This is a genomic window from Salinicola endophyticus, assembly GCF_040536835.1.
GTDB lineage: Bacteria > Pseudomonadota > Gammaproteobacteria > Pseudomonadales > Halomonadaceae > Salinicola > Salinicola endophyticus_A.
This window is the reverse complement of record NZ_CP159578.1, coordinates 2330804-2387498: the sequence shown is the minus strand read 5'-3', so window position 1 is coordinate 2387498 and position 56695 is coordinate 2330804. Positions and strand designations below refer to the sequence as shown.

Annotated in this window: 51 protein-coding genes, 4 tRNA genes and 1 pseudogene (1 of these 56 only partly in view); 35 read left to right on the top strand and 21 right to left on the bottom strand. The window is 65.5% G+C overall.

Features of this window, described 5'->3' with window-relative positions:
• From ABV408_RS10815 to rutR, 3 genes and pseudogenes are all read right to left on the bottom strand, one after another.
• Positions 1–225, bottom strand: the start of a protein-coding gene (locus tag ABV408_RS10815; protein WP_353978969.1) for a methionine ABC transporter permease. Its footprint begins 429 nt before the window's first position; 225 of the gene's 654 nt are visible here — the first part of the coding sequence; it begins with the start codon at positions 223–225; its stop codon lies beyond the left edge, outside the window.
• Entirely contained in the window at positions 206–1249 is a 1044-nt protein-coding gene (locus tag ABV408_RS10810) for a methionine ABC transporter ATP-binding protein (protein ID WP_353978968.1), read from the bottom strand. The genes ABV408_RS10815 and ABV408_RS10810 overlap by 20 nt, the downstream gene beginning before the upstream one ends.
• 148 nt (positions 1250–1397) lie before the next feature.
• Positions 1398–2042: pseudogene (rutR, locus tag ABV408_RS10805) on the bottom strand (HTH-type transcriptional regulator RutR).
• Positions 2043–2347: 305 nt separating this feature from the next.
• Between rutR and ABV408_RS10800 the strand changes: the two are divergent.
• The 11 genes from ABV408_RS10800 to ABV408_RS10750 all read left to right on the top strand — a co-directional run bounded on the left by ABV408_RS10800 (position 2348) and on the right by ABV408_RS10750 (position 9809).
• A complete protein-coding gene (locus ABV408_RS10800; RefSeq protein ID WP_353978967.1) occupies positions 2348–2956 on the top strand; it encodes a riboflavin synthase subunit alpha in 609 nt (202 codons plus the stop codon).
• A 217-nt stretch (positions 2957–3173) separates the two neighbouring features.
• A complete protein-coding gene (locus ABV408_RS10795) occupies positions 3174–3722 on the top strand; it encodes an adenine phosphoribosyltransferase (protein ID WP_106420074.1) in 549 nt (182 codons plus the stop codon).
• Positions 3723–3776: 54 nt separating this feature from the next.
• Positions 3777–4265: a xanthine phosphoribosyltransferase gene (gene gpt, locus ABV408_RS10790; RefSeq protein ID WP_353978966.1), complete on the top strand. Its 489-nt coding sequence runs from the start codon at positions 3777–3779 to the stop codon at positions 4263–4265.
• 50 nt (positions 4266–4315) lie between these two features.
• Positions 4316–5008: a uracil-DNA glycosylase gene (ung, locus tag ABV408_RS10785; RefSeq protein WP_353978965.1), complete on the top strand. Its 693-nt coding sequence runs from the start codon at positions 4316–4318 to the stop codon at positions 5006–5008.
• A gap of 128 nt (positions 5009–5136) precedes the next feature.
• Entirely contained in the window at positions 5137–5766 is a 630-nt protein-coding gene (gene upp, locus ABV408_RS10780) for a uracil phosphoribosyltransferase (protein ID WP_353978964.1), read from the top strand.
• Positions 5763–6371, top strand: coding sequence for a molybdenum cofactor guanylyltransferase MobA (mobA, locus tag ABV408_RS10775; protein ID WP_353978963.1), 609 nt, complete (start codon positions 5763–5765; stop codon positions 6369–6371). Before upp ends, mobA begins: the two co-directional genes overlap by 4 nt.
• 9 nt (positions 6372–6380) lie before the next feature.
• Positions 6381–6950: a molybdopterin-guanine dinucleotide biosynthesis protein B gene (gene mobB / locus ABV408_RS10770; RefSeq protein WP_353978962.1), complete on the top strand. Its 570-nt coding sequence runs from the start codon at positions 6381–6383 to the stop codon at positions 6948–6950.
• A 132-nt stretch (positions 6951–7082) separates the two neighbouring features.
• Entirely contained in the window at positions 7083–7871 is a 789-nt protein-coding gene (gene moaC / locus ABV408_RS10765) for a cyclic pyranopterin monophosphate synthase MoaC (protein ID WP_353978961.1), read from the top strand.
• 40 nt (positions 7872–7911) lie between these two features.
• Positions 7912–8373, top strand: a complete 462-nt coding sequence (moaE, locus tag ABV408_RS10760; protein ID WP_353978960.1) for a molybdopterin synthase catalytic subunit MoaE — start codon at positions 7912–7914, stop codon at positions 8371–8373.
• The gene (gene moaA, locus ABV408_RS10755; RefSeq protein ID WP_353978959.1) at positions 8370–9359 is read left to right on the top strand and encodes a GTP 3',8-cyclase MoaA; all 990 of its coding nucleotides are present in this window, start codon (positions 8370–8372) and stop codon (positions 9357–9359) included. Before moaE ends, moaA begins: the two co-directional genes overlap by 4 nt.
• Before the next feature lie 159 nt (positions 9360–9518).
• A complete protein-coding gene (locus tag ABV408_RS10750; RefSeq protein ID WP_035471635.1) occupies positions 9519–9809 on the top strand; it encodes an H-NS family nucleoid-associated regulatory protein in 291 nt (96 codons plus the stop codon).
• A gap of 170 nt (positions 9810–9979) precedes the next feature.
• Here ABV408_RS10750 and ABV408_RS10745 read toward each other — a convergent pair whose 3' ends face one another.
• Positions 9980–11665, bottom strand: a complete 1686-nt coding sequence (locus ABV408_RS10745) for a ribonuclease J (RefSeq protein ID WP_353978958.1) — start codon at positions 11663–11665, stop codon at positions 9980–9982.
• A gap of 230 nt (positions 11666–11895) precedes the next feature.
• On the opposite strand from ABV408_RS10745, the gene purU reads away from it, so the two are divergent.
• Positions 11896–12744, top strand: coding sequence for a formyltetrahydrofolate deformylase (gene purU / locus ABV408_RS10740; protein ID WP_207035951.1), 849 nt, complete (start codon positions 11896–11898; stop codon positions 12742–12744).
• A gap of 34 nt (positions 12745–12778) precedes the next feature.
• On the opposite strand, the gene dinB is transcribed toward purU, so the two are convergent.
• Both dinB and lexA read right to left on the bottom strand, forming a co-directional pair.
• Entirely contained in the window at positions 12779–13840 is a 1062-nt protein-coding gene (gene dinB / locus ABV408_RS10735) for a DNA polymerase IV (protein ID WP_353978957.1), read from the bottom strand.
• A gap of 12 nt (positions 13841–13852) precedes the next feature.
• On the bottom strand, positions 13853–14500 hold the full coding sequence (gene lexA / locus ABV408_RS10730; protein ID WP_353978956.1) for a transcriptional repressor LexA: 648 nt from the start codon (positions 14498–14500) through the stop codon (positions 13853–13855).
• A gap of 251 nt (positions 14501–14751) precedes the next feature.
• On the opposite strand from lexA, the gene ABV408_RS10725 reads away from it, so the two are divergent.
• The 3 genes from ABV408_RS10725 (at position 14752) to ABV408_RS10715 (ending at position 17142) form a co-directional block, all read left to right on the top strand.
• Positions 14752–15408, top strand: a complete 657-nt coding sequence (locus ABV408_RS10725; protein WP_353978955.1) for a TetR family transcriptional regulator — start codon at positions 14752–14754, stop codon at positions 15406–15408.
• A gap of 76 nt (positions 15409–15484) precedes the next feature.
• Positions 15485–16501: a beta-N-acetylhexosaminidase gene (gene nagZ, locus ABV408_RS10720; RefSeq protein ID WP_353978954.1), complete on the top strand. Its 1017-nt coding sequence runs from the start codon at positions 15485–15487 to the stop codon at positions 16499–16501.
• Between the two features lie 68 nt (positions 16502–16569).
• Complete coding sequence (locus ABV408_RS10715; protein ID WP_353978953.1) at positions 16570–17142, top strand: hypoxanthine-guanine phosphoribosyltransferase; 573 nt, start codon at positions 16570–16572, stop codon at positions 17140–17142.
• A gap of 107 nt (positions 17143–17249) precedes the next feature.
• Here the strand turns inward: ABV408_RS10715 and ABV408_RS10710 are convergent, their stop codons facing one another.
• Positions 17250–18083, bottom strand: coding sequence for a pyruvate, water dikinase regulatory protein (locus ABV408_RS10710; protein ID WP_035471652.1), 834 nt, complete (start codon positions 18081–18083; stop codon positions 17250–17252).
• 252 nt (positions 18084–18335) lie between these two features.
• Between ABV408_RS10710 and ppsA the strand changes: the two genes are divergently transcribed.
• Positions 18336–20708 carry a phosphoenolpyruvate synthase gene (gene ppsA, locus ABV408_RS10705; protein WP_353978952.1) on the top strand — a complete coding sequence of 791 codons (2373 nt, stop codon included), beginning with the start codon at positions 18336–18338 and terminating at the stop codon, positions 20706–20708.
• Between the two features lie 119 nt (positions 20709–20827).
• Here the strand turns inward: ppsA and ABV408_RS10700 are convergent, their stop codons facing one another.
• On the bottom strand, positions 20828–22642 hold the full coding sequence (locus ABV408_RS10700; RefSeq protein WP_353978951.1) for a glycerophosphodiester phosphodiesterase: 1815 nt from the start codon (positions 22640–22642) through the stop codon (positions 20828–20830).
• Between the two features lie 180 nt (positions 22643–22822).
• A complete protein-coding gene (locus ABV408_RS10695; RefSeq protein ID WP_353978950.1) occupies positions 22823–23413 on the bottom strand; it encodes an outer membrane beta-barrel protein in 591 nt (196 codons plus the stop codon).
• A 131-nt stretch (positions 23414–23544) separates the two neighbouring features.
• Between ABV408_RS10695 and ABV408_RS10690 the strand changes: the two genes are divergently transcribed.
• Positions 23545–23955, top strand: coding sequence for a hypothetical protein (locus tag ABV408_RS10690; RefSeq protein WP_353978949.1), 411 nt, complete (start codon positions 23545–23547; stop codon positions 23953–23955).
• 112 nt (positions 23956–24067) lie between these two features.
• Here ABV408_RS10690 and acnB read toward each other — a convergent pair whose 3' ends face one another.
• Positions 24068–26671, bottom strand: coding sequence for a bifunctional aconitate hydratase 2/2-methylisocitrate dehydratase (acnB, locus tag ABV408_RS10685; protein ID WP_353978948.1), 2604 nt, complete (start codon positions 26669–26671; stop codon positions 24068–24070).
• A 305-nt stretch (positions 26672–26976) separates the two neighbouring features.
• Here acnB and ABV408_RS10680 point away from each other — a divergent pair, with 305 nt between their 5' ends.
• Positions 26977–27618, top strand: a complete 642-nt coding sequence (locus tag ABV408_RS10680) for a tRNA-(ms[2]io[6]A)-hydroxylase (RefSeq protein WP_353978947.1) — start codon at positions 26977–26979, stop codon at positions 27616–27618.
• Positions 27619–27670: 52 nt separating this feature from the next.
• The gene (locus ABV408_RS10675; RefSeq protein ID WP_353978946.1) at positions 27671–31585 is read left to right on the top strand and encodes an AAA family ATPase; all 3915 of its coding nucleotides are present in this window, start codon (positions 27671–27673) and stop codon (positions 31583–31585) included.
• A 130-nt stretch (positions 31586–31715) separates the two neighbouring features.
• Here ABV408_RS10675 and ABV408_RS10670 read toward each other — a convergent pair whose 3' ends face one another.
• Together ABV408_RS10670 and ABV408_RS10665 are read right to left on the bottom strand one after the other, a co-directional pair.
• Complete coding sequence (locus ABV408_RS10670) at positions 31716–32441, bottom strand: UDP-2,3-diacylglucosamine diphosphatase (RefSeq protein WP_353978945.1); 726 nt, start codon at positions 32439–32441, stop codon at positions 31716–31718.
• A gap of 58 nt (positions 32442–32499) precedes the next feature.
• Entirely contained in the window at positions 32500–32991 is a 492-nt protein-coding gene (locus ABV408_RS10665) for a peptidylprolyl isomerase (RefSeq protein WP_353978944.1), read from the bottom strand.
• A 180-nt stretch (positions 32992–33171) separates the two neighbouring features.
• On the opposite strand from ABV408_RS10665, the gene ABV408_RS10660 reads away from it, so the two are divergent.
• The gene (locus ABV408_RS10660; protein ID WP_353978943.1) at positions 33172–34884 is read left to right on the top strand and encodes a glutamine--tRNA ligase/YqeY domain fusion protein; all 1713 of its coding nucleotides are present in this window, start codon (positions 33172–33174) and stop codon (positions 34882–34884) included.
• A 5-nt stretch (positions 34885–34889) separates the two neighbouring features.
• On the top strand, positions 34890–36281 hold the full coding sequence (gene cysS, locus ABV408_RS10655; RefSeq protein ID WP_353982231.1) for a cysteine--tRNA ligase: 1392 nt from the start codon (positions 34890–34892) through the stop codon (positions 36279–36281).
• Positions 36282–36458: 177 nt separating this feature from the next.
• Here cysS and mtnN read toward each other — a convergent pair whose 3' ends face one another.
• Together mtnN and folD are read right to left on the bottom strand one after the other, a co-directional pair.
• On the bottom strand, positions 36459–37163 hold the full coding sequence (mtnN, locus tag ABV408_RS10650) for a 5'-methylthioadenosine/S-adenosylhomocysteine nucleosidase (RefSeq protein WP_353978942.1): 705 nt from the start codon (positions 37161–37163) through the stop codon (positions 36459–36461).
• Between the two features lie 28 nt (positions 37164–37191).
• Positions 37192–38049, bottom strand: coding sequence for a bifunctional methylenetetrahydrofolate dehydrogenase/methenyltetrahydrofolate cyclohydrolase FolD (gene folD / locus ABV408_RS10645; protein ID WP_164999634.1), 858 nt, complete (start codon positions 38047–38049; stop codon positions 37192–37194).
• A 273-nt stretch (positions 38050–38322) separates the two neighbouring features.
• Here folD and ABV408_RS10640 point away from each other — a divergent pair.
• From ABV408_RS10640 to ABV408_RS10590, 11 genes are all read left to right on the top strand, one after another.
• Positions 38323–38399 (top strand) — tRNA-Pro (locus tag ABV408_RS10640).
• Positions 38400–38439: 40 nt separating this feature from the next.
• Positions 38440–38516 (top strand) — tRNA-Arg (locus tag ABV408_RS10635).
• 74 nt (positions 38517–38590) lie between these two features.
• Positions 38591–38665: transfer RNA gene (locus ABV408_RS10630), tRNA-His, on the top strand.
• Between the two features lie 23 nt (positions 38666–38688).
• Positions 38689–38763, top strand: a tRNA-His gene (locus tag ABV408_RS10625).
• Positions 38764–39119: 356 nt separating this feature from the next.
• The gene (gene tig / locus ABV408_RS10620) at positions 39120–40475 is read left to right on the top strand and encodes a trigger factor (protein ID WP_353978941.1); all 1356 of its coding nucleotides are present in this window, start codon (positions 39120–39122) and stop codon (positions 40473–40475) included.
• A 125-nt stretch (positions 40476–40600) separates the two neighbouring features.
• Positions 40601–41221 carry an ATP-dependent Clp endopeptidase proteolytic subunit ClpP gene (gene clpP / locus ABV408_RS10615; RefSeq protein ID WP_035471683.1) on the top strand — a complete coding sequence of 207 codons (621 nt, stop codon included), beginning with the start codon at positions 40601–40603 and terminating at the stop codon, positions 41219–41221.
• Between the two features lie 64 nt (positions 41222–41285).
• Positions 41286–42578 (top strand): ATP-dependent Clp protease ATP-binding subunit ClpX, encoded by a 1293-nt coding sequence (gene clpX, locus ABV408_RS10610; RefSeq protein ID WP_353978940.1) that lies wholly within the window; start codon positions 41286–41288, stop codon positions 42576–42578.
• A 243-nt stretch (positions 42579–42821) separates the two neighbouring features.
• Complete coding sequence (gene lon, locus ABV408_RS10605; protein ID WP_353978939.1) at positions 42822–45224, top strand: endopeptidase La; 2403 nt, start codon at positions 42822–42824, stop codon at positions 45222–45224.
• A 178-nt stretch (positions 45225–45402) separates the two neighbouring features.
• Positions 45403–45675: a nucleoid-associated protein HU-beta gene (hupB, locus tag ABV408_RS10600; RefSeq protein WP_035471690.1), complete on the top strand. Its 273-nt coding sequence runs from the start codon at positions 45403–45405 to the stop codon at positions 45673–45675.
• Positions 45676–45936: 261 nt separating this feature from the next.
• Positions 45937–47766, top strand: a complete 1830-nt coding sequence (locus ABV408_RS10595) for a SurA N-terminal domain-containing protein (RefSeq protein WP_353978938.1) — start codon at positions 45937–45939, stop codon at positions 47764–47766.
• 124 nt (positions 47767–47890) lie between these two features.
• Positions 47891–48913 carry an NADP-dependent oxidoreductase gene (locus ABV408_RS10590; protein WP_353978937.1) on the top strand — a complete coding sequence of 341 codons (1023 nt, stop codon included), beginning with the start codon at positions 47891–47893 and terminating at the stop codon, positions 48911–48913.
• Between the two features lie 191 nt (positions 48914–49104).
• Here ABV408_RS10590 and ABV408_RS10585 read toward each other — a convergent pair whose 3' ends face one another.
• The 7 genes from ABV408_RS10585 to ABV408_RS10555 all read right to left on the bottom strand — a co-directional run bounded on the left by ABV408_RS10585 (position 49105) and on the right by ABV408_RS10555 (position 53922).
• Positions 49105–49359, bottom strand: coding sequence for a YkgJ family cysteine cluster protein (locus ABV408_RS10585; protein WP_353978936.1), 255 nt, complete (start codon positions 49357–49359; stop codon positions 49105–49107).
• The gene (locus tag ABV408_RS10580; protein ID WP_353978935.1) at positions 49356–50207 is read right to left on the bottom strand and encodes a 6-carboxytetrahydropterin synthase; all 852 of its coding nucleotides are present in this window, start codon (positions 50205–50207) and stop codon (positions 49356–49358) included. The genes ABV408_RS10585 and ABV408_RS10580 overlap by 4 nt, the downstream gene beginning before the upstream one ends.
• Positions 50207–50887 carry a 7-carboxy-7-deazaguanine synthase gene (gene queE, locus ABV408_RS10575; protein ID WP_353978934.1) on the bottom strand — a complete coding sequence of 227 codons (681 nt, stop codon included), beginning with the start codon at positions 50885–50887 and terminating at the stop codon, positions 50207–50209. The genes ABV408_RS10580 and queE overlap by 1 nt, the downstream gene beginning before the upstream one ends.
• Positions 50888–50914: 27 nt before the next feature.
• Complete coding sequence (queC, locus tag ABV408_RS10570; RefSeq protein WP_353978933.1) at positions 50915–51604, bottom strand: 7-cyano-7-deazaguanine synthase QueC; 690 nt, start codon at positions 51602–51604, stop codon at positions 50915–50917.
• The gene (locus ABV408_RS10565; protein ID WP_353978932.1) at positions 51601–52674 is read right to left on the bottom strand and encodes an asparaginase; all 1074 of its coding nucleotides are present in this window, start codon (positions 52672–52674) and stop codon (positions 51601–51603) included. Before ABV408_RS10565 ends, queC begins: the two co-directional genes overlap by 4 nt.
• A complete protein-coding gene (locus ABV408_RS10560) occupies positions 52658–53281 on the bottom strand; it encodes a CBS domain-containing protein (RefSeq protein WP_353978931.1) in 624 nt (207 codons plus the stop codon). The genes ABV408_RS10565 and ABV408_RS10560 overlap by 17 nt, the downstream gene beginning before the upstream one ends.
• A gap of 140 nt (positions 53282–53421) precedes the next feature.
• Positions 53422–53922 carry a hypothetical protein gene (locus tag ABV408_RS10555; protein ID WP_353978930.1) on the bottom strand — a complete coding sequence of 167 codons (501 nt, stop codon included), beginning with the start codon at positions 53920–53922 and terminating at the stop codon, positions 53422–53424.
• Positions 53923–54171: 249 nt separating this feature from the next.
• Here ABV408_RS10555 and fliD point away from each other — a divergent pair, with 249 nt between their 5' ends.
• The 3 genes from fliD to ABV408_RS10540 are packed head-to-tail and all read left to right on the top strand — an operon-like array spanning position 54172 to position 56315.
• Positions 54172–55500, top strand: coding sequence for a flagellar filament capping protein FliD (gene fliD, locus ABV408_RS10550; protein ID WP_353978929.1), 1329 nt, complete (start codon positions 54172–54174; stop codon positions 55498–55500).
• A gap of 21 nt (positions 55501–55521) precedes the next feature.
• Entirely contained in the window at positions 55522–55920 is a 399-nt protein-coding gene (fliS, locus tag ABV408_RS10545; protein ID WP_353982230.1) for a flagellar export chaperone FliS, read from the top strand.
• Positions 55921–55934: 14 nt separating this feature from the next.
• On the top strand, positions 55935–56315 hold the full coding sequence (locus tag ABV408_RS10540; RefSeq protein ID WP_353978928.1) for a flagellar protein FliT: 381 nt from the start codon (positions 55935–55937) through the stop codon (positions 56313–56315).
• Positions 56316–56695 lie beyond the last annotated feature (380 nt).

Genomic DNA, 56695 nt, shown 5'->3' with positions numbered 1-56695 from the left:
GATCGCCACCAGCAGAATGATGAACGGGATCGAACGGCCGACGTTGGTGATCACCCCGAGCAGGCCGTTGATCACCGGCTGGGCCAGGATCTGGCGCGGCCGGGTGACGTAGAGCAGCACCCCCAGCGGCACCCCGAGCAGGGCCGCGATCAGACTGGAGATCGCCACCATGTAGAGCGTCTCCAGGGTGGATTGCCAGACGAGATCAAGCAGTGCGCTGGACATGACCGAGCACCTCCACATGCAGGTCGAAGGATTCGAGCGTGGCGAGCGCCTGGCGAGTCTGCTCGGCGCTGCCCATCAGTTCGGCGATCATCAGCCCCAGGGTGCGGCCCTGGATCGACTCCACCTTGGCCTGCAGGATGCTGACGTCGATGCCGTGCTCCCGCGCCAGCCGCGAGATCAGCGGGGTCGAGACGCTGTCGCCGGAGAAGGTCAGGCGTACCACCGGGTGGGTGTGCGCGCCGGCCTCGGATTCCAACCGCTCGACCAGCGCCTGAGGCGGTTCGAGTTCGAGGAAGTCGTTGAGGAACTCGCGCCCCAGCCGGGTCGCCGGTGCGGTGAAGAAATCGCCGACGTCGGCTTCCTCGACCAGGCGTCCGTCGGAGATCAGCCCGACCCGGTGGCAGATGCTCTTGACCACCTCCATCTCATGGGTGATCAGCAGGATCGTCAGCCCCAGTTGCTGGTTGATCTCCTGCAGCAGTGACAGGATCGAGGTGGTGGTCTGCGGGTCGAGGGCCGAGGTCGCCTCGTCGCACAGCAGCACCTTGGGCCGGCTGGCGAGGGCGCGGGCGATCGCCACGCGCTGCTTCTGGCCGCCGGAGAGCTCGGCCGGATACTGGCGAGCCTTGTCGGCCAGCCCGGTGAGTTCGAGCAGCGGCATGACCCGCTCGCGGATCGCCCCGCGCGACTCGCGCATCAACTCCAGCGGCAGCGCCACGTTGTCGTAGACGCTGCGGTTGGTCAGTAGGTTGAAATGCTGGAAGATCATTCCGCACTGGTGGCGCGCCTGGCGCAGCTGGGCCGAGTTCAGCGCGGTCAGCTCCTGGCCGTCGACGAAGACGCGCCCGGCGCTGGGGCGCTCGAGCAGGTTGACGCAGCGGATCAGCGTCGATTTGCCGGCGCCCGACAGCCCGATGACACCGTGGATGGTGCCCTTGGGCACCGTCAGATCGATATCCTCGAGTGCCTGCACCGCGCGGCCGCCGCTGCCGTAGGTCTTGGAAACCCGTTCAAGTGTGATCATGAAACGTATCGCTACCCTGGGGGCGTGCATGGAGGCGTAAGACGCCGTGGGGCGTGGCGCGAGCGTGGCCCCGGCGTCGACGAAGCGCGCTAGTATACTGATCGGGACAGGGCAGGGCGACAGCCGCGGGCTGGCGGACGGGAGCGGGTCACCCCTGCTCTGATCGCGGCAGCAATCCGCCGAGCACGATGCGCTGGATGTTGTCGACGCTGGCGGCGAAGAACGCCGGATCGGAGAGATCCTGGCCGGAGATGGCCTGGATCTGCACCGCGAAATCGGCGTAGTGCTGGGTGGTGCTCTACAGAAGGTAGATGAGGTGATAGGGGTCGACCGGGGCAAGCTGGCCGCGGTCGATCCACTGCTGCACCGCGCGTGACTTGTCGGCCATCAGGCTGCGCTGCTCGGCCAGCACCTGGCCCAGCAGTGGCGCCCCCTGGATCACCTCCAGGCAGTAGAGACGCGACGCCTGTGGCTGGTCGCGTGACAGCTCGAGCTTGCACTGGATATAGCCCCGAATGGCGATCTCGGGCGGCGTCTCGGCACAGATCAGATCCATCGGCACCAGCCAGCTCTGCAGAATGCGCTCGAATACCGCCAGATAGAGCGTCTCCTTGCTGGCGTAGTGGTAGAGCAGATTGGTCTTGGAGACGCCGGCGAGCTCGGCGATGGCGTCGAGGCTGGCGCCGTGCAGGCCGAATTGCGAGAACAGTGACAGCGCCGCATCGAGAATGGTCTGGCGCCGCGCTTCGCTGGCACGCGCCCGCGCTGTGGTCGGTCGGGGGGAGCTGGTCATGGGCTGCAACGCTGACTCATGGCTATCGTTCGTTACAGAGGGGCTGCGGGCGACCGGGTGTCGCGGTGCCGTGACGAGCCGTCGCTCCGCTGCTGGTTCCCATTGGGGCTGGGCCAGATCACGCGGCCGTCATAGTAGGTGGGCCCCGCGATGGGCGTCAATGTCGCGCGTGCGCCCGCGTGCTACCCTACGCAGCGCTCTGGGCGCGTCTGGCAAACGGGCTGCCGGGCTGGGGTTTCCCGCTCGTCTTGTGCCCGACTGCTGGCTCGGCCGCAGGCTCAACTGTGATAGAGGAGATCGCTGCGATGTTCACCGGGATCGTTCAGGATATGGGGACCGTGGTCGCCATCGAACCACGCGAGCAATTGCACACGCATGTGGTGGCGATGTCGCCGGCGATGCGTGAAGGGCTGGCGCTGGGCGCGTCGGTGGCCCACAACGGCTGCTGCCTGTCGGTCACCGCGATCGATGGCGAGCACGTCAGCTTCGATCTGATGCGCGAGACCCTACGCCTGACCAATCTCGGCGCGCTCAAGGTCGGTGATCGGGTCAATCTGGAGCGCGCTGCGCGCTTCGGTGACGAGATCGGCGGCCATGCCATGTCCGGGCATATCATGGGCATGGCGCGGCTGACCGAGGTCGACGAGGCGCCCAACAATCGGCGGCTGTGGTTCGCGCTGCCGGCGGGGCTCGAACGCTTCGTGTTCGACAAGGGCTATATCGGTATCGACGGCATCAGTCTGACCATCGGCGAGGTGCGTGGCGAGCGCTTCTGCGTCAATCTGATCCCGGAGACGCTGGCGCGTACCACCATCGGTGAGCGCCTGCCCGGCGATCAGGTCAATATCGAGATCGACCCGCAGACCCAGGCTATCGTCGAGACGGTGGAGCGCGTGCTGGCCGCTCGGCGCTAGTTCGGCCACCCAGCGTCCATGTGGCGGCACATGGGTCGCGTCGCTGCGGCGGCTTGGGTAACATAAGCGCCTTTGTGCCTCGTCTTCTGGCGTGTGCTGTGGTCAGCGCCAGAATGTCAGTACGAGAACGTCAGCACTAGAGGGGCGGTGCCCGAGAGTCAGCCGCGCGGGTACCCTCACCAGGATGCGCCGATTCCGGCCAATGGAGTTTCTTTAGATGAGCAGTATCTACGGCGACTATATCAAGTCGGTCATCCGTACCGTGCCGGACTGGCCCCAGCCCGGCGTGAACTTCCGTGACATCACGCCGCTTCTGCAGAACAGCGCTGCCTTCCGCAAGCTGATCGACAGCTTCGTGCACCGCTATCAGGAACTCGAGGTCGATGCCATCGCTGCGGTCGACGCACGCGGTTTCATCGTCGGCGCGCCGCTGGCCTACGAACTGGGCTGCAGTTTCGTGCCGGTGCGCAAGAAGGGCAAGCTGCCGTTCAAGACGATCAGCGAGACTTACACGCTGGAGTACGGCGAGTCCACCGTCGAGCTGCACTCGGATGCCTTCCGCGAGCACGACCGCATCGTGATCATCGACGATCTCATCGCTACCGGCGGCACCATGCTTGCCGCGGCATCGCTGATCACCCGCAGTGGGGGCCACATCGTCGAGCTGGCCTCGATCCTCGATCTGCCCGAGCTGGGCGGGTCGGCCAAGATTCGCGAGGCAGGGTACAGCGTCTTCTCCGTGTGCAGCTTCAACGAAGACGAGTGATTCACACCGCCGCCGATCACCGGCGGCGGCGCCATCATCGGGTGGGACAAGAGCATGAGCGCCAATCGTTATCATCAGCTGTTCACGATTTCCTGGGATCAACTCCACCGGGACGTGCGCACGCTCTGCCATCATCTGGTCGAGCGTGACTTCAAGGGGATCGTCGCGATCACTCGCGGCGGGCTGATTCCCGCGGCCCTGATCGCGCGTGAACTCAACGTGCGCTTGATCGACACGGTGTGCATCAGGAGCTATGACGAGCAGTCCCAGGGCCAGCTCGATGTGATGAAAGGGGTCGATCACGACGGCGACGGCTGGTTGCTGGTGGATGACCTCGTCGACACCGGCAAGACCGCGCGAGCGGTACGTGAGATGCTACCCAAGGCGCATTTCGTCACGGTCTATGCCAAGCCGGAAGGGCGGCCGCTGGTCGACCAGTATCTCACCGAGGTGGCCCAGGACTGCTGGATCCAGTTCCCCTGGGATCTGGGTCACGCCTACGTCGAGCCGCTGGTCGATCAGGTGCGCGCGCCCAAACCGTGAGCGCGCCATCCGCAAGCCACGCCACCGTCCATCCCCTGGGAGTCCAAGGCATGCCTGCGAAAACGCCGCTGCCCGACAGCTGGAACAGCCAGCTGGGGGCGGAGTTCGACGCCGACTACATGCACCAGCTGCGCGCCTTCCTGGCCGCCGAGAAGGCGGCGCACAAGGTGATCTACCCGCACTCCTCGCACTGGTTCCGCGCCTTCGAGCTGACCCCGCTATCGCAGGTCAAGGTGGTGATTCTGGGTCAGGACCCTTACCACGGTCCCAACCAGGCCCACGGCCTGTGCTTTTCGGTGCGCCCAGGCGTGCCCACGCCGCCTTCGCTGCAGAACATCTACAAGGAGCTGGCCCAGGACGTCGGCACCACGGCGGTTTCCCACGGCTTTCTCGAGCACTGGGCGCGTCAGGGTGTGCTGTTGCTCAACAGCGTGCTCACGGTGGAGCAGGGCAATGCCGGCTCGCACCGCAATCGTGGCTGGGAGCGTTTCACCGATCGTGCCATCCAGGTGGTCAACGAGCAGTGCGAGGGCGTGGTCTTCCTGCTCTGGGGCAGCTACGCCCAGAAGAAGGCCAGCTTCGTCGACCGCCAGCGCCATCTGGTGCTGCACTCGGTGCACCCGTCGCCGCTCTCCGCCCATCGCGGCTTCTTCGGTCAGCGCCACTTCTCCCAGGCCAATGCCTTTCTTGCCGCCCGCGGGCGCGATCCCATCGATTGGCAGCTGCCGGCGACACCTGAGTGAGTGGCGCCGCCGGCCCCGGCCGGCCCGTCGGCTGACCCGCTCGCCGGCGGGATGAGTTCGCGTCGCCGCAAGGTGGGCTTGTCGCGTACAATGGGCGTGTTTTTCAATGCTGACGAAGGCGCCTATTCATGAGTGTTCATCCCATCGCCCATCCGCTGGTTCAACATAAGCTCGGACTGATGCGGGCTGCCGATATCAGCACCAAGAGTTTTCGTGAGCTGGCCTGCGAAGTGGCCAAGCTGCTGACCTACGAAGCGACCCAGAACCTGGAGCTGGAGCCGGCGACCATCGAGGGTTGGAACGGTGAGCCGATTGAGGTGGAGCAGATCAAGGGCAAGAAGGTCACCATCGTGCCCATCCTGCGCGCCGGCCTGGGCATGCTCGATGGCGTCACCGATCTCATTCCCAGCGCGCGCATCAGCGTGGTCGGCCTCTATCGCAATGAAGAGACCCTCGAGCCGGTGCCCTATTTCGAGAAGTTCGTGAGTGCCCTCGACGAACGCCTGGCGATCGTCATCGATCCCATGCTGGCCACCGGCGGCTCCATGGTGGCGACGCTGGACATGCTCAAGGCGCGGGGCTGCCAGCAGATCAAGGTGATCGTGCTGGTGGCGGCGCCGGAGGGCATCGAACGCGTTCAGCAGGCGCATCCCGAGGTCGAGATCTACACCGCGGCGGTCGACCAGAAGCTCGACGAGCACGGCTATATCGTGCCCGGGCTGGGTGATGCCGGCGACAAGATCTTCGGCACCCGGTGATCGCGACTGCCGAGATCACCGGCGTGGTGCTGGCCGGTGGCCGCGGGAGGCGCATGGGCGGTGAGGACAAGGGTTGGGTGGAACTCGCCCGGCGTCCGCTGATCGAGCACGTGCTGACGCGCCTGCGCCCTCAGGTCGGCGCACTGGTGATCAGCGCCAACCGCCATCTGTCGCGCTACCGCGGCTACGGGGTACCGGTGGTCGAGGATGGCGTGCCCGATTTTCCCGGCCCTTTGGCCGGCGCGCACGCTGCCATGCGTGTCGCCACCACGCCCTGGCTGTTGCTGGCCCCGGTGGATACGCCCTGGCTGCCGCCCGATCTCTGCCGGCGGCTGGCGCGGGCGGCGGAATCGGCCGATATCGTCGTAGTGCACGACGGCGAACGGCTGCAACCATTGACGGCGCTGGTGCGTACCTCCCTCGAGGCGGATCTCGCGCGCTGGCTGGAGAGCGGCGCGGGGCGAGTGCTCGACTTCTACCAGCGCCACCGCTGGTGCCAGGTCGACTTCGCTGACCGCGGCGCGAGCTTTGCCAATCTCAACACACCGCAGGAGCGCGAGCGCGCCGAACGCTCGCCCGGTGGTGGCGGTGAGAGCGAAAGATGAGGGCGAGAGATGAGTGAATCGCTTGCGGCCTGCGCCGGCGGGATTCCCCTGCTCGGTGTGGTGGCCTGGAGCGGTACCGGCAAGACCACGCTGCTCGAGGCGTTGCTGCCGCGACTGGCCGAGCATGGCTGGCCGGCGGCGGTGATCAAGCACGCCCACCACGCCTTCGACATCGATCAGCCCGGCAAGGATAGTCACCGCCTGCGCCAGGCCGGTGCGGCGCCCATGCTGGTGGCCTCCGGCAAGCGTTTTGCGCTGATGATGGAGACCCCGGGGCGCGACGAGCCGGACCTGCCCGCTCTGGTTCGGCAGGTGGCTGCCCTGCGCCCGGCGCTGATTCTGGTCGAGGGGTTCAAGCAGTGGCCGCTGCCCAAGCTCGAACTCTATCGTGGCGAGCGTGACGAGCCGCTGCTGGCCAGTGACGACCCCTGGGTCGAGGCGGTGGCGCTCAAGCCGGCGAGTGCCATCGCCGCGGCGCGTGAGCGCGTGGCACCGGGGGTGGCGCTGCTCGATCTCGACGATCATGCGGCCATTCTGGCCTGGATTCTGGCCTGGGCCGAACGCCGCGCCGCGGTGTGAAACGCGTCGTCGGGTCAGCCTTCGTCTGGGCGCGTGATGCGCTTCCGGGGCCTGACGAGCGAGCGTAACGCCGGAAAATTAACTATGCTGAGAGTTTGGGCCTAAGACTTTGAAAGCGAGGCGAATCCTGTCATGACCTTGACGCATCTCAACGCCCGTGGCGAGGCGCACATGGTCGACGTGGCCGACAAGCCGGAGAGCCGGAGAGAGGCGCGGGCGCGGGGACGCATCCGCATGCAGCCCGCCACGCTGGCGCTGCTGGCCGAGGGCGGCCTGCCCAAGGGCGACGTACTGGCCACGGCGCGTATCGCCGGTATCCAGGCAGCCAAGCGTACCCACGAACTGATTCCGCTGTGCCACGCGCTGGCGCTATCGAAGGTGACGCTCGATTTCGAACTCGACAGCACCCAGAACTGCGTCTGGGTCGAGGCATTCTGCCGTCTCAATGGCCGCACCGGGGTGGAGATGGAGGCGCTCACTGCGGTATCGGTGGCGTGTCTGACGCTCTACGACATGTGCAAGGCGGTGGATAAGGCGATGATCATCGACGGCGTGCAGCTCGAGGAGAAGCGCGGCGGACGCTCCGGCGACTTCTCGCGCCAGGCGCAAGCGGCGGCCGGTGCACCACCGGCGGCGCTGGGAGAGAGCCCGGCGCACGGCGAGACGACGGCCGTGTCGGTGCGCTTCCTCGCCGAGTTGCGCGAGCGCCTGGGGGAAGAGCAGACCGAGCTCGATCCGGCGCAGCTGGCGGCAGCCGACATCGCCGGGGTCAAGCGCGCGCTGATGGCGGTCGACCCGCGCTATGCGCTGCTTGGGGAGGGCCGGGTGCTGGCGGCGTGCAATCAGGTCATGGCCACCGACGCGACGCCGGTGGCGCCGGGGGACGAGGTCGCCTTCTTTCCGCCGGTGACCGGCGGCTAGCGAGATGATCGAGGATGGCGAACAGCCCGGGGAGCAAGGTATGCAGATCGACATTCGCGTGCAGCAGGCGGCGTTCGATGCCGCCGCCCTGCAGCAGCGCCTGACCGCCGAGCACCGCGATATCGGGGCGCTGGTGAGCTTCACCGGGCTGGTTCGTGATATCAACGAGCGTCCCGATGTCGAAGCGCTGACCCTCGAACACTTTCCTGGCATGACCGAGCAGGCGCTCGCGGACATCGCCCGCGATGCCGGGGCGCGCTGGCCGCTCTCGGGTGTCGGCGTGATTCATCGGGTCGGCCGCCTGACGCCAGGAGACCCCATCGTGCTGGTGATGGTAACCAGTGCGCATCGGCGGGCGGCCTTCCAGGCCTGCGACTTCATCATGGATCGGTTGAAGACGCGGGCGCCGTTCTGGAAGAAGGAGCACACGGCCAGTGGCGACTACTGGGTTTCTGAACGACAGAGCGACCATGACGATGCCGGTCGTTGGGAGCGGGTATGACAGCACTGATCGACGACTTCTCGCGCCGGGTGCGCTACGTGCGCATCTCGGTCACCGATCGCTGCGATTTTCGCTGCGTCTACTGCATGAGCGAGGAGATGACCTTCCTGCCGCGGGCCCAGATACTCACCCTGGAGGAGCTCGAGCAGGTGGCGCGCGCGTTCACCGAGCTGGGCGTGGAGAAAATTCGCCTGACCGGCGGCGAGCCGCTGGTACGTCAGGGAATCGACGGACTGGTCGAGCGGATCGGCGGGCTGTCTGGCCTGCGTGAACTGGCCATGACCACCAACGGTGCCAGCCTGGGCAAGCACGCGGTAGCGCTCAAGCGCGGCGGTCTGTCGCGGCTCAACATCAGCCTCGATTCCCTCGATCCAGAGCGCTTTCGTCGTCTTACCCGCACTGGCGATCTGGCCAAGGTGATCGACGGTATCCACGCGGCGCAGGATGCCGGCTTCGAGCGTATCAAGCTCAACGCGGTGATTCTCAAAGGGCGTAACGACGACGAAATTCTCGATCTGGTCGACTTCGCCAGGGCGGAAGGGTTGGATATCAGCTTTATCGAAGAGATGCCGCTGGGCGATGTCTCCGATCACTCGCGCGGCGAGACGTTTTATTCCAGCGACGCTGTCCAGGCGCGAATCGAAACCCGGCATGCGCTGCTACCCTCTGCCGAATCTTCGCTCGGGCCTTCGCGCTATTTTCGGATGCACGACAGCGACAGCCGTGTGGGTTTCATCTCTCCCCATAGCCACAACTTCTGTAGTACCTGTAATCGTGTTCGCGTCACCGTGGAGGGCCGCTTGCTGCTCTGTCTGGGCAACGAGCACTCGGTCGATTTACGTCACACGCTGCGCCGCTATCCCGGTGAACTCGAGCCGTTGAAACAGCAGATCGTGGCGGCCATGGCGCTCAAGCCGGAACGCCATCACTTCACCACCGACGGCGATGTGCAAGTCGTCAGGTTCATGAATATGACAGGAGGCTGATCGGCTTCGCGTCTCTGCAAAGGCGTCGGCGATTATTAAAAGGTCTGCACTTTGTGCCGGCCTTTTTTGATTTAAATCCTTGCCAAACTATGCCTCGGGAATATACTTTCTGGAAATGATTCGGCGCAAAGCCGGCAATGCGCATGGTAAGGAGGGACGATGTCCACGGAATCTTTGGAACGTATCGCGCGCAATAAAAACGTGGCGCGCGCTGCCGCTCGCCAGTTGAGCATGGAGCAACTGCACAAGTTGTCCGAAGTGATCAATGAGGTGATCGAGCAGAAACAGCAGGAAGATCATCAGCGTCAGCAAGAAGAAGCCGACAAGCAGCGTAAACTCGCCGAGATTCGTGAAGCGATGAACGATGCCGGGCTATCGATGGATGACCTGGTCGGCGAACAGCCGCGCAAACGTCGTGGACGTCCGCCCAAGAACGCCAGCAAAGTCTGAGCGCTGGTAGGGGTTGATATCAGCAGATGCGAGCGCGACGAGCGGCCAGATCCCGGTAGGATAGGTCCAGCCATCGCTGTTTCATTCGCGTCGGGTCGAAACGCGCCGAGCTCTGCTCGGCGCGTTTTTTCATGCGTGTCAGAGCGAAGGTGCACGGAGGCAGCGGGCTGTCAGCCGGAAGCCGAGCGCACCTCGTGTTCGGGCTGAGGGTCGGCCGGCATCAGCTGCAGATGCAGCTCCGGCAGCTTGGCCAGATGCGCCTTCAGCCACTCGTTGAGCGGTGCGAACAGTTGCTGACGCAGCTGTAGCAGGGACTCCGCCGGGATGGTGTCGATGCGCTGATCGAGCCAGTCCGCCAGGGCATCCTCGTCCAGGTCGAGCGCGCTCTCGCTATCCCACAGCAGCCTGCCGATGCGGGTCCAGCCGGTCTCGGTCGGCAGCAGTGTGAGTGCGATCGACAGCGAGCTGGCGGCGCGGCGCGGGGTGGCGGCTGCGCCGGGCCTGCCGGCGCGAGTGCGCGGCGAGAGCAGTGTCGGTTGCAGGTGGAAGTGGCGGCGCGGGCTGAGCGTGCCGTTCTCCAGTGCCAGCAGATCGCCGTTGACGACCCGCTCCGGCACCGCGATGCCGAGCGTTTCGGCGAGCTCGCGGTGGGCTTCCTGGTGCGTCAGCTCGCCGTGTACCGGCAGCAGCAGACGCGGCTTCAGCCAGCCGTAGAGCTGGCGCAGCTCGGCCCGTGCCGGGTGCCCGGAAGCGTGCAGTGCCGGGTCGGAGTGTTCGTCGTGGATGTGCACGTCGAGACGCTTGAGGCCGTTCTTGAGGCGTTCGATGGGGCGCTCGTTGCCGGGAATGGCGCGTGCCGAGAAGATGACGTGATCGCCCGCCTCCAGATCCAGCAGCGGATGGCGTCCCTGTGCCAGGCGCGAGAGTGCCGAGCGCGGCTCCCCCTGACTGCCGGTGGCGATGATCAAGATCTCCTCCGGCGGCAGATAGCCGAGATCATAGGTCGGCACCTGGGGTGGGAAGTCCTCGAGATAGCCGAGCTGCCGGGCGATGGCGACCATGCGCTCCATCGAGCGACCCAGCAGTGCCACGCGGCGCCCGCAGCGCGCGGCGATCTGCCCCAGCGACTGGATGCGCGCGAGGTTGCTGGCGAAGCAGCTCACCGCGACCCGTCCACGGCACTCGCGGATCACCGCCTCGAGCGCTGCGCCGGCTTCCGATTCGCTGCGCGAGTGACCCTCGACGTCGGCATTGGTCGAGTCGGCCACCACCAGATCCAGCGGCGCCAGACGCTCGAAGGGGCGCGAATCGATCGGCGGGCCGATCAGCGGCGCCGGATCGAGCTTCCAGTCGCCGGTATGCAGCACGCGCGCCCCGGGCGTCTCGATCGCCAGCGCGCAGCTCTCGGGAATGGAGTGGGTGACCGCCACGAAGCCGACCTTGAAGGGTGTCTGCTCGACGCTGCTGCCGGGCGTCACCGGGCACAGTGCATCGGTGCGCAGACCGCGCTCGAGGAACTTGGCGCGCAGCATCTCGATCGCCAGCGGCGTGGCATAGACCGGGCAACCCCAGTGGGGCCAGATCCAGGCCAGGGCGCCGATATGGTCCTCATGGCCATGGGTGATGAACACCGCCTCGGGGATCATGCCCTCTGCCGCCAGGTGGGCCACATCGGGAATCTGCAGCGGTGCGTCGGGTAGATCCTGGCGGATCATCATGCCGCAGTCGACCGCGATCCAGTGATCGTCGTAGCCATAGAGCGAGAGGTTCATGCCGATTTCACCGCAGCCGCCCAACGGATGAAACAGCAGAGGCGGATAGGTACGGGGGCGAATCTGCGCGCGCGGACGAAACATCGGCTTCCTTAACGGGAAAAGTCTCGGCTCACTATAAGGCATCGCTCTCGGCCCGCTCAAACCGGGATCGGACCACGCAACGGCGAGCGTCGCAGCCACGGTGAATCGGGTACAATGTCGCCGCCCCGATCGCGGCGGGCGTCGTGCCGCCGCTACCGAGGCAGGTTGCGTCGTCGCCTCCTCTCGGTGCGCGGCGACTTTTCGTTTCATCGACCCTGTCAGCGTGAGTTATGCCGCACAATTATCGTTTGATCGTCTCCTGCCCCGACCGGGTCGGGATCGTGTCCCGGGTCTCGGGCTTCATCGCCGCCCAGGGGGGCTCCATCATCGAGGCCAACCAGCACTCCGACCTGGATAACGGGCGCTTTTTCATGCGCTACGACATTCAATCGGAGGCGCTGGGCGCCGCGGCCTTCCGGGCCGAGTTCGAGACCATCGCCCGTGAGTTCGCGATGGATTGGCGGCTGAGCGACGCCAGCCGGCGTCAGCGCGTGGTGCTGATGGTCTCGCGTGAGTCGCACTGTCTGGTCGACCTGCTCTACCGCTGGTCGGCGGGGGAGCTCGATTGCGATATTCCCTGCGTGATCTCCAACCACGACGACCTGCGCGCGCTCGTCGAGTGGCACGGCATCGACTTCCATCGGGTGAGCGTCGACCCCGCCGACAAGGCCCCCGCGTTCGCCGAGGTCGAGCGGCTGATCGATGCGGCCGAAGCCGACAGCGTGGTGCTGGCACGTTACATGCAGATCCTGCCGCCGGCGCTGTGCGAGCGCTACGCCGGGCGCATCATCAATATCCACCACAGCTTTCTACCGTCCTTCGCCGGCGCCAAGCCTTACCACCAGGCGTTCGAGCGCGGGGTCAAGCTGATCGGTGCGACCTGCCACTACGTCACTCAGGAGCTGGACGCGGGGCCGATCATCGAGCAGGACATTCAGCGGGTGTCGCACTGCCATACACCCCAGGACCTGGTTCGGCTGGGGCGTGACGTGGAGAAGGCGGTGCTCGCCCGTGGCCTGCGCTGGCACCTGCAGGACCGCGTGCTGATCCACGGCAACAAGACCGTCGTCTTCTCCTGAGCCCCTGTGCGGTGCCGGCGTCGCGCCTGCGGCGTCAGGTCGGCTGCTCGCCGTCGAACAGACTGAGCTGGCGCTGTTCGGCCTCCGGCGCCAGGCGCACGCCGACCCCGAGCAGGCGCACCGGGCGGCCGCCGCGCTGCCAGGCGCTCTCCAGCAGCTCGTGGAAGCGCGCGTGGATCACGCCGCGGGCGCCGGTCTCCTGGGTGGTGCTGGTGAAGTCGTGAAAGCGCACCTTGACGAACTGCTTGCCGATGTCGGGATTGCCATGGCGGGCCAGGCGTTCGTCGAGACGCGCGATCAGCGGTGCCAGTGCCTGGTGGCACTGGGCGAGGTCCGGCAGATCGCTGTCGTAGGTGGTCTCGACGCTGACCGACTTGCGCTCGCGGGTGACGTTGACCGGGCGGTCGTCGATGCCGTGGGCCAGCTCGTGCAGGCGCTGGCCGAACTTGCCGAAAGCGTCGAGCAACTGCTCCAGCGGCCGGGCGCGCAGTTCGGCACAGGTAGCGATGCCGAGCCCCTCCAGCTTGGCGGCGGTGGCAGGACCGACCCCGTGCAGCTTGTCGACCGCCAGCCCCTCGATGAAGCTTGCCATCTGTGCGGGGGGAATCACGAACAGGCCATCCGGCTTGTCCCAGTCGCTGGCGATCTTGGCCAGGAACTTGTTGGGCGCCACGCCCACCGAGACCACGATGCCGGTACGCGCGAGCACTTCCTGCTTGAGCCAGTGCGCCATCCAGGTCGCGCTGCCCTGGAAACGGGTGACCTCGCTGACGTCGAGATAGGCTTCGTCGAGAGAGAGCGGCTCCACCAGCGGGGTCAGCTCGTGGAATACCGCTTGAATGTCATGCGAGACGCGGCGGTAGCGATCGAAGTCGGGCTTCAGCAGCTTGAGCTCGGGGCACAGGCGCAGGGCGCGTGCGGTGGGCATCGCCGAATGGATGCCGTAGCGCCGGGCCGGGTAGTTGCAGGTGGCGATGACCCCGCGCTTGTCGGCACTGCCGCCGATCGCCAGCGGCAGGTCGCGTAGCCTGGGGTCGTCGCGCATTTCCACCGCGGCGTAGAAGCAGTCGCAGTCCGCGTGGAGGATCTTGCGCATGGCCGCTGGCGTCTACTGCAGGCCCAGGCCGTTGCCGCCGCGGATGATGCCTACGCCGAGACCCTCGATATCCAGCTGCTGATGTTCCAGGTCGACCTCGATGGGGGCGAAGTCGGCGTTTTCCGCCAGCAGGGTGACGCGGCGCCCGTGCCGGTGGAAGCGTTTGACCGTGACCTCGTCATCGAGCCGGGCGACCACGATCTGGCCGTCGCGCACTTCCTGGGTGCGATGCACGGCGAGCAGGTCGCCATCGAGGATGCCGATGTCTTTCATCGACAGCCCGCGCACACGCAGCAGGTAGTCGGCCCTGGGGGCGAAGTAGTCCGCCGGCAGCGGGCAGTAGCGGTCGATGTGCTCGGCGGCGAGAATCGGGCTACCGGCGGCGACGTTGCCCACGATCGGCAGGCCGGTTTCGGCGGGGTCGGTGGGTTCCGGGGTGCCGGCCGCAGCGGGCAGACGGATCCCGCGGGATGTCCCCGGAATCATGCGGATCACACCCTTGCGATCGAGCGCACGCAGGTGCTCCTCGGCGGCATTGGGAGAGCGGAATCCCAGCGCCTTGGCGATCTCGGCGCGGGTGGGTGGATAGCCGAACTCGGTCATCGTCTTGACGATGAAATCGTAGACGTTCTGCTGCCGGGCGGTGAGCGGTCTCGACATTGGGCGTCTCCCCGGGGCCTGTCAGGGCGTGGTCATGTATACAGTCTGGAATTGTATCCAGTCCTGCTGGGCAGGGAAAGGGGGCAAAGCGCAGAGCGCCTTCGACGTTTGCCGCGATTGTGCCGTGGCGCCGGGGGTGGTTAGATTCGAAAGCGTTTCAAACAGGCGTTTTTTAGCTGATTCGACAGGCGTTGGCCGGCAGGTTCGATGCCCGTGAACAGCCGCCGATATCGACAGGAAAGAGGTAGTCCATGGCTCAGTCCGACACTGTGACCCGCATTCTCGACACCGCCGAGGTGTTGTTCGCCGAGAAGGGGTTCGCCGAGACGTCGCTGCGCAACATCACCACCCGGGCCAAGGTCAATCTGGCGGCGGTCAACTATCATTTCGGCTCCAAGAAGGCGCTGATCCAGGCGGTCTTCGCGCGCTATCTCGACCCCTTCTCCGAGCGCCTCAATCACGCGCTCGACGGGCTCGAGCGTCACTATGGCGGGCAGGCCATCCCCCTCGAGGTGCTGCTCGAGCGCCTGGCCGAGAGCGTGCTCGAGGTACCGGCGGAGCGCCACAGTCTCAAGATCTTCATGAAGCTCCTGGGACTCGCCTATACCCAGGCCCAGGGGCATCTGCGACGCTATATCCAGGCGCACTATGGCGAAACCTTCCACCGCTTCGTCGCCTGCCTGCGTCTGGCCACGCCCGGGTTGCCGGAGGCGGAGCGCTTCTGGCGCCTCCACTTCATGCTCGGGACCGTGGTATTCACGCTCTCCGGACTGGATGCGCTGCGCGATATCGCCGACAACGAGTATCACGAGCATGTCACCGTGCGCGATCTGATCCGACGACTCAAGCCGGTGGTAGCGGCGGGCATGCTGGCACCGCTGGAGCCGCCGGAGGCGGCAGCGAGCTGACGCCGCAGTGCCGACCTCTGTCATGACGCCGGCGGGTCGTCTAGAATCGGGCGCTTCACGGTTTCAGGTAACGGCTATGACACAACCGCTGGGTCCGGTAATGCTGGACGTCGAGGGCACTCGACTGCGCGAGGAGGAGCGGCGGCTGCTGTCCCGTCCCGAGGTCGGGGGCGTCATCCTGTTTGCGCGCAACACCCCGGATGCAGGCACCACCCAGGCGCTGATCGGTGAGATTCGCGCTTGCCGCCCGGACCTGCTGGTCGCCATCGACCAGGAGGGCGGGCGCGTGCAGCGGCTCAAGCAGGGCGTGACCCGGCTGCCGCCGATGGCGACCCTGGGGCGGCAATTCGCCGAGGCGCCGGAGGCCGCGCTGGCCCTGGCTCTGGACACCGGTTGGCTGCTGGGCATGGAGATGGCCGCGTGCGGTTTCGACCTGACCTTCGCCCCGGTGCTCGACCTCGACGATGACCAGTCGCCGGCGATCGGCTCGCGCAGCTTCTCGCCCGACCCGGAGGTGGTCGCGGCGCTGGCCGGTGCCTTCATCGATGGCCTGCACGATGCCGGCATGGTCGCCATCGGCAAGCACTTTCCCGGCCATGGCGGGGCGCGTCAGGATTCGCACCATGCGGTGGCCCGGGATCCGCGCTCGCTGGAGGCGCTGCGCGCGCACGATCTGGTGCCGTTTGCGCGGCTGGCGAGCAAGCTCGATGCGGTGATGCCGGCGCATGTGATCTTTCCTGCCTTCGACGAGCGCCCGGCGGGCTTTTCGCCCAGCTGGCTGGGGCTGCTGCGCGAAGAGCTCGGCTTCAAGGGGGCGATCTTCTCCGACGACCTGACCATGGCGGCGGCCCACGCTGCCGGAACGCCGGCGGCGCGCGCCGAGGCGGCCTGGGCCGCCGGCTGCGACATGGCGGTGATCTGCAATGACCCCGCAGCGGCGCGGGAGGTGGTGGATGCGTGCAGCGGACGCCAGGCGCCGCGGATCGCCAAGCTGCGTTACGCCCGCGCCCGGCCGAGCCTCGAGTCGCTGGCGGTGATCTCGCGCTGGCGGCGTACCCACGCCCGCTTGGAAGCCCTCAACGAGGCGGAGTGATCCGCCCTCTGTCCCCAGGCGGCGCCGGCCCTGCCGGTTGCCGCCCACTGCTATTGATACGGAATACGATGACTCAATCTACGCCCCCCGACGCGCTGAACTCGATGCAGGAGGTCATGGACAACGCCGACTGTCTGATCGACCAGGCCCAGGTAGAGCAGGCCCTCGACCGGATGGCCGCGGCGATCACCCGCGATCTCGGCGACAAGCTGCCGGTGTTCTACTGCGTGATGAACGGCGGTCTGATCACGACGGGGCATCTGTTGACCCGGCTCGGGTTCCCGCTCGAGGTCGACTATCTCCACGCCACCCGCTATCGCGGCGGGCTCCGTGGCGGTGAGCTGTTCTGGCGGGTCTCGCCGGAGATCCCCATGGCCGGGCGCCATGTGGTGATCGTCGATGACATTCTCGACGAGGGGGCGACCCTGGCGGCGATTCTCGACTACTGCCGTGAGGCGGGCGCAGCGAGTCTCTCCACCGCGGTGCTGGTCGACAAGCAGCACGATCGCAAGGCTTCGCCGAATCTCAAGGCGACCTACTGTGGTCTGGAAGTGGTCGACCGCTACGTGTTCGGCTTCGGCATGGACTACAAGGGCTACTGGCGCAACGCCCCCGGTATCTTCGCGCCCAAGAACCTGTAACCCTGGAAGCAGCGTGCCACGCTGCTGCCGCTTTCCATCGCGGCCCGCTGCCGCCGCTGCCTCTATCTCCTGCGTCCCGCGCTCTGCTCCGCGTCCCGCCGTTGCCGCTAGCGCGGGCTGAAGCGTCGTTGTAAGCCCGTCTCGTTCATCATGCGCGTGGAAATCTCTTCGATCGAGAAGCGCGTGGTATCGATGAACGGGATGTTCTGGCGCCGATAGAGCGCTTCGGCCTGCTCGATCTCCTGCATGCACTGGTCCATTGAACAGTAGCGGCTGTTGGGGCGGCGTTCGGTACGGATCGCGGCCAGGCGCCTGACATCGATGGTCAGCCCGAACAGCTTGTGGCGGTGCTTGGCCAGCGATGCCGGCAGGGCCAGAATGCCGTTCTCGTCGAGGTCGTCCTCGGTCAGCGGATAGTTGGCGGCGCGGATACCGAACTGCAGCGCCAGATAGAGCGACGTGGGCGTCTTGCCACAGCGCGACACCCCGACCAGGATGATGTCCGCCTCCTCGTACTGATGGGTGCGTGCCCCGTCGTCGTTATCGAGGGCGAAGTTCACGGCGTCGATACGGTGCATGTAGACATCGTCTCGCCCCATGGCATGGGCGCGGCCGACGGTGTAGGTGGAGTGGGTCGCCAGTTCCTCCTCCAGCGGGGCGAGGAAGGTCGAGAAGATATCGACCATGAACGCCGGCGCCTCGGCAACGATCGCGCGCACCGACTGGTCGACGATGGTATCGATGACGATCGGGCGCACGCCGTCACGCTCCGCGGTGACCTCGATCATGCCGACCAGCGAGCGCGCCTTGTCCAGGGTGTCGATATACGGCTTGGTGACCAGGTGGAAGTCGGTATTCTCGAACTGCGACAGCAGGCTGCGTCCCAGTGTCTCGGCGGTGATCCCGGTGCCATCCGAGATGAAGAAGGCGGTGCGTGTCATGGTGGGCTTTCCTCGGCGTCGATAGGCCATTGTCGACCCGGATTTCCTGTTCAGGCAACCACTTGTGACGACTCCGTCGCGAATTCCTCGGCTGACTACAAGAACCGTGGAAAAGACCGGATTCTTGTAGAAATACTCCAAACCCTACGCCCTTAAACTGCTGGCGCAGCCCGGGGGCGGCTGTTAGCTTCTGGCTCCAGCGAGGCGCAGAGGACGTGCCGCAACGTCAGCCGAAACGAGCAGGAGAGGACCTTGGAACCCTTCATCATCACTTTCGATCAGCTGGGTATGGGCGATGTCGAGCGGGTTGGCGGCAAGAACGCCTCCCTCGGCGAGATGATTTCGAATCTGGCCGATGCCGGCGTCACCGTGCCGGGCGGCTTTGCCACCACGGCACATGCCTACCGCGAATTCCTCAAGCACGAAGGGCTCAACGACCGTATCAATGCCGAACTCGCCACGCTGGACGTCGACGACACCGAGACGCTGGCCAAGGTCGGCGAAAAGATTCGCGGCTGGGTGATCGATACGCCGCTGCCGCCGGCTTTCGAGGCGGCGCTGGCGGATGCCTACCAGACCCTGCAGGCGCGCTATCCGCAGCTCAAGGTGGCGGTGCGCTCCTCGGCCACTGCGGAGGATCTGCCCGATGCCTCCTTCGCCGGCCAGCAGGAGACCTTCCTCAATATCGACGGCTTCGACAACGTCAAGCGCGCGGTGCACGAAGTGTTCGCCTCGCTGTTCAACGACCGTGCCATCTCCTACCGCGTGCACCGTGGTTACGCCCACGAGAACGTGGCGCTCTCCGCCGGGGTGCAGAAGATGGTGCGCTCCGAGACCGCCGCCAGCGGTGTGATGTTCACCCTGGATACCGAGTCCGGCTATCGCGGCGCGGTCTTCGTGACCGGCGCCTGGGGTCTGGGCGAAACCGTGGTGCAGGGGGCGGTCAACCCCGACGAGTTCTACGTGCACAAGCCGACCCTGGCCGCCGGCCGGCCGGCGGTGCTGCGGCGTACGCTGGGTTCCAAGCGGATCAAGATGGTCTACACCGAGGACGCCGCCGCCGGGCGCTCGGTCAAGACCGTGGATGTCGCACATGCCGACCGCCAGCGCTTCTGTCTGAGTGACGACGACGTCATGGCGCTGGCGCGTCAGGCAGTGACCATCGAGCAGCATTACGGCCGCCCGATGGACATCGAGTGGGCGCGCGACGGCGACGACGGCCGGCTCTATATCGTCCAGGCGCGGCCCGAGACCGTGGTCTCCAATCAGGATGCCGGCACCCTCGAGCGCTTCACCCTCAAGGAGAAGGGGCGCGTGCTGGTCGACGGCCGCGCCATCGGTCAGCGTATCGGCCAGGGCAAGGTCCGGCTGGTGGCATCGCCGGAAGAGATGCACAAGGTGCAGAACGGCGACGTGCTGGTGACCGACATGACCGATCCCGACTGGGAGCCGATCATGAAGCGCGCCTCGGCGATCGTCACCAACCGCGGCGGACGTACCTGCCACGCGGCGATCATCGCCCGCGAGCTGGGCATCCCCGCGGTGGTGGGCTGCGGCGATGCCACCGAGCTGCTCGAGGACGGTTTCGAGGTCACCGTCTCCTGCGCCGAGGGCGATACCGGCCATGTCTACAACGGCAAGCTCGAATTCGAGTGCCGGGCCACCAGCGTCGACAGCATGCCGGATATCCCGTTCAAGATCATGATGAACGTGGGCAACCCCGATCGCGCCTTCGCCTTCGCCGGGCTGCCCAATGCGGGCGTCGGGCTGGCGCGGCTGGAGTTCATCATCAATCGCATGATCGGCGTGCACCCGCGGGCGCTGATGGACTACGACAAGCTCTCCAGCGACCTCAAGCAGACCATCGATCTGCGCACCGCCGGCTATGCCGATCCGGTCAGCTTCTACGTCGACCGGCTGGTCGAGGGCATCTCGACCCTGGCGGCGTCGTTCTACCCCAAGCGGGTGATCGTGCGGCTGTCGGACTTCAAGTCCAACGAGTACGAGAATCTGATCGGCGGCAAGCTCTACGAGCCGGGCGAAGAGAACCCGATGCTCGGCTTCCGCGGCGCTTCACGCTATCTCTCCGACGACTTCCGCCCCTGTTTCGAGCTGGAGTGTCAGGCGCTCAAGCGCGTGCGCGACGAGATGGGGCTGGACAACGTCGAGATCATGGTGCCTTTCGTGCGTACCCCGGCGGAGGCCAAGGGGGTGGTCGAGCTGCTCGAGGCCAACGGGCTCAAGCGCGGCGAGAATCATCTCAAAGTGATCATGATGTGCGAGCTGCCGGCCAATGCGCTGCTGGCGGATGAGTTCCTCGAGTACTTCGATGGCTTCTCGATCGGCTCCAACGACCTGACCCAGCTCACCCTCGGGCTCGACCGCGATTCGGGTATCATCGCCCACCTCTTCGACGAGCGTGACCCGGCGGTGAAGAAGCTGCTGTCGATGGCGATCCAGGCGTGCAAGGCCCAGGGCAAGTACGTCGGTATCTGCGGCCAGGGCCCCTCGGATCATCCCGAACTGGCCAAGTGGCTAATGGAGCAGGGTATCGATTCCGTCTCGCTCAACCCCGACGCGGTGCTCGAGACCTGGTTCATGCTGGCCGGCGAAACCCTCGGCTGATTGCCAGCCAGGCCTCGCTGCGCGAGGTGGCGTCACCCAAGCCGGTGCGAGCGATCGCACCGGCTTTTGCGTTCACGAGTGCCCCGTTTGCATGGGCGTCGTGGTGTCATGAGCGGGTGTCATGAGCGTAGCCAGTTGCGCAGCTTGACCAGCAGCAGCTCGCCATCGGACATGTCGCGGCGCTCGGCGAGCAGGGCGCTTAGCGCTTCGGGACGGTCGGTGATGATGTTGTCGACCCCCATGTCGATATAGCGTGACATGGCGCCGGGGCTGTTCACCGTCCACACCGCCACGCCACGGCCGCTGCCGTGCAGCGTACGCAGCAGGCTCGGGTTGGCCTGGGTGTGGCGCAGACCGATGATGTCGGCGGGGGTCTCCGCCAGCGCCCCGGGTAGAATGAACTGCAGGAACAGGGTGGTGCGGATATCCGGCGCCAGCTGTTTGACCCGCGCCACCACTGACGGCGAGAGCGACGCGATCACGACGTGGTCGGCCATGCCGCTGGCGCGTATCTGGGCGATCACCTGGCGGGCCAGGCGGTCGGCGCTCAGCGGTGCCGGCTTGAGCTCGACGTACAGATCGATCCGCCCGCGGGCGCGCGCCAGCAGGGCGGCAAAGGTGGGGATACGCTCGCCGATGAAGGCATCGCCGAACCAGGCCCCGACGTCGACCTGGGCGATCTCGTCCAGGGTCATCTCGCTCAAGCGGCGATCGATACCGCTGAGCCGACGCAGGTTGTCGTCATGGGCGACGATCACTTGGCCATCACCGCTCAGGCGCACATCCAGCTCCATATAGTCGGCCCCGGCGTCGATGGCGCCTTCCAGCGCCGCCAGGGTGTTCTCCGGCGCCTGATGCGAAGCGCCGCGGTGGGCGGTGATGGCGACCGTGTCGTTGATCTCGAACCCCTGGAGAATCCAGCCCGCCTGGAGCAGCGCGAACGCCAGCACCAGAATCTCCGCGCCCCAGGCGATCACCCCCGAGCGGCGCGGTGCGGGCTCGCCGTCGAGCACCGGTGTGCGTCCGCTGGCACGCTGGAACAGGGTGGTGACCAGCAGGCTGTTGGCGCTGACGCCGAGGAAGGTCAGCGCAATGGTCGCTACGATATAGAGTGCCAGATAGGCGAGCATGGCCGGAATCAGCACGCTCGCGCGCTCGGGCAGATGCCCCAGCAGCGGCCCGCCGAGGGCATTGAAGAGCAGGCTGAAGAGCACCGGGATCGCCGCCACCGATAGCGCCGTGCCCAGCACCAGCAGTGCCATGCGCCAGCGTCGCCGGCGGGTCAGTCGATGGCTGCGGGCCAGCGCCGCAAGCGGACCCAGGCCCTCCAGCACCAGCGCCGGCAGGGCGAGAAACCAGCGCAGATAGAGTGTGCCGGCGAGCACTGCCCAGGCCAGCAGCAGTGGCAGTGCCAGAGCGAGAAACTGCCACAGCGCCGCAGGCAGTACGCGAACCAGCACATAGGGTTCGGTGTCTCCCAGCAGCCAGGCATAGAGATGGGCCACGCCGAGGGCGAAGGGCGCCGCCAGCAGCAGATGCGCGCCGACCTGGAGAAAGGCCAGCGCGGCCAGCGCCGGAAAGCGCCGCAGCACATGCCAGAGAGCGCCCATGGCGACCCGATAGCGCCCGCCATCGCGGCTGGAGACCACGCGCATCATGCCCGCCTGCTGCAGAAAGATCACCAGGAAGCTCAGCCCCAGGGCCGCCAGCAGCCACAACAGCCCCCAGGCGGAAAGTGCGACATCGACGATCTGGCCGTTGCTGAGTACCGGCTGGCCGATACGCTGCAGCAGGCCGGCCAGGGTGCCTGCGGAGAGTGGCACCCAGAGCGCGGTGGCCAGCAGGGTGAAGAAGAGATGAAAAGCGATGAGCGCGCGCCAGTGTACGGCGATCTGGCGCGTGATGTCCTTGATCAGCGGGCGTGGGGCAAGCATGTAGCGGTCGTCGACGTCCTAGTCAGTGTGGGGTCATCTTCCGTGTGACCCTGTCAGTCTTGTCTTCAAAGTGTCATCGGCGCAAGTCACACCAGTAATCTCCCTGTCCGAGAGGCATTTTCATCCGCTGGAAACGCCAAGGCCGCCCGCAGGCGGCCTTGGTCGCGCGATGCCCCGAGATCAGAACTGCCAACCCACCGACGCGGTGTAGGCATCGACCTTGTAGTCGCTGTCGAAGTCGTAGCGCTCGTACTCGGTGCGTAGCAGCAGGTGCTGGTAGTGGTATTGAACGCCGGCGCCGTAGACCGGATCGATACCGTCATTGTCGTCGAGGTTCGAGCCCGCGCCGAGATCGCCCCGGGCGTCGACATCCCACTTCGCCATGCCGGCCTTGGCGAACACTTCGAAGCCGGCAACCAGCGGATACTTGCCGATCAGGTTGAGGCCATAGGCGCGGGTCTTGAGATCGACCACGTTGCCGCCGCGGATGATATTGGGCTTGCCCAGGTCGGCGTAGAACGCCTCGGTGGCGAAGTAGGGGTTGTATTCGTAGCCCACGAACGCCTTGTAGACGCTGTCGTCGTCATCCACGTGGTAGCCGCCGCCACTGGCACCGGCGAAGCGGCCGACATCACTGTCGCTGCTGGTGACCTTGCCATAGCCGCCGCCGAGGCCGACATACAGGCCGTCGGCGTTGGCCGCCTGGGCGGCAGGCGCCAGCAGCAGCGGCGACAGCGCCAGCGGGAGTGCCAGCCAAGTATTGATCTTCATGTTTTCCATCTCCATCCCGTTGATGAACGCTGTTCTTTTATCTGAAAACTCTAATTTGCTGCCCGTCCTGGCGCAAGCCCGGCGCGATCCTGTCCTTGCCCGGCTTGGCGTCGACACGGGGGCGCGCGACAATGAAGCCGACCATTCACCCGCGACGAGGCGCTGCCGTTATCGATCTCCTTCGCCCCATCGACGCGCTGCGACGCCTGGCCGCCGGCCGTGTGTGGGGGCGTCGTCGCCGCTCACGACGTGTCGTGCTGTGCGGCTGCGATGCGCGCCACTACGGCTGGTTGCGCACCCTCAGCGGGACCCACGAGGTGATCGCCATGGTCACCGAGGCGCCGTGGCAGCACGCCACCCGTGTCGAGGGCGTGCGGCTCTATTACCCCAGCGAGGTGTTCTCGCTGTGCCGTCGCTTCGAGGTCGACTATCTCGTCTACGCCACGCCGGCAGAACGCGATGCGATCGAGCGCGTGGCACCCGCTGGGGCTGTCTTCGCGGCGCGCTGGTGCCTCGGCATCGAGGGCCTGGCGGCGCGCTGACGTGGCGCTCGAAACTGGCCGCCCAGCGGCCCTTGCACATAAAAAACGCCCCGCACGGGGCGGGGCGTTTCGGTAGCCTCTTCATGAAGCTGCGAGCATCGGAAGAGTCGTATCAGGCTTCCTGGGCGACCGGAATGACGGTAGCGGCCGCTTTCTGGAAGTCCTCGATCTCATGGAAGTTCAGATAGCGGTAGATCTCGCCCGCCATCGCATCGAACTCGCCCATGGTCGCTTTGTACTCCTCGACCGTCGGCAGGCGGCCCTCGACGGCAGCGATTGCCGCGAGCTCTGCCGATGCCAGATAGACATCGGCGCCGTCACCGAGACGGTTGGGGAAGTTACGGGTCGAGGTGGATACCACGGTCGACTTGGGTGCCACACGTGCCTGGTTACCCATGCACAGCGAGCAGCCCGGCATCTCCATGCGGGCACCGGCCTTGCCGTAGATGCCGTAGTAGCCTTCCTCGGTCAACTGATGTTGGTCCATCTTGGTCGGCGGCGCAAGCCACAGACGCGTCTTCAGGCTGCCTGCGGGCTGCTTCTCGAGCAGTTTGCCGGCGGCGCGGAAGTGGCCGATGTTGGTCATGCACGAGCCGATGAAGACCTCGTCGATCTTTTCGCCGGCGACCTCGGAGAGCAGGCGCGCGTCGTCCGGGTCGTTGGGGGCGCAGAGTACCGGCTGGTCGAGTTCGCTCATGTCGATCTCGATCACCGCGGCGTACTCGGCGTCGGCATCGGCGCGCATCAGGCTGGGGTTGGCCAGCCATGCTTCCATGCCCTGGATGCGGCGCTCCAGGGTACGGGCGTCGCCGTAGCCGGCGCTGATCATCCACTTGAGCAGGGTGACGTTGGAGGTCAGGTACTCGGTCACGCTCTCCTCGGAGAGGGTGATGGTGCAGCCCGCGGCGCTGCGCTCGGCGGAGGCGTCGGAGAGCTCGAATGCCTGCTCGGCGGTGAGATCCTCGAGACCTTCGATCTCCAGGATGCGGCCGGAGAAGATGTTCTTCTTGCCTGACTTGGCCACCGTCAGGTGCCCCTGCTGGATGGCGTAGTAGGGGATCGCATGGACCAGATCACGCAGGGTGATTCCCGGCTGGCGCTTGCCCTTGAAGCGCACCAGTACCGACTCCGGCATGTCCAGCGGCATGACGCCGGTAGCCGCGGCGAAGGCGACCAGACCGGAGCCCGCCGGGAAAGAGACGCCCAGCGGGAAACGCGTATGCGAGTCGCCGCCGGTGCCCACGGTGTCGGGCAGCAGCATGCGGTTGAGCCAGGAGTGGATGATGCCATCACCCGGGCGCAGTGACACGCCGCCGCGGTTCTGGATGAAGTCCGGCAGGGTGTGGTGGGTCTCGACGTCGACCGGTTTGGGATAGGCGGCGGTGTGGCAGAAGGACTGCATCACCAGGTCGGCCTGGAAACCGAGGCATGCCAGATCCTTGAGCTCGTCGCGGGTCATCGGGCCGGTGGTGTCCTGGGAGCCGACCGTGGTCATCTTCGGCTCGCAGTACATGCCCGGACGCACGCCCTCGAGGTTGCACGCCTTGCCGACCATCTTCTGTGCCAGGGTGAAGCCCTTGCCGCTATCGGCGGGCTGCTCCGGCTTGCGGAACACGTCGGAGGCGGGCAGGCCGAGCTCGTCGCGCGCCTTCTCGGTGAGGCCGCGACCGATGATCAGCGGAATACGGCCACCGGCACGCACTTCGTCGAGGATCACCTGGGTCTTGAGCGCGAAGGTGGAGATCACCTCGTCGCTGTCGTGACGGGTCACCTTGCCTTCATAGGGGTAGACGTCGATGACGTCGCCCATCTCGAGCTTGTCGACATCCATCTCGATCGGCAGGGCGCCAGCATCTTCCATGGTGTTGAAGAAGATCGGTGCGATCTTGCCGCCGAAGCAGAAGCCGCCGGCACGCTTGTTGGGGACGTGGGGGATGTCGTCACCGAAGAACCACAGCACCGAGTTGGTCGCCGACTTGCGCGAGGAGCCGGTGCCTACCACGTCGCCCACGTAGGCGACCGGGAAGCCCTTGGCCTTGACCGCCTCGATCTGCGCCAGTGGGCCCTTGCTGCCCGGCACTTCCGGCTCGATGCCGTCGCGCGGGTTCTTGAGCATGGCATTGGCGTGCAGCGGGATGTCGGGGCGCGACCAGGCGTCCGGTGCCGGCGACAGGTCGTCGGTATTGGTTTCGCCGGGCACCTTGAACACCGCGATGCTGATCTTGTCGGCCAGCGCCGGCTTGGCCAGGAACCACTCGGCCTCGGCCCACGACTCGAGCACACCCTGGGCCACGGCGTTGCCGTTCTTGGCCCGCTCGGCGACATCGTGGAAGGCGTCGAACATCAGCAGGGTGTGCTTGAGCTGCTCGCCCACTTCCTGAGCCAGCTCGCTGTCGTCGAGCAGCTCGACCAGCGTGGCGATGTTGTAGCCGCCCTGCATGGTGCCCAGCAGCTTGACCGCGTGGATCTTGTCGATCAGCGGCGAGGTCGCTTCGCCCTTGGCGATGGCGGTGAGGAAGCCAGCCTTGACGTAGGCGGCCTCGTCGACACCGGGCGGCACGCGATCTGTGATCAGTTCGAGGAGAAAGGCCTCTTCACCGGCGGGCGGCTGCTTGAGCAGCTCGACCAGCTGGGCGGTCATTTCGGCGGTCAACGGTTTCGGCGGCACGCCTTCCTGGGCGCGCTCCTCGACATGTTGGCGGTAAGCTTCGAGCACGGTTGAACCCTCATCTAATGTCAGAGCCCGCAGCGAGAGCGGCGGCGGCAGCGCGCGACGGTTCCGCCGGGAGCGGCGGGGAGAGGCGGCGGCAAACGACCGGCTGCGGTGGGCGCTGCGCAGTCTACGTGAAACTGTCGACAATGTTAAGGCGAGGCGTGCAGGCCCCGTCATGGAGGTGTTCGACGGGGGTCGTGGGGGGGCCGCTACGGGGCTCGCCGTGTTGCCGGCGGTGCGCGTGGAGACATTTGCACAGGCTTTCCCTAACATGAGGCCGCCCGAGATCGACCACGGACGACATCGCCATGACCGCTTATACCGCTACCGAGACCGACGCCGCGCTGCCGCGGGAGCTGCTCGAGTTCCTGCCCTGTGCGACCCCTGCAAGCTGGATCGAGGCGGCACTCGCCAATCCGGCGCTGCTGCTGATCGATCATGCCCAGTGCGAGAAGAAGGCGGCCTCCACCGCGATGAGCCTGATGTTCCGCTATGTCGACCGCCCCGAGCTGTTGGCCAAGATGTCGCAGCTGGCGCGGGAGGAGCTTCTGCACTTCGAGCAGGTGGTGGCGATCATGCAGGAGCGCGGGGTCGACTACAGCCATCTCCAGGCTTCACGCTACGCGGAAGGGTTGCGACGCCACGTGGCGCGCGACGAGCCGCAGCGCCTGATCGACATCCTGATCGTCGGCGCCTTCATCGAGGCGCGCTCGTGCGAGCGCTTCGCGCGGCTGATCCCCCGGCTCGACGCGCAGCTGGCCAAGTTCTACCGCTCGCTGGTGCGTTCGGAAGGGCGCCATTTCGAGGACTATATCGGTCTTGCCCGGCGCTACGCCGGTGCCGCCGCAGTCGATGAGCGGATCGCCTTCTTCGCCGCCCACGAGCGTGCCCTGATCGAGGAGTCGGACACCCACTTTCGCTTCCACAGCGGGGTGCCGGCCGCGGTATGACGGCGACTGACGCCAACCGTGGGTGCGGTGCCGGGCGCATTCGAGGAGACGCATGACGCAGCCATCCGCTACCACGACCCTCGACCTGTTCGGGCAGTTCGGCCTGCACCAGGGGGGCGCCACGCTGACCCAGTTCAGCTACGACAAGGTCAAGGCGCTGCTGGTCTATCTACTGCTGCAGCGCGGGCCGGTCAGCCGTGCCCAGCTGGCGGCGCTGCTGTGGCCCGACCAGCGCCTCGACGCTGCGCGCACCAATCTGCGCCATGCGCTGCACTCACTGCGTCACGCCCTCGGCGAGTGCGCCGAGACCTCGCTGACGGTCACCCGCCAGACCATCGCCTGCGAGCCGCCGGCGTCGGTGGTATGGGACCTGCGCGAACTCGAGCGCGAGCTTGCGCGGGCGCCGGACCTGGCGGGGCTCGAGACGCTGCTGAGCCACTTTCGCGGTGAGCTGGTGGCAGAGCTGGCGCTGCCCCAGTGCGAGGCCTTCAGCCGCTGGCTAGCGCAGGTGCGTGGCGACTGGCGCCGCCGGGTGATCGGCTATGCCGAGCGCGCCCTGGACCAGGCGCAGACGCTGCCCGAGGCACTGCTGCGGACGCTGGTGACGCGCTTCCCCGAGCACGCGGCGTTCCAGGAGCTGCTGATTCGCTGTCTCGCCGGCCACGGCCAGGTGGCTGCCGCGCGCGAGCGTTTTCATGCCTTGCTGCGGCAGCTGGCGCTCTCCGGCGAGCAGCCCAGCGAAGGCTTCCTGCAGTTCGCCGGTGACTGGCCTGACGTCACCCCGGCGGTAGAGAACGCGGTGCCGCCGCCGGCGCTGCCAACACCGGCGGCGGGTTACTCGGCGGAGGAGATCGACTTCCGTCAGGTGGCGATCATGGCAATCGCGCTCAAGCCGCCGGAGAGCGGCAATGACATCGGTCAGGCGCTGGCCTGTCTGAATCTGCAGGAGCGACTGTTCCGCTGGCTGGAGACGCAGTGCCACCAGCTCGGCGGCTTCTGGCAGGCGGCGGTGGGCAGCGGGGTAGGGCTGGCGTGCTTCGCCACTCACGGCCCGACCCACCAGCTGGCCGAGCTGGTGGCGCTCTACGACCATTGTCATCAGGGGCTGACGGCGCAGGTCGCGGCGTGCTGGGAGGGTGACACACCGCCGCCGGCCTTTACCCTTTGCGCGGGGTTGGATAGTGGCCGGGTGATCTGGCTGCCGGAGCGCCGCGCCATCGATCCGCTCGGCGATGTCACCCAGGTGGCGTTGGCGATGCTGGCCATGGCCGAGACGGGAGAGCTGATGATCTCGCTCAATGCCAGTCAGCATCTGCCCCCGGCGTTCGACCTGCAGGCGCGGCTGACGCCGCGGCTGCTGAGTGCCGATGGCAGGGTCGTGCAGCGCGCCCTGGCGCTGGCGTCCGGCGACGGCGAGCGGGTGACCCGGGTGCCGAGCCTGCTGGGGCGCGATGCCGAGCTGCGCCAGCTGCGTGATGCCCTGGCTCGGGTCACGCTGGGGTTGCGACAGAGCGTTCTGGTGCTGGGCGACACTGGCATCGGCAAGTCGGCGCTGATGATTCGCTTCCGCGAGTGTCTGCAGCACGAGGATGTCGCGCTGTTCTGGCGCCAGACCACGCGGCTGTCGAGCCAGACGCCCTATGCGGTGGTGCAGTCGCTGCTGCGCTGGCACCTCGGCGCGGAGCCGGCGCTCGCCAGTCTGGAAGCGTTGATCGATGCCACGCCGATGCTGGCCAAGATCGGCGCCGAGCGGCGTCGCCTGCTGCTCGACGTACTGGTGCGTGAAGTGACCAACCGCGAGGCGGCAGAGGAGGCGGTGGAGCTGGTCAGCCATCTGACCCAGTCGTTGATTCTACGTCTGACCGCGACGCGCCGGCCGCTGGTGATGATCATCGACGATCTGCAGTGGCTCGACGAGCCTTCGCTCAAGGTGCTGCACAATCTGCAGGTGCGCCTGCCGATCCACTCCTCGCTGCTGCTGCTGGCTTCGCATCAGAACCGCGAGATGCCGTCGATCCGGCTCAACTGGGACCAGCAGATCGCGCTCGCACGTCTGGGGCCCGAGCAGTCGGCCGAGATGCTCGACGTGCTCGCCCGGCGCCACTGCCTGACGCTGGACCCCTGCCTGCGCGAGCAGCTGATCGCGCGCTGTGAGGGCGTGCCGCTCTATCTGCAGGAGATCTGCCGCTGGCTCGAGATCGACCGCCGGGAGGGGCGCACCCTCGATGCCGCTGCTTTGCCGCGTGGGCTGCTGGGGCTGCTCGCCAGCCGCATCGATCAGCTGCACCAGGATCGCAGCGTGGCGCACATGGCGGCGGTGTGCGGGCGCCAGTTCGAGACCGCGCTGCTCAGGGCGTGTCTCGATACCACCGATGCGGCGCTGCGGGTGGCGCTCGAGCAGATGCGTCGGCTCGAGATCATCGAGCCGTGCGAGAGCGCGCCCTTCGATTTCCAGTTCACCCACCCGCTGCTGCACGAGGCCGCCTATCTGTCCTGCCCCCAGGATGTCCGCGTGACCCTGCACGGCCGTCTGGTGATGCTGATCGAGTCCCAGCGTCCGGCCTGGATCAGCCGTCATCCCGGCGATTTCGCCGAGCATCTGCAGCGCAGCGGGGACCCGGGGCGCGGCGCCCGTTATTTCGAGATGGCGGCGCGTGGCGCCCTGCGCGCCAGCGCCAACCGCACCGCACTGCGCCTGGCCGAAGCGGGCCTTACCTGCCTGGCGCGCGTGCCGGGTGGGGCGGCAGAACGACGGATCAGCCTGCTGACAGTGCAGGGGCAGGCCTATTACGCGCTCGAAGGGCATGGCTCGCGCCCGGCCCAGGCGTGCTTCATCGAGGCGCAGCAGCTGTGGCGCGATGGGCCCGCCCAGGAGGAGGATGCCGGGGATCAGGCCTTCCTGGTCACCTGGGGGCTATGGGTCGGTGCCAGCCAGCGCTACGCCAACCGCGATGCCGACGCCCTGGCCGAGCATCTGCGCGAGCTGGCACAGCGGATCGACGACCCGCGCTACCGTCGTCTGGCGCTCTATGCCCGCGCCTACGGCGAGTACTGGAGTGGTGAGGTGGGGCGTGCCTTCGAGCATCTGGAGCAGATCGATCCGTTGCATCAGCCGATGGTGCTCGAGTGGCTGCCTTACTCGGATCACCCGCAGGTGGCTGCCAGCTGCTATCAGAGCTGGGCACTCTGCCTGCGCGGCGACTATCGTCGCGCCGAACAGCAGATGGAAGCGGCGATCCGGCTGGCGGAGAGTATCGGCCATCCGGCATCGCTGGCCATGGCGCTGATCTTTGCCGCCTCGCTCTATCGTCAGCTGGGGCATGTCCACCTGGCCCTGGAGCGTGGCCAGCGGGCTTTCGAAATGACCCGTTCTCAGGATCTGCGGCGCTGGCATCTGGAGGCGCTCTGCGTGCTCGGCTGGGGGCAGGCGCTGGCCGGTGATGCGGCCGGTCTGGATCAGGTCGAGTCGGGGGTCGAGCGGCTGATCGAGCTCACCGGCCGGGCCCGCCACCAGCGCGCTTCGCTATGGTATGGCGACGCCTGTCTGGCGCTCGATCAGCTCGAACGCGCGGCGCACTACCTGCTGCCGTGCCTGGAGCAGGCCCGCGACAATCGCTCGACCATGCTGCCGCAGTTGCTGCTGCAGATGGCACGAATCCAGCACCGTCAGGGTCGGCCGCTGGCCGAGATCGAGGCGCTGATTGCCGAGGCGCGGTCCTGGGCAGAGGATGCCGGCTGCGCCCATCTCGAGTTGAACAGCCTGGCGCTGTGGTTGACCCTGGTGGACCCCGGGGATGCGGAGAGCCAGCGCGCGCTGCGCTATCGCCTGGGCGAGGTCGCGCTCTCCGACGCGCCGGTGCTGATTCGCTGGCGTACGCTGCTCGACAATCTCAGCGCCGATGCGCATCCGCCACAGCGCCCCCGGCGTGGCCGGCGAAGCGCCACGACTCGGGCGCGGCATGGCTGACTAAAGGCACACCACCCGTCAAGGGTGGGGCGACGAGCGTTGGGCAGTGACATCAGGGGACGAGCGGTCGCACCGCAGGCCCCGCCGTTGCGCGTAGACTCAGGCGGGGCCGGTGACGGGAAAGGCCGGTTCAGGCGAGGGCGAAAGACTCCAGCGTAATGTCGTCGCCCTCGACTCTGAGCTGCCAGCCCTGATCGGGCCGCCAGTCGCCGATGACATAGCGCTCGGCGCGCTCGCCGTCGACCTCCAGCTCGTGCACCGCCGGGCGGTGGGTGTGGCCATGGATCAGCAGGCGCGATTCATGCGCGCGCAGCGTATCGACCACCGCCGCCGGGGTCACATCCATGATGTCCTCGGCCTTGTTGGAGTTGGCCTCGCCGGACTGCTGGCGCAGCTTGCGCGCCAGCGCCAGGCGCTCCTCCACCGGCAGCGCCAGGATCTGGGCCTGCCATGCCGGATCGCGGGCCTGGCGGCGGAACGCCATATAGGCGGTGTCACCGGTGCACAGGCTGTCGCCGTGCATCAGCAGGGCGCGACGCCCGCCCAGCTCGACCACGGTGGGGTCCTCGAGCAGGGCGCAGCCGCTGTCGGCGGCGAAGGCCTCTCCGATCAGGAAGTCGCGGTTGCCGTGCATGAAGGCGAGCCGGGTGCCGGCGTCATGGCAGGCGCGCAGCTCGGCGATGATGCGCTGCTCGAACTCGCCGCGGTAGTCATCGCCGATCCACGCTTCGAACAGGTCGCCGAGAATGGTCAGTGCCGAGGCCTCGCGGGCGGGTCCGCGCAGGTAGTCGATGAAACCCTGGGCGATCTCGGGCTGGTCGGGTTGTAGATGCAGGTCGGCGATCAGCAGTTGCATGGTGGACTCGATGGCAGTGGCGGTCGATAAGGCGTTGGGGGAGGCGAGCAGTGCCCGCTCAGACGATTTCGGCGCGTTCGATGATCACATCCTCGACCGGCACGTCGCTGTGCATGCCGCGGCGCCCGGTGGTGACCTGGCGGATACGGTCGACCACGTCCATACCCCCGACGACGTTGCCGAACACGCAGTAGCCCCAGCCCGGCAGGCTCTTGTCGCGGTGGTTGAGGAAGTCGTTGTCGGAGACGTTGATGAAGAACTGCGCGCTGGCCGAGTGCGGGTCCTGGGTGCGCGCCATGGCGACGCTGCCTTTCCGGTTGGTGAGGCCGTTGTCGGCTTCGTTCTCGATCGGTGCCCGCGTCGCTTTCTGTTCGAAGTCGGTATCGAAGCCGCCGCCCTGAACCATGAAACCATCGATCACACGGTGAAACAGGGTGCCGTCGTAGTGGCCATCGCGGACGTACTGCTCGAAATTGGCGGCCGTCTTGGGCGCCTTGTCGGCGTCCAGCTCGAGTTTGATGATGCCGTTATTGGTGTGCAGAACGATCATGGGATTTCCTGAGCGAAAGGGCGTGTTCCGGGCCGGCGCCGGCTTGGCGCCGAGACCGCGCGTCGCGCTATAATAGCCGCTTTGCGCGGGCGGGAGAAACCGCCCGGCACGCGTGTTAACCTGCCTTCACCAGCGCCGTCATTGCACGGTCCGACGAATTACAGAGGTTGTCTGCATTCCATGAGCGTCGAGAGTCGCGTCGAGAACGACGATACCCAGCACGGAGCCCCGAATTTTCTGCGCAATCAGATTCGTGACGAGATCGAATCGGGGCAGGCCCAGACGATCGTGACCCGCTTTCCGCCGGAGCCCAACGGCTTTCTGCACATCGGTCACGCCAAGTCGATCTGGGTCAATTTCGGTCTGGCGGAACAGTTCGGCGGTCGCTGTCATCTGCGCTTCGACGACACCAATCCGGCCAAGGAAGAGCAGGCTTATATCGACGCCATTCGCGAGGATATCGAGTGGCTCGGCTATCGCTGGAGCGGTGAGGTGCGCTACGCCTCGAGCTACTTCGATCAGCTCTATGCCTGGGCCCAGCATCTGGTGCGCGAAGGTCTGGCGTATGTCGACGATCTCTCGCCGGAAGAGATCCGCGAATACCGTGGCACCCTGACCGAGCCGGGGCGGCCGAGCCCCTACCGCGAGCGCGGCGTGGAGGAGAACCTCGACCTGCTGGAGCGCATGCGGGTGGGCGAGTTCGCCGAGGGGGCCAAGGTGCTGCGGGCCAAGATCGACATGGCCGCGCCGAATATCAATCTGCGCGACCCGATCCTCTACCGGATTCGCCACGCCCATCACCACCAGACCGGCGATGCCTGGAAGATCTATCCCTCCTATGACTTCGCGCATGGCCAGTCGGATGCGATCGAGGGCATCACCCATTCGCTGTGCACGCTCGAGTTCGAGGATCACCGCCCGCTCTACGAGTGGTTCCTGGCGCATCTGCCGGTGCCGTCGCAGCCGCGCCAGACCGAATTCGCGCGGATGAACGTCAACTACACCGTGACCTCCAAGCGCAAGCTCAAGCTGCTGGTCGACGAGCAGGTGGTGGATGGCTGGGACGATCCGCGCATGCCCACCATCTCGGGGCTGCGCCGGCGCGGTTACACGCCGGCCTCGCTGCGCAAGTTCTGCGACATGACCGGGGTCAGCCGGGCGGCCAATGTGGTCGACATCGCCATGCTGCACTTCGCGATTCGCTCCGATCTGGAAGACAACGCGCCGCGCGCGATGTGCGTGCTCAACCCGCTCAAGGTGGTGCTGACCAACGTCGCTGCCGACCACGGCGAAGTGTTCGAGGTGCCGGGGCATCCGGCGCGTGAAGACATGGGTACCCGGCGCCTGCCGCTGACCCGCGAGATCTGGATCGACCGTGACGACTTCATGGAGGAGCCGCCGAAGAAGTTCTTCCGGCTGGCGCCGGGCAAGGAGGTGCGCCTGCGCAACGGCTACGTGATCCGCTGCGACGAGGTGATCAAGGACGCCAGCGGCGAGATCACGGCGCTGCACTGCTCGGTCGACTTCGAGACCTTGGGCAAGAATCCCGAGGGGCGCAAGGTGAAAGGGGTGATCCACTGGGTCAGCGCCGAGCACGGCGTGCCGGTGGAAGTCCGTCTCTATGACAACCTGTTCCTCGATGAGGCGCCGGATCGCGACAAGGACGCCGACTTCCTCGATCATCTCAACCCCGAGTCACTGGTCACCGTGCACGGCATCGCCGAGCCGGCGCTCGCGGATGCGGCGCCCGAGGCGCGCTATCAGTTCGAGCGCGTGGGCTACTTCTGCGCCGACCGTCACGCCTGTCGCGATGGCAAGCTGGTGTTCAATCGTACGGTCGGACTCAAGGATTCCTGGGCCAAGATTCAGCAGAAGCAGCAGGGGACGGCATGAGTGAGCTGCAGGTCTATAGCACGCTGACGCGGCGCAAGGCGCCGCTGCAACCGATCGAGCCCGGCAAGCTGCGCATGTACGTCTGTGGCATGACGGTCTACGACTACTGCCACCTGGGCCATGCCCGGGTAATGGTGGCGTTCGACGTGATCACCCGCTGGCTGCGCCAGACCGGGCTCGACGTCACCTATGTGCGCAACATCACCGATATCGATGACAAGATCCTCAAGCGCGCCGAGGAGAACGGTGAGCCGATCTCGGCGCTGACCGAGCGCATGATCGCGGCAATGCACGAAGACGAGGCGCGCCTGGGCGTGCTGCGTCCGGATCTGGAGCCCCGCGCCACTGGCCATATCCACGAGATCGTGGCGATGATCCAGCGCCTGATCGACAACGGCTACGCCTATGCCGCGGACAACGGTGACGTCTACTACCGCGTGCGTCGGTTTGCCGCCTACGGCAAGCTCAACAACCGCAATCTGGACGAGATGCGGGCCGGGGCACGGGTCGAGGTCGACTCCCACAAGGAGGACCCGCTCGACTTCGTGTTGTGGAAAGCCGCCAAGCCGAATGAGGCGAGCTGGCCCTCGCCATGGAGCGAAGGGCGTCCGGGCTGGCACATCGAGTGCTCGGCGATGTCGACCTGCTGCCTGGGCGAAACGTTCGATATTCATGGCGGTGGGCCCGATCTGACCTTTCCCCACCACGAGAACGAGATTGCCCAGAGCGAGGCCGCCACCGGCAAGCCCTACGTCAATGTGTGGATGCACGCCGGAGCGGTGCGCGTCGATCAGGAGAAGATGTCCAAGTCGCTGGGCAACTTCTTCACCATTCGTGAAGTGCTCGAGAGTCATGATCCGGAGGTGGTGCGCTACCTGTTGGTGGCCAGCCACTACCGCAGCCCGATCAACTATGCGCCGGCCTCCCTCGGTGAGGCGCGGCGCTCGCTGGAGCGCTTCTACCACGCGCTGGATGGCGTCAAGCCGTGTCAGGGCGAGGTCGCGCCGGACTACGCGGCCCGTTTCAGTGCAGCAATGAACGATGACTTCAATACGCCCGAAGCGCTGTCGGTACTGTTCGAGCTGGTGCGCGAGGTCAATCGCTTGCGCGACACGGATGCTCTAAGGGCCGCGGCGCTGGCGTTCGAGCTCAAGCGCCTGGCCGGGGTGCTGGGCCTGCTCGAGCGCGAGCCGGCTGACTTTCTCAAGGCCGGCGCCCAGGCGCTGCCGCTGGCGGAGGCGGAGATCGAGGCGCGCATCGAGGCGCGGGCCCAGGCCAAGCGCGAGCGCGATTTTGCCGCCGCCGACCGGATTCGCGACGAGCTGGCGGCGCTGGGTATCGTGCTCAAGGATTCCCGCGAGGGCACCCGCTGGAGTCTGGAGGCGGCTGGCGACTGAGCTGAAGACGGCCGCGACCGAGCGCGAAAGCTGCGTCGGCGACTGTTGCCGTGTCTTTGCCAGTGACGAATACCCGGCCAGTGACGAATAGGCCCCGCCGATCCGGCGGGGCCTATTCGTTTTCAGCGGCGGTCGTTGTCAGAGTCTGTGGTTTCCGGGCGCCTCAAATCGGGTGTGTCAGTGCGTCGCCAGGCGCGCGACGATGGCGTCGACCATGCGCGCCGAGTGGGTGGCTGCACGCTCCAGGAAGGCGTCGAAGGAGAGGTGCGATGACTTGCCGGCAATATCCGAAAGCGCGCGAATGACCACGAACGGGCAGTCGAAGAGGTGGCAGGTCTGAGCGATCGCCGCCGCTTCCATCTCGATCGCCAGCATCTCGGGGAAGTGTGCCCGCAGCCCCTCGACCCTGGCCGGGTCTGACATGAAGCTGTCGCCGGTGCAGATCAGGCCCTCGAACACGCGCAGCTCGCCGAGATTCTCGATGCTTGCGCGTGCGGCGCTGACCAGTTCGGGCGCGGGGGCGAATGACGCCGGCATGCCCGGCACCTGACCCAGGGCGTAGCCGAAGGCGGTGACATCGACATCGTGATGGCGTACTTCGCTGGAGATGACCACGTCGCCGACCTCCAGCTCGGCGCCGAAGCCGCCCGCCGAGCCGGTGTTGATCACCGCATCGGGGCGGAAGCGCGTCATCATCTGAGTGGTGCCGACGGCGGCATTGACCTTGCCGATGCCCGACTGCAGCAGCACGATCTCGACGCCGTGGCGACGGCCGCAGTGGAAGGTGGCGCCGGCGTGACGTTCGACGCGCGCGTCTTCCAACTGCGAGGCGAGCAGGGTGACTTCCTGCTCCATGGCACCGATGAGGCCGATGGTTTGCATCACGAGATTCCTTGAGTGGCGGCGAGGGTCAATGGGCGTCGTGGAGTTCGGCGGCCTGCAGGGTGTTCTGCAACAGGGTCGCGACCGTCATCGGGCCGACCCCGCCGGGTACCGGGGTGATGAAGCTGGCACGCTCGGCGGCGCTGGCGAAGTCGACATCGCCGACCAGGGTGCCGTCATCGTTACGGTTCATGCCGACATCGATCACCACGGCGCCCGGCTTGATCCAGTTACCATCGATGAGGCCCGGCTTGCCCACGGCCACCACCAGTAGATCTGCCTGGCGGACTTTCTCCTCCAGGCTGCGGGTGAAGCGGTGGCACACGGTGGTGGTGCAGCCAGCCAGCAGCAGCTCCAGTGACATGGGGCGACCGACGATATTGGAGGCGCCGACCACCGTCGCCTCGAGGCCACGCAGCTCGATACCGCTGTGTTCGAGCAGGGTCATGATGCCTTTGGGCGTGCACGGGCGCAGCAGCGGCATGCGTTGGGCCAGACGCCCCAGGTTGTAGGGGTGGAAGCCGTCGACGTCCTTGTCCGGGCGAATACGCTCGAGTAGCGGGTTGGCGTCGAGATGCTCGGGTAGCGGCAGCTGTAGCAGGATGCCGTCGACCGTATCGTCTGCATTCAGTTCGTCGATGACCGCTTCCAGCGCCTGCTGGCTGATGGTGGCATCGAGGCGATGGCTGAACGAGAGAATGCCGGCCTGCTCGCAGGCACGGTGCTTGTGGCTCACGTAGATCTCGGAGGCGGGGTCGTGGCCCACCAGAATCACCGCCAGGCCCGGGCGCCGGCGTCCCAGCTGGAGGCGCTCGGCCACCTCGGTGGTCACCTGTTCGCGGATGGCGCCGGCAATGCGTTTGCCGTCGATCAACTGAGCGGTCATCGACTGTCCTTTCTGAGTAGCGAAAATAGCGGTCGGTCTCGCTGGGTGGAGCCGGGCTCCGGCCAGGCCGACGAAGGCGGCAATTTTCGCACGCCAGCCGATCCAGTCAACGCAGGCGTTGAGGATGGATGTCACTGGGGCGACAGTGGGGCAGGCCAGAGGCGACCCGGGATCGGCTGAAATTCACGTAAGGGCTTGACCTTGCAGAAATGATCCGTAGAATACGCAGCGCATCGAGGGGCTCGTAGCGTCATCGATCGTGTCGCCCGGCGACGGGGTATAGCGCAGTCTGGTAGCGCGCCTGCTTTGGGAGCAGGATGTCGGGGGTTCAAATCCCTCTACCCCGACCAGCGGGTCGGTGATCGATGAACAGGCAGCCGGTATTGGAATGCGCCTATAGCTCAACCGGATAGAGCAACGGCCTTCTAAGCCGTAGGTTGCAGGTTCGAGTCCTGCTGGGCGCGCCACTCTCCGGATAGTCTTCACGTCGTGAAGCGTTGGATGGGGTGTGGTAGTTCCAAGCGATGCCAGTGTCGAGATGGTGGATGTAGCTCAGTGGTAGAGCCCCGGATTGTGGCTCCGGTGGTCGTGGGTTCGATCCCCATCATCCACCCCACTTTCGACACGCACTCAGAAATGGTGGATGTAGCTCAGTGGTAGAGCCCCGGATTGTGGCTCCGGTGGTCGTGGGTTCGATCCCCATCATCCACCCCATTTCTGTCCCTTCGGATGTCTTCCTGGTTCTTTCCCCTGTTCTTGTTCGCGCTGCTCTTGTCTCGTGCTGCGCCAGCCTCTGCATAGCTGAGTGCCGCCTCCGGCATGGCGTACGCCATGGCCAGTGGGGCTGCATCGTCCGGTTCGTGCCTGTCTCGAGGTCACGCTTGCCGGTCGCTGACGACGAGTCGTCCTTTCATTCTGTCGATTTTCGTCGCTGCCCCTTGGTTTTCGGGCGCTTCAGCCCAATGTAGGCGGCAAGTCTGCTTGCCAGTAGGCATGGGGATTCATAGAATCTCTCCCTTATTTTTTTGAAGTTGCAATCACAGAACGCTCCCGTCGGTAGAGGATCATCTATGCAAGTTTCCGTTGAGACGACATCCCAGATCGAACGTCGCATCACCGTCCAGGTGCCGGCGAGCGAGGTCGATCAGGCCGTCGCCGCTCGTCTGCAAGACACCGCCAAGCGCGTTCGTCTGAATGGTTTTCGTCAAGGCAAGATCCCGATGGCCGTCGTGCGCCAGCGTTTCGGCCAGGACGTGCGCAACGAAGTGGTCAGCGAGCTGATGCGTCAGCACTACGTGCGCGCCATCACCGAAGAGAGCCTCAACCCGGCCGGCTACCCCTCGATCGAACCGACCGTCAATCAGGACGGCAAGGATCTCGAGTTCGTTGCCACGCTGGAGGTCTACCCGGAGATCGAGCTTCAGAGCATCGCCGGTACCGAGGTCGAGCGTCCGCAGACCGAGATCACCGAAGCCGATATCGATCAGATGATCGAGACCCTGCGCACCCAGCGCGCCGAGTTCCAGCCGGTCGAGCGTGGCGCCGAGATGGGCGATCAGGTCAAGATCGACTTCGAGGGCTTCCTCGGTGACGAGCCGTTCGAGGGCGGCGCCGCCGAAGGGCACGAACTGGAGCTGGGCTCCAACCGTTTCATCCCGGGCTTCGAAGAACAGCTCGTGGGCGCCAACGCCGGCGAAGAGAAGCGCATCCAGGTGACCTTCCCGGAAGATTACCAGGCCGAGCATCTGGCCGGTCAGGAAGCCACCTTCGCGGTCAAGGTGCACGAGGTGTCGGCCAAGACGATGCCGGAAGTCGATGCCGAGTTCATCAAGGCGTTCGGCGTCGATGATGGTGACTTCGACAAGTTCCGCGCCGAAGTCAAGAGCAACATGGAGCGCGAGGTCAAGCAGGCCACGCAGAACCGCGTCAAGCAGCAGGTGCTCGAGGCGCTGCAGGCGGCCAACGAAGTCAGCGTGCCGCAGTCGCTGGTCGACCAGGAGACCGATGGTCTCAAGCGTCAGGCAGCACAGCAGTTCGGCCTGGGCGAAGATTTCGATGTCAGCCAGCTGCCCAACGAGCTGTTCGCCGATCAAGCGCGCAACCGGGTCAAGGTCGGCCTGCTGCTGGCCGAAGTGATCAAGCAGAACGAGCTCGAGGCGAGCGACGACGAGATCCGTGCCCGCGCCGAGGAGCTGGCGACCCAGTACCAGCAGCCGGAACAGGTGGTCGAGCAGTACCTCAAGAACGACGAGCTCAAGAACCAGATCAAGTCTGCGGTGCTCGAAGACAAGGCCGTTGACAAGCTGCTGGCGCAGGCCCAGGTTAAAGACGTCAGCATGAGCTATGAAGATGTGCTGCAGTCCGCTCAACAATCGGACGACGCGGCCGATGAAGATGAGAGCGAAGAGAGCGATTCCAAAGCATAAACGCTGCTTGGTAAGCGACGGGCCCCGGCAAGATGCCGGGGTTCGGCGGTGGTTGGCGGCGGCAAAGTGGGTTCGCGGCCACCGCCTAGAGGAGTGTGACACTCACCAGATGCAAGGAAATCGCGATGCGTAACGAGTTCGACATCAGTAATGCCGGCGGCCTGGTTCCGATGGTCGTGGAGCAGAGTGCGCGCGGCGAGCGGTCTTACGACATCTACTCCCGGCTGCTCAAGGAGCGTGTCATCTTCCTGGTCGGCCAAGTCGAAGACTACATGGCCAATCTGGTGGTGGCGCAGCTGCTCTTCCTGGAGTCGGAGAATCCGGACAAGGATATCCACCTCTACATCAACTCTCCTGGTGGCTCGGTCACCGCGGGCATGTCGATCTACGACACCATGCAGTTCATCAAGCCGGACGTATCGACCGTGTGTATCGGTCAGGCGGCGAGCATGGGGGCGCTCCTGTTGACCGGGGGCGCCAAGGGCAAGCGCTACTGTCTGCCGCACTCGCGCATGATGATTCACCAGCCGCTGGGCGGCTATCAGGGGCAGGCTTCCGACATCGAGATCCATACCCGGGAGATTCTGACGATTCGTCACAAGCTCAACCGGATTCTGGCCGATCACACCGGACAGGATATCGACAAGGTGGCCCAGGACACCGACCGCGACAATTTCATGGATGGCGACCAGGCCGTAGAGTACGGGCTGATCGACGCCAAGCTGGATAAGCGCCCGGTATCCTGATAGCGTTTTGAGTCAAGGTTTCACACGGCGATGCTCGGCATCGCCGTCCTGACGAGGTACACGAATGGCCGACGGTAAAGGCAAAGACGACAACGGCAAGCTGCTCTACTGCTCGTTCTGCGGCAAGAATCAGAACGAGGTGCGCAAGCTGATCGCAGGTCCGTCCGTCTACATCTGTGACGAGTGTGTCGATCTGTGCAACGACATCATCCGCGAAGAGGTGCTGGAAGCCGACGCCGAGAGCGATGAGGATCGCCTGCCGGTACCCCGTGAGATCCGCAATACGCTGGATGACTACGTCATCGGCCAGGATCGCGCCAAGATGGTGCTGTCGGTGGCGGTCTACAACCACTACAAGCGGCTGCGTGGCGGCGGCAAGAGTGGTGGCAAGAATGACGACATCGAGCTGGGCAAATCGAACATCCTGCTGATCGGTCCGACCGGCAGCGGCAAGACCCTGCTGGCGGAGACGCTGGCGCGGCTGCTCAACGTGCCGTTCACCATCGCCGATGCGACCACGCTCACCGAAGCAGGGTATGTCGGCGAGGATGTCGAGAACATCATCCAGAAGCTGCTGCAGAAGTGCGACTACGACGTCGAGAAGGCGCAGCGCGGCATCGTCTACATCGACGAGATCGACAAGATTTCGCGCAAGTCGGACAACCCGTCGATTACCCGTGACGTCTCGGGTGAAGGGGTCCAGCAGGCGCTGCTCAAGCTGATCGAGGGCACCACCGCCTCGGTGCCTCCCCAGGGCGGGCGCAAGCATCCGCAGCAGGAGTTCCTGCAGGTCGATACCGGCAATATCCTGTTCATCGTCGGCGGTGCCTTCGCCGGCTTGGACAAGGTGATCCGCGATCGCGCCGAGAAGGGTGGCATCGGCTTCAACGCCACGGTCAAGAGCAAAGAGAGCGACAAGGGCGTCGGTGACGTGCTGGCCAGTGTCGAGCCCGAAGATCTGGTCAAGTTCGGCCTGATCCCCGAGTTCGTCGGCCGCCTTCCGGTGATCGCCACGCTCACCGAGCTGACCGAAGATGCGCTGATCCAGATTCTCGTCGAGCCCAAGAACTCGCTGGTCAAGCAGTACTCGCGCCTGTTCGAGATGGAGGGCGTCGAGCTCGATTTCCGCGAGGACGCGCTGCGCGCCGTGGCCCACAAGGCGATGGAGCGCAAGACCGGAGCCCGTGGTCTGCGCTCGATCCTCGAATCGGTGCTGCTGGAGACGATGTACGACGTACCGTCTCTCGAAGGCGTGACCAAGGTGGTGATCGATGATTCCGTCATTTCGGGTGACAGCGAGCCGCTGCTGATCTACTCCAAGCAGGAAGAGAGTCGGGTCGCCAACAAGGACGGCTGACGCCTTCCGCGTTGACGTCTCGACTCAGGGAAGGGGCCCTCAGGGGCCCCTTCTTCATGTCGGGGCCGCATCGCTCCCGGCGTGCAGCGGCGTTGGCATGTCCCCTTGAGGTCCGAGGTGTGACATTGTCATGTCAGGTCGAGGTCACGTCCCTCTTGGAACCTGGGGATCTCGCCCCCACGTACCCCGCTATTGCCGCTCTGGTGGCTCACCCATCCGAACGTTTGCCGAGGAAATGCTGTAATGGCGCAGAGCTCAGACCAGACACTCAAACTACCGCTACTGCCGCTGCGCGACGTGGTGGTGTATCCGCAGATGGTCATCCCGCTGTTCGTCGGGCGCGAGAAGTCGATTCGTGCGCTCGAGACGGCCATGGAGAGCGACAAGCGCGTCCTGCTGGTCGCTCAGCGTGAAGCGGCGCATGACGATCCGGGTGCCGATGATCTCTTCGGCGTCGGTACCGTCGCCGATATCAAACAGCTGCTGAAGCTGCCCGATGGCACCGTGAAGGTGCTGATCGAAGGCGCCTTCCGTGTCGATGTGCAGCGTGTGGTCGAGGAGGAGAGTGGCTACATCGCCGCCGATGCCACGCCGCGCGACAGCGAGCCGCTCAGCGAACGCGAGCAGGAGTCGCTGGTTCGGGTGCTGCTCAACCAGTTCGAGCAGTATGTGAAGCTGTCCAAGAAAGTGCCCAGCGAGGTGCTCTCCTCACTGCAGGAGATCGAGGATCCCAGCCGTCTCGTCGACACCATCTGCGCGCACCTGTCGCTGAAGATCGATGACAAGCAGGAGCTGTTGGAGATGGATCGCGTGCGCGATCGCATCGAGCACCTGATGGCGCTGATCGAGTCCGAAATCGACCTGCTGCAGGTCGAGAAGCGGATCCGCTCGCGGGTCAAGGATCAGATGGAGAAATCCCAGCGCGAGTACTATCTCAACGAGCAGATGAAGGCCATCCAGAAGGAGATGGGCGAGCTCGAGAACGTGCCCAACGAGGCCGAGAAGTACGAGCAGCGGATCCAGGAAGCGGGCATGCCGCAGGAAGCGGTGGACAAGGCGACCCAGGAGCTCAACAAGCTCAAGATGATGTCGCCGACCTCTGCCGAGGCCACGGTAGTGCGCTCCTATCTCGACTGGGTGCTGTCGGTGCCGTGGAAGAAGCGCACCCGGGTCAAGCACGATCTGCCGCTGGCGGCCAAGGTGCTCGATGAGGATCACCATGGCCTCGAAGAGGTCAAGGAGCGCATCCTCGAGTATCTCGCGGTGCAGAAGCGGGTCAAGAAGCTCAAGGGGCCGGTACTTTGCCTGGTGGGGCCGCCGGGCGTGGGCAAGACCTCGCTGGGGCAGTCGATCGCGCGCGCGACCAATCGTCGCTACGTGCGTCTGGCCTTGGGCGGCGTGCGCGACGAGTCCGAGATTCGTGGTCATCGGCGCACCTATATCGGTTCGCTCCCGGGCAAGCTGATCCAGCGCATGAGCAAGGCCGGGGTGCGCAACCCGCTGTTCCTGCTCGACGAGGTCGACAAGATCGGCATGGATCATCGTGGTGATCCGGCTTCGGCGCTGCTCGAGGTGCTCGATCCGGAGCAGAACGACAAGTTCAACGACCACTATCTGGAGCTCGACTACGACCTCTCCGATGTGATGTTCATCTGCACCGCCAACTCGATGAACATCCCTGGGCCGCTGCTCGATCGTATGGAGGTGATCCGACTGCCGGGTTACACCGAAGACGAGAAGCTGGCCATCGCCAAGCGCTACCTGATTCCCAAGCAGCTCAAGGCCAACGGGCTCAAGGATCAGGAGCTGACCTTCGGTGACGAAGCGGTACTCGAACTGATTCGCTACTACACTCGTGAGGCGGGCGTGCGCGAGCTCGAGCGCCAGATCGCCAAGGTGTGCCGCAAGGTCCTGCGCGAACGCCTGGAGGCGGAGAAGGGGCAGGGCGCCCAGGCGGGTCAGACGCTGGCGGCGGCGGATATCGACCGTTACGCCGGCGTTCGTCGCTACAGCTACGGGCTGGCCGATCAGGACGATCAGGTGGGGCGTGTCACCGGCCTGGCGTGGACTTCGGTGGGTGGTGAGCTGCTCTACATCGAGTCTGTGGTCACTCCGGGCAAGGGGCGTCTCAACAAGACCGGCTCGCTGGGCGATGTGATGAAGGAGTCGGTCAGCGCTGCCCATACGGTGGTGCGCGCGCGCGCCCCTCAACTGGGCATCGATCCTGAACGCTTCGAGAAAGAAGACCTGCATATCCACGTGCCGGAGGGTGCCACCCCCAAGGATGGCCCCAGTGCCGGCATCGGTATGGTCACTGCGATGATCTCCGCCTACAGCGGGCGTGCCGTGCGCTGCGATGTGGCCATGACCGGCGAAGTCAATTTGCGCGGTGAAGTGATGCCGATCGGCGGCCTGAAGGAGAAATTGCTGGCTGCACGGCGCGGTGGTATAAAGACGGTGCTCATTCCCGAAGAGAATCGCCGGGACCTCAAGGAGGTTCCCGACAATATCAAGAGCGCGTTGGATATCCGCCCAGTGAAGTGGATCGACGAAGTGCTGGCGGTGGCCTTGACGAACCCTTTGGAAGTCGATGAAAAGCGTGCCGACGATGCCGCTTCATCGCAGGCCAATGTCAGCACACATTGATCGAATTCCGGCGTGAATTCGAGGCGTGAAGTCAGACGTGACGCGGTTTTTCTCACGATCTTGATTGACAGCATAATTGGAGCATTGCTATAAAATGCCCACTTGTTGTGATCGCTATCGCAGTTAGAGATTGCGCGTTGATTTCCTCTCAATTTTGTACACAGTCAAGGGGTGAAGTGTGAATAAATCCGAGCTGATCGAAGCCATTGCCGCGTCTGCCGATATTCCCAAGGCAGCTGCGACGCGTGCACTCGACGCCATGATCGAGTCCGTGTCCGACAGTCTGAAGAACGGCGATTCCGTGGCACTGGTTGGGTTCGGGACTTTCTCGGTCAAGGAGCGTGCTGCACGCACCGGCCGTAACCCGCAGACTGGCAAGCCGATCAACATCAGTGCTGCCAAGGTGCCCAGCTTCAAGGCGGGCAAGGCGCTCAAGGACGCTGTCAACTAAGTTTGCCGCGTGACACGGGCCCTGTTCCCGCGGGTGACTTAGCTGCGGCTGTTACGCACGGTCAGGTCCGTAACCATGTAAGCGCATCGCCTCAGCGATGCGCTTTTTTTATGACCGCCTTTCGGGGTGTCCCGGCGTGCGACGAGCACTATCGTCGCCCCTGCCATAGCGGCCCAGGGTTCGCGCGGTGGGGATGCATTGGTCGCGTGCGGCGGTGTACGATGCGCCCCGGAGATAGGGTTACCGACATGCGAGGACAGCATGCTGCAGAAAATTCGTGAAGGCTCCCAGGGCTGGGTGGCGAAGGTCATCGTGGGGGCCATCATCGTGACCTTCGCGCTGTTTGGCGCGGAGTCACTGGTCAGTTATTTCCAGTCAGGCAGCAACGACGTGGCCAAGGTCAACGGCGAGGCGATCAGTCGTCAGGCGGTGGAGACCCAGGTGCAAAGGGGCATTCGCTCTGGCCAGGTACCGCCGGAGCAGGAGCGTCAGTATCGTGCCCAGGTGCTCGACCAGCTGATCAGTCAGAAGACGCTGGACCAGTACGCCGAGGCGGGCGGCCTGTTCGTCTCCGATACCCAGCTCGACCAGCTCATCGTGTCGCTGCCCGAGTTCCAGGATCAGCAGGGCCGTTTCTCGGACCAGCTGTTCACCACCCGTTTGGCCCAGGCCGGCTATACGCCGGCGGCATTTCGTCGCGAGCTGCGCGCGGATACCCTGCGGCGCCAGATCCAGCAGGGACTGGCGGTGTCGGCATTCGTGCTGCCCAGCGAGCAGCAGCGCCTCGCCGCGCTGCAGCAACAGCAGCGCAGCTTCCGCTACGCGCGGTTGACGCCGGCCGATCTGGCCCAGCCGGTAACGCCGAGCGACGCCGACATCCAGAGCTACTATCAGGCGCACCAGGACGATTTCCGGCGGCCGGAGCAGGTCAAGGTCAACTACCTGGTGCTCAATCAGCAGGATCTGGCCCATAGCGTGGAGGTAACCGACGCCGAGCTGCGCCAGGCCTATGAGCAGGATCGCAAGGCTGCACCGCGTCGGGTTTCGCATATCCTGGTCACCTACGGTGATGGCGACCGTACCGAGCAGCAGGCGCGTGCGCGGCTCGAAGAGGTAAAGGCCAAGCTGGCTAAGGGCGAGGATTTCGCCAAGCTGGCCAAGACCTACTCGGACGACAGCTCCTCCGCGGCCAAGGGCGGTGACATCGGTGTCATCCAGAAGGGCTTTTTCGGCCAGGCGTTCGATGATGCCGCCTTCTCGCTGGACCAGGGGCAGGTCTCTCAGATCGTCAAGTCGGACTACGGCCTGCATCTGATCAAGGTGACCGACATCGAGATCCCCAGCTTCGAGAAGGACCGGGCGGCGCTGGTCAAGGAAGTTCAGCTGGCGCAGTCGCAGGATGCCTTCAACGAGGCGGTGCAGAAACTGACCAATGACGCCTACGAAGCCGATGATCTGGCCAGCGTGGCCAAGGATATGGGGCTGTCGCTGAAGAGCAGTGACTGGTTCTCGCGCGATGGCGGCGGTGAGGGCGTGCTCTCCAACCCCGACGTGATCGCTGCCGCGTTCTCGCCGGATGTGCTCGAGGATGGCTACAACAGCGAAGCGATCGAGACCGACGCCCAGCAGCGCGTGGTACTGCGGGTGGTCGATCATCGCGATGCCAGCGTGCTGCCGCTCGACCAGGTGCGCGACAGGGTCACCGCGGCGGTCAAGGGCGAGATGACGCGCCAGCGTCTGAAGACGCAGGCCGAGCAGGCGGTGGCCAGCCTGAAGCAGGGCGAGTCGGTGTCCGGACTGAACTGGCAGCGCGTCGATGCGGTCACTCGCGACGGCGCCGACGGCGTTCCCCAGCCGGTGCTGGAGGCGGCTTTCGGGTTGCCGCGCCCGGCTGCCGAGGGTGCCAGCTACGCCAGTGTCGAGCTGCCCGACGCCGTCGCGGTCGTGGCGCTCGACAAGGTGATGGCCGGCAAGCCCGACCCTCAGGGCGCCGACTTCATCCGGCGTCTGGCCCAGCGAATCAAGGCGCAGAACGCCATTCAGGGGTTGAGCGAGTCGCTGCAGAGCGAGGCTGAGATCGAGAAGCGCTGAGCTTTCTCCACGCCGACGAAATTTCCTCCCCCAAGGCTCATCGGCAGGCTTGTTGCTTGCCGGGAGCCGTATGCCCTCCTAGGCTAGATCGACGTATCTACTTGCCAGGAGGGCTTTTTCGTTTATGGCTACCAGTCGTTATATCGCACTCACCGAGATTCCCCAGGGCCTGCCGCGTGAGAATCAGTTCGTGCTGCGTGAACAGCCGCTGGCGCCCTTGGCCGAGGGCGAGGTGCGGGTGCGCAATCTGTGGCTGTCGGTCGATCCCTACATGCGCGGACGCATGAGTGGCGTCACCACCTACGTCGAGCCCTACGCCCTCGATGCGCCGATGGATGGCGGAGCCGTCGGAGAGGTAGTGGCGTCGATGGATTCGCGCTATGCGCCGGGGGATCTCGTCCGCCATATGGCGGGGTGGCGCGATGTGGCTCAGCTGTCGGCCGATCAGGTCGAGCTGCTGCCCGAGCACGATGTGCCGCCTCAGGCCTATCTCGGCGTGCTCGGCATGCCCGGCATGACCGCCTGGACCGGGCTCAACCGGATCGCACAGATGCAGCCGGGAGAGCGGGTGCTGGTCAGCGCGGCTTCCGGCGCAGTGGGCTCGCTGGCGGTACAGCTGGCGCTGGCAGCAGGGTGCCAGGTGGTCGGTGTTGCCGGCAGCGATGCCAAGTGCGAATGGCTCGAGGGGCTTGGCGCGCGGGCGGTGAACTACCGCGGCAAGGATGTCGAGGCGCTGACCCAGGCACTGGCCGAGGCGGCGCCGGAGGGGATCGATGTCTATTACGAGAACGTCGGCGGGCCGCTGCTGGACGCGGCGCTGGCCAACCTGCGTGACCACGCGCGCATCGCGGTGTGCGGGCTGATCGACCGCTACAACGACGCCCAGGCGGGCGACGGGCCGCGCAATCTCAACCGGCTGCTGTTTCGCAAGGCGCGCATGGAGGGGTTCATCGTCGCCGAGCATTGGGCCCACTACCCGACGTTCCTGGCCGAGGTGGCGCCGCAGGTTGCCGCCGGCAAGATGCGCTATCGCGAGACCGTGATCGAGGGGCTCGAGCGAACGCCGGAAGCGTTCCTGAAGCTCTTCTCCGGTGACAATGAGGGCAAGATGTTGGTGAAACTCGACGCCAGTGCCGCTGACGTCTGAAGTTATACCGTTATCTTAAGGTTGTCCCGATGGCACGAAAGGCCTCGGCTGCTATCTGCGGCCGAGGCCTTTTGCATTGCAAAGGTCTCTCACGAGGTGCGGATACGTATTACGAATGCTGGCGTCGTGCGGATTGCCGGCACTGCGCAGGTCTCCGACATCCGGCGCGCCGCGCTATCTGCCGCACTTGGCTACTGCGTGGCGTGCTCCCACCGTGTGATCAGCTGCAGCGCCTGACCGCGGTCGTCGCCGCACAGCTCGATGTCGAAGTCGAAGCGGGCGCAGACCGCAGGGCGACGGGGGTCGCCGAACAGGCGGCAGAGGTTGTCGTCATCGAGCTGGACGCAGCGCACCCCCGCGGGCTTGCCCTGGGGCATGCCGGGGATGGGGGAGGTGATCGACGGGGCGATGCAGCAGGCCCCGCAGCCGGGACGACAGGTGCTCATGCGGGGCTCGGCTCGCCGCGGTGCTGGGCCAGGGCGCCCTTGTCGATGCCTTCGAACGCCTGCACGCGGATATGCGCGCCGCTGGCCTGAGCGATCTGCCGGGCGAGCCAGTCGGCGATATGCTCCACCGTCGTGGGCGCGGGCAGGATATGACAGCGCTCCCGCGGCAGACGCAGCTGGAACTGACCCTGGGCGCTGCGATAGCGCACCTTGAGCGGTCCGCTCTCGCGTGGATTGACCGCGTCCTCTTCGTCGACCAGATAGCTGTGGTCGAGCTGTCGCGACCAGTGGGCCTCGAGCTCCGGATCGCGCTGGCCGTCACGCCAGATGCGCAGATGCGAGCGGTGGCCATGGGCGATGCGCTGGCAGTTGCCGGCGTGGTGCTTGAGACCATGGCTGTAGGTGTAGATGGCGCCGTCGGCAAGCTCCTCGCGCAGGCGTACGCGGATCGCCTCCACCCGCGGCGGTGGGCGCTTGCTCAACTCCTGGCTGAGATAGGCGCCGAGTCGCTCGGCGTTGATCTCGCCCCAGGGCAGCAGGGTGAAGGCCTGACGCGGTGCGCGCACCTCGAACGAGTAGGGCAGCTCGGCACTCAGATGAAGCCCTTCCAGGCACTCCTCGACCTTGACCCCGGTGGCCTGGACGGGCACCAGCAAAGTGTGGTCGAGGCCAGCGTCCAGGCGCGATTTGATCCACGGCTTGACCTCGCCGAAGTCGAACAGCATACCGTCTTCGCCGAGCTCACCATCGAGCTCGACGTCGACGTGCCAGCTCGCCCCCATCAGGCCGAGCTGCGGTGACCAGATCGAGGCGTCGATATTGGTCAGGTTGTTCACGAACAGGGTCATCAATCGATTCCAGCGATTTTGTGCGTCTGCAGCGACAGGCGCCACTGGGGGTGGCGCAGGCAGTAGTCGACCACGCTGGCCATGGGGGCGCGGTCGGTGGCGATGCGCCCAGGAGCAGGGTCGATCGGCTGCAGGAAGAAGTGAGTGAAGTCGAGCCCGGTGAAATGTCGCGGGTCGACGCCCGGCTGGGGGTGGACCAGCTTGAGCTCGTCGCCGCGGGTCTGGACGAGTTTATTGTCGCCCTTGGGGCTGACACAGATCCAGTCGACGCCAGGCGGTACCGGTAGGGTACCGTTGGTCTCCACGGCGACCTCGAAGCCGCGTTCGTGCATCGCCTCGAGCAGCGTCGGGTCGAGCTGTAGCAGCGGCTCGCCGCCGGTGAAAACGACGTAGCGGCGCCCCCCGGTGCTATCCGAAGGGTTGCCTGAAGCGCTATCCGAAGGGCGCTGCCAGAGTGCCTCGAGATGCGTGGCCAGAGCCTCGGCGTCGGCGAACCGGCCGCCATTCTGGCCATCGGTGCCGATGAAATCGGTGTCGCAGAACGTGCACTGCGCCCGGGCGCGATCGACTTCGCGCCCGGACCACAGGTTGCAGCCGGTGAAACGGCAGAAAACGCTGGCGCGTCCCGACTGGGCACCTTCGCCCTGAAGCGTGTAGAAGGCTTCCTTGACGCTATACATGAAGCGGATGTCTCGATCTGGCGTTGGTCAGGAGGTGGCGTAGGGCAACGGATCCGTTACCCCGAGGCTTTCGAACGCGCCCAGACGCTCGCGGCAGCTACCGCACTCGCCGCAGGCCTGGGCCTGACCCAGATAGCAGGTCCAGGTGGCGGCGTAGTCCAGTCCCATGGCGAGCCCGTCGGCGAGGATGCGCGTCTTGTCGGCGTGCAGGTAGGGGGCCACGATCTCGACCGCCTCGAAGTTGGCAATGGCCGCGACATCATTCATGCGCTCGACGAATGCCGGACGGCAGTCCGGATAGAGCACGTGGTCTCCACCATGGGCACCGTAGAAGCACTTGCTAGCACCGATGTTGACGGCGTGCCCGATCGCCAGCGAGAGCAGGATCATGTTGCGGTTGGGCACCACTGTGGCGGTGAGGTTCTCCTCGCCGTAATCGCCCTTGGGCAGCTCACGACTGGCGTCGGTCAGCGCCGAGTTGCCGATCAGCTGATGGATGGCGCGAATGTCGACCACGCGGTGGGGCACGCCGAGCGATTGGCAGACATGGCGGGCGACTTCCAGCTCACGCGCGTGGCGCTGGCCATAGTCGAACGAGAGCGCGTGGACCGCGTAGCCTTCGCGCAGCGCGCGGTGCAGCACGGTGAACGAATCCATGCCGCCGGAGTAGATCACCACGGCGGGTTCGGCCGAGGCGGGTGTCGAGGGGGAAGTCATGCGCAGTCAACCTGTGGCGTGAACGCCCCGCGCTCGCCGGCCAGCGGGGTGAGGAAGCGCCGTCGGAGCTCCTCATGGGGCAGGTTCTGGGCGAGCAGGTGCGTCAGTTTGCTGCAAGCGGCCTCGACGGTCATGTCATCACCCGACATGACGCCGATGTCGTTGAGAATCTGGCCGCTGGCGTAGGTACCGGGAGCGGCGTCGCCGATTGGGCACTGGCTGAGTGCGACCAGCGGCTTGCCCTCGGCGACGGCGCGCGCGAGCACGCCGATCAGTGCCGGGTCATCGGGCAGGTTGCCGCTGCCCCAGCACTCCAGCACCGCACCGGCAACCTGCGGTGCTTCGAGCCAGCGTTCGACCAGCGTGGCATCGATGCCCGGCCACAGCGTCACGCGGACCACCTGGGACGCTGGGTCCCGCGTCGGCAGCTCGAATCGCGGTGCGCCCTCGCTGCGCCAGGCGCGTGCGGGATAGAGCGCGGCCACGCCATCCACCAGTTCACCGAGCGGCGGCCAGTTGGGACTTTCGAAGCCGGTGTCATCACGGGTATACCACTTGCGTGCACGGCAGCCGCGCAGTAGCCGGCCATGAAAGCACAGGCCGACTTCACGCCAGCCGGGCGTGGCGGCGAAAGCCAGTGCCGCTTCCAGGTTGTCCAGCGCGTCGCTGCCGGTCTGGCCCAGCGGACGCTGCGAACCGGTCACCACCACCGGTTTGGTCAGCCCCTGCAACTGAAAAGCCAGCGCCGAGGCGCACCAGGCGAGGGTGTCGGTGCCGTGGAGGATGACAAAGCCGGCATAGTCGTCGTACTGCGCCGCGATCAGCGCGGCGAGCGCCGACCAGTCGGCGAAGGTCGCGCTGCTGGAGTCGATCGGCTCGGGCGATTCCCATAGCGCGTAGGCCGGCAGCGCACGCCGCCGCAGCGGCGGTAGTGTCGCCAGTGCCGCCTCCAGGCGTGCAGCCATGTCGCCGGCGGGAATCAGCCCGCGACTCGATGCCTGCATGCCGATGGTGCCGCCAGCGTAGATGACGAGTAGCGGCAGCGGTGTCGTCTCAGAGGTCGTAACCACGGATCACCTTGCAGATCGAGGCGAAGGTGCGCGCTTCCGGCGGATGGTTGAGATCGACACTCAAGGCACGGCTGATATCGGAAGCGGAGATCATGCCGCGAATGCGCTCGCCGCCCTGGCTGTCCGGTTCGGTGACCAGTACGTGCTGATCGCCGGAGGACTTCAGCGTCTCGACCAGGTCGCCGACACTGGCATGAGAGACCCGGCTGTAGGAGAGCGCGTGCAGCTCGCTGCGCGGTGTCTGGATCATCTCCGCCGTCACTTCGTCGCGGCCGATCTGATGCTGCTGCATGGCCAGCGTGACGCGCCGGCCGCCGATCAGTTCACGCGCATTGACCACGCCGGTGAAGCGGCCTTCGGGGTTGATCAGCATCAGCAGCCGGACACCGGCCTGCTTCATGGTTTCCAGCGCCTGATCGACCGAGCTGGAGGTCGGCAGCGTGTGCGGTCGGCTGACGCTGAAGTCGGTGACCAGGAGTACCGCCGGGCTCTCCAGCGTGACGCTGTGCGTCGGCGCTTCGGGCTGGACGATACCACTGACACCATCGAGGCTAGCCAGCGGCAGTGCAGTGAAGTGGACCTTGGAGGGGTGGGGGGTCTTGTCCATCGAGAATCTCCCGGCAAGTGTCTGAATCGAGACGTGTCTAAGTCAAGGAAGTCGCTTGGATCGAACGCTACCGGCCCGCCGCGGTGACATTGCCGATGCGGCGGCAGGTCGGCAAATGAGAATAAGAGAGCGGCGAGGCCTCAGCCGCGCTGCTGTAGATCACCCCGCACGCTATCCAGAAAGGTGATGAAGCGCGTGTCGCGCGCGTCGTCGTGGCGATCGGTGCGACAGCCGAGCTTGAGGCTGTTTTGCATCAGTAGTTCGTCATAGATGTCCAGCGTGATCTTGACCCCCGTCTCTGGAGTGGGCGTCAGTGTCCCTTGCTCGAGCGTGAAACCCTCGAACAGGGTGGCGCGGATACGCGTGGTGCCACCTTCGGTAAGTACTCGGCGCACGAAAAGCCAGCCCTCGCAGGCCAGGTTGTCGCCACTATCACGCTGGCGCTGGAACAAGGTGCGATAGCTCGCGCCCTCCTTGGCGCCGCGGTCCGCCATGCTGCGGTAGGCCTCGGTGACACGAGACGCCATGGCCCCGGTCTCTGCCAGCTTGCGCACGGCTGCCTGGTGCTCGCGCGACAGCTGATCCTGGCGCTGGAAGCGCTGCCACAGGCGGTAGTCGGCGTACAGGGAGTTCGCGTCCATGTCTTCTCCAGTAATGACGAATCGTCAGCCGCCTATGATCGCCTATTCGGCCGTCGTCTGGCCACCCGCGCGTGCTCGCAAAGGGCGTCCTCGCCTTGGCGTCTTGGCGACATAAAGATGCTACGGTAAATGCTAAAGTTTTGTGCGTCGTCGGCCGATCATGTGATAAGACGACCCGAATCACGCCTATTCAGCCGCTGCGCGCGGGCCCGGCGTGGTAGAAATGGCATCCAGAACGAGAGAGACATCATGGCTAGCATAGCGTCCTTGGGTATCGGCTCCGGCCTGGATCTGAACGGGCTGCTGAGTGATCTCGAGAAAGCCGAGAGCAAGCGGCTCGAACCGATCGCTGCGCAGCAGAGCAGCTACAAGACCAAATTGTCGGCCTTCGGCAAGCTGGAGAGCTCGCTGAATGCGCTGCGCGATGCCATCGGCAAGCTCGGCGATCCGTCGACCTTCACGGCTGTCGGTAGCGAGATTACCGGCGACGCGATGAGTGTATCCACGGGCAAGGGCGCCGAGGCAGGTCGTTATCAGATCGAGGTGTCGCAGCTGGCCCAGGCGCAGTCTTCTGCCTCCAAGGGGTTCGCCAGCAAGTCCGATGATCTGGGTATCAGCGGTACCTTGAGCTTTACCGTCGGTGGTGGCGACCAGATCGATGTCGACTACGCCAGCGGTGACTCGCTGAGTGACATTCGCGATGCCATCAACGCCAAGGATGCCGGGGCCACTGCCTCCATCATCAATGACGGCAATGGCTATCGTCTGGTGATGACCTCCAGCGAGACCGGCACCGACGCCGCGATCGCTTACTCCAGCGACGACGACTTCAGCTTCGAGACCAAGGTGGCGGCGCAGGACGCCAAGCTCAAGGTCAACGGCATCGATATCGTCAGCCAGACGAATACCGTCGAAGAGGCCATCCAGGGCGTGACGCTCAAGCTAGACGCCACGACCGACAGCGCGGCGACCCTCACGGTGTCCAAGGATACCGAGGCGATGAGCGCGTCGGTAAAAGCGTTCGTCGATGCTTACAATGCGGTGCAAAAGACCGCCGATACGTTGACGAGTTATAACGCGGACACCGATACGGCGGGTCTGCTGCTGGGCGATTCCACCATGCGCTCGATCGAGTCGCGTCTGCGTGGCGTTCTGAGCACGCCGAACGATGACGGCGGCAGCTACCGACTGCTCTCCAATATGGGCATCGAGCGACAGCTCGATGGCACACTCAAGATCGATAGCGACAAGTTCGACCAGGCGCTTGCCGATGATACCGCTGGTGTCAGCCAGTTCTTCTCGGGCGCCGACGGCGAGAGCGGTTTCGCCGGGCGTTTCGACAGCACCCTGGGGACGATTCTCGACAGTGGCGGCTCGCTGGAAGCGGCGACTGATGGTATCGACTCGACGCTGGCGAGTCTGAAGGATCGCTACTCGCGCATGCAGGGCTCGATCGCCGACACCATCGACCGCTATCGCAAGCAATTCAGTCAGCTCGATTCACTGGTGTCGCAGATGAATTCCATGAGCGGTTATCTGAGCCAGCAGTTCAGTGCGCTCAGCGCCCAAACCACGTAGTGACAGGTGCCTAGCATGATGATGACTAATCGACGGGGCGCAGGTGCCTACGCGAGAGTAGGAGTGGAGTCGGCGGTGATGTCCGCCGATCCGCACCAGCTCATCGTGATGTTGTTCGATGGCGCCCAGGCGGCCATCAGCAGCGCCCAGCTGCACCTGCAGGATGGTAATCGGGCGGCCAAGGGCGCGGCGATCTCCAAGGCGATCGATATCGTCAACAACGGTCTGGCCGCAGCCCTCGACCACGAGAAGGGCGGCGAGATAGCGGCCAATCTGGCACGGCTCTACGATTACGTGTCGCGTCTGCTGCTGCAGGCGAACCTGCGTGACGACGTCGCACCGCTGACCCAGGCAGCGGCTATTCTCGATGATCTCAGCTCGGGCTGGCGCGAGCTGCGCGCTGCCGGAGCTGCCCCGTGAGCGAAGGAGGTCGAATGGCCGAGCATGGGTCCGTGGTGGCGCGCTACCGCGAGCTACTGGAAGTCTCCAGCATGATGCTGGGCTATGCCCGGTCTCAGGATTGGGAAGCGTTGATCCAGCAGGAGGCTCGCTATGCAGTCGAGCTGGATCGGGTGCGGTTGATCGGCACCCCGAATTCGCTGAGTGAGAGCGAGCGTCAGGATCAGCTTCAATTGCTCGAGCAAATTCTGAGTCAGGACGCCGAGACGCGGCGTCTGCTCGATGCCCGGCGCGACGAGTTGGCACAAATGATCGGCAACTCCCGGCGCCAGCAGGCGGTAGGGCAGGCGTACCAGGGTGGGCGAGGTGGCATCTCCACGCGCCTTCGCTTCAACGCGCCCGACGGCAGCATGTGAGCGGTATTACCCCAATTCTGGACACTTTGCTGCACCAGGTGCTGGGCAAGCGGGTGGATGTGCCCGTACTCCGGGATCAGCCGGCGCCGGTCTCGCCCAAAGCCTCTTCCGATGCGATTCAGCCCGCCCGCAGCGATTCGCGCTTGCATGGTCAGAGCCAGCCGAGGCTGACCGCGGCCGAGGGCGATCTGGCGCGCTCGACGACGGGCCGTCAGACACCTGTCACATCGGAGAGGCCGGTGCCCTTGGCCTCCGCGCAGACCTCCCTGAGTCGCGCTGCCGTGGAGATATCCCAACTGCTGGCACGCCATCCGGTGGCGCAGAGCTCGGCCATCACGGCCACCGCGGCTCTGCTGTCGGCGCGCAACCCCAGCGCCGAG

Coding starts and splice junctions, on each gene's coding strand:
- ABV408_RS10810 (WP_353978968.1), bottom strand. CDS start 1,249: ATGATCACACTTGAACGGGTTTCCAAGACCTACGGCAGCGGCGGCCGC.
- ABV408_RS10800 (WP_353978967.1), top strand. CDS start 2,348: ATGTTCACCGGGATCGTTCAGGATATGGGGACCGTGGTCGCCATCGAA.
- ABV408_RS10795 (WP_106420074.1), top strand. CDS start 3,174: ATGAGCAGTATCTACGGCGACTATATCAAGTCGGTCATCCGTACCGTG.
- gpt (WP_353978966.1), top strand. CDS start 3,777: ATGAGCGCCAATCGTTATCATCAGCTGTTCACGATTTCCTGGGATCAA.
- ung (WP_353978965.1), top strand. CDS start 4,316: ATGCCTGCGAAAACGCCGCTGCCCGACAGCTGGAACAGCCAGCTGGGG.
- upp (WP_353978964.1), top strand. CDS start 5,137: ATGAGTGTTCATCCCATCGCCCATCCGCTGGTTCAACATAAGCTCGGA.
- mobB (WP_353978962.1), top strand. CDS start 6,381: ATGAGTGAATCGCTTGCGGCCTGCGCCGGCGGGATTCCCCTGCTCGGT.
- moaC (WP_353978961.1), top strand. CDS start 7,083: ATGACCTTGACGCATCTCAACGCCCGTGGCGAGGCGCACATGGTCGAC.
- moaE (WP_353978960.1), top strand. CDS start 7,912: ATGCAGATCGACATTCGCGTGCAGCAGGCGGCGTTCGATGCCGCCGCC.
- moaA (WP_353978959.1), top strand. CDS start 8,370: ATGACAGCACTGATCGACGACTTCTCGCGCCGGGTGCGCTACGTGCGC.
- ABV408_RS10750 (WP_035471635.1), top strand. CDS start 9,519: ATGTCCACGGAATCTTTGGAACGTATCGCGCGCAATAAAAACGTGGCG.
- ABV408_RS10745 (WP_353978958.1), bottom strand. CDS start 11,665: ATGTTTCGTCCGCGCGCGCAGATTCGCCCCCGTACCTATCCGCCTCTG.
- purU (WP_207035951.1), top strand. CDS start 11,896: ATGCCGCACAATTATCGTTTGATCGTCTCCTGCCCCGACCGGGTCGGG.
- dinB (WP_353978957.1), bottom strand. CDS start 13,840: ATGCGCAAGATCCTCCACGCGGACTGCGACTGCTTCTACGCCGCGGTG.
- lexA (WP_353978956.1), bottom strand. CDS start 14,500: ATGTCGAGACCGCTCACCGCCCGGCAGCAGAACGTCTACGATTTCATC.
- ABV408_RS10725 (WP_353978955.1), top strand. CDS start 14,752: ATGGCTCAGTCCGACACTGTGACCCGCATTCTCGACACCGCCGAGGTG.
- nagZ (WP_353978954.1), top strand. CDS start 15,485: ATGACACAACCGCTGGGTCCGGTAATGCTGGACGTCGAGGGCACTCGA.
- ABV408_RS10715 (WP_353978953.1), top strand. CDS start 16,570: ATGACTCAATCTACGCCCCCCGACGCGCTGAACTCGATGCAGGAGGTC.
- ABV408_RS10710 (WP_035471652.1), bottom strand. CDS start 18,083: ATGACACGCACCGCCTTCTTCATCTCGGATGGCACCGGGATCACCGCC.
- ABV408_RS10700 (WP_353978951.1), bottom strand. CDS start 22,642: ATGCTTGCCCCACGCCCGCTGATCAAGGACATCACGCGCCAGATCGCC.
- ABV408_RS10695 (WP_353978950.1), bottom strand. CDS start 23,413: ATGAAGATCAATACTTGGCTGGCACTCCCGCTGGCGCTGTCGCCGCTG.
- ABV408_RS10690 (WP_353978949.1), top strand. CDS start 23,545: ATGAAGCCGACCATTCACCCGCGACGAGGCGCTGCCGTTATCGATCTC.
- ABV408_RS10680 (WP_353978947.1), top strand. CDS start 26,977: ATGACCGCTTATACCGCTACCGAGACCGACGCCGCGCTGCCGCGGGAG.
- ABV408_RS10675 (WP_353978946.1), top strand. CDS start 27,671: ATGACGCAGCCATCCGCTACCACGACCCTCGACCTGTTCGGGCAGTTC.
- ABV408_RS10670 (WP_353978945.1), bottom strand. CDS start 32,441: ATGCAACTGCTGATCGCCGACCTGCATCTACAACCCGACCAGCCCGAG.
- ABV408_RS10665 (WP_353978944.1), bottom strand. CDS start 32,991: ATGATCGTTCTGCACACCAATAACGGCATCATCAAACTCGAGCTGGAC.
- ABV408_RS10660 (WP_353978943.1), top strand. CDS start 33,172: ATGAGCGTCGAGAGTCGCGTCGAGAACGACGATACCCAGCACGGAGCC.
- mtnN (WP_353978942.1), bottom strand. CDS start 37,163: ATGCAAACCATCGGCCTCATCGGTGCCATGGAGCAGGAAGTCACCCTG.
- folD (WP_164999634.1), bottom strand. CDS start 38,049: ATGACCGCTCAGTTGATCGACGGCAAACGCATTGCCGGCGCCATCCGC.
- tig (WP_353978941.1), top strand. CDS start 39,120: ATGCAAGTTTCCGTTGAGACGACATCCCAGATCGAACGTCGCATCACC.
- clpP (WP_035471683.1), top strand. CDS start 40,601: ATGCGTAACGAGTTCGACATCAGTAATGCCGGCGGCCTGGTTCCGATG.
- clpX (WP_353978940.1), top strand. CDS start 41,286: ATGGCCGACGGTAAAGGCAAAGACGACAACGGCAAGCTGCTCTACTGC.
- lon (WP_353978939.1), top strand. CDS start 42,822: ATGGCGCAGAGCTCAGACCAGACACTCAAACTACCGCTACTGCCGCTG.
- ABV408_RS10595 (WP_353978938.1), top strand. CDS start 45,937: ATGCTGCAGAAAATTCGTGAAGGCTCCCAGGGCTGGGTGGCGAAGGTC.
- ABV408_RS10590 (WP_353978937.1), top strand. CDS start 47,891: ATGGCTACCAGTCGTTATATCGCACTCACCGAGATTCCCCAGGGCCTG.
- ABV408_RS10585 (WP_353978936.1), bottom strand. CDS start 49,359: ATGAGCACCTGTCGTCCCGGCTGCGGGGCCTGCTGCATCGCCCCGTCG.
- ABV408_RS10580 (WP_353978935.1), bottom strand. CDS start 50,207: ATGACCCTGTTCGTGAACAACCTGACCAATATCGACGCCTCGATCTGG.
- queE (WP_353978934.1), bottom strand. CDS start 50,887: ATGTATAGCGTCAAGGAAGCCTTCTACACGCTTCAGGGCGAAGGTGCC.
- queC (WP_353978933.1), bottom strand. CDS start 51,604: ATGACTTCCCCCTCGACACCCGCCTCGGCCGAACCCGCCGTGGTGATC.
- ABV408_RS10560 (WP_353978931.1), bottom strand. CDS start 53,281: ATGGACAAGACCCCCCACCCCTCCAAGGTCCACTTCACTGCACTGCCG.
- ABV408_RS10555 (WP_353978930.1), bottom strand. CDS start 53,922: ATGGACGCGAACTCCCTGTACGCCGACTACCGCCTGTGGCAGCGCTTC.
- fliD (WP_353978929.1), top strand. CDS start 54,172: ATGGCTAGCATAGCGTCCTTGGGTATCGGCTCCGGCCTGGATCTGAAC.
- fliS (WP_353982230.1), top strand. CDS start 55,522: ATGACTAATCGACGGGGCGCAGGTGCCTACGCGAGAGTAGGAGTGGAG.
- ABV408_RS10540 (WP_353978928.1), top strand. CDS start 55,935: ATGGCCGAGCATGGGTCCGTGGTGGCGCGCTACCGCGAGCTACTGGAA.